Annotated in this window: 51 protein-coding genes and 2 pseudogenes (1 of these 53 only partly in view); 38 read left to right on the top strand and 15 right to left on the bottom strand. The window is 70.3% G+C overall.

Annotated elements, in window-relative coordinates:
* Positions 1–531: pseudogene (locus tag VIS07_14335) on the bottom strand (MFS transporter); it reaches 726 nt to the left of the window's first position.
* A gap of 194 nt (positions 532–725) precedes the next feature.
* Here VIS07_14335 and glmS point away from each other — a divergent pair.
* The 7 genes from glmS to VIS07_14300 all read left to right on the top strand — a co-directional run bounded on the left by glmS (position 726) and on the right by VIS07_14300 (position 10,442).
* Positions 726–2,555, top strand: coding sequence for a glutamine--fructose-6-phosphate transaminase (isomerizing) (glmS, locus tag VIS07_14330; protein ID HEY8516682.1), 1,830 nt, complete (start codon positions 726–728; stop codon positions 2,553–2,555).
* Between the two features lie 78 nt (positions 2,556–2,633).
* The gene (locus VIS07_14325; GenBank protein HEY8516681.1) at positions 2,634–4,235 is read left to right on the top strand and encodes an ATP-binding protein; all 1,602 of its coding nucleotides are present in this window, start codon (positions 2,634–2,636) and stop codon (positions 4,233–4,235) included.
* A gap of 12 nt (positions 4,236–4,247) precedes the next feature.
* Entirely contained in the window at positions 4,248–6,092 is a 1,845-nt protein-coding gene (locus VIS07_14320; protein HEY8516680.1) for a PAS domain S-box protein, read from the top strand.
* A 22-nt stretch (positions 6,093–6,114) separates the two neighbouring features.
* The gene (locus VIS07_14315; GenBank protein ID HEY8516679.1) at positions 6,115–7,485 is read left to right on the top strand and encodes a sigma-54 dependent transcriptional regulator; all 1,371 of its coding nucleotides are present in this window, start codon (positions 6,115–6,117) and stop codon (positions 7,483–7,485) included.
* A 133-nt stretch (positions 7,486–7,618) separates the two neighbouring features.
* Positions 7,619–8,023, top strand: a complete 405-nt coding sequence (locus VIS07_14310; GenBank protein HEY8516678.1) for a response regulator — start codon at positions 7,619–7,621, stop codon at positions 8,021–8,023.
* Between the two features lie 95 nt (positions 8,024–8,118).
* Positions 8,119–9,333: a GAF domain-containing sensor histidine kinase gene (locus VIS07_14305; protein ID HEY8516677.1), complete on the top strand. Its 1,215-nt coding sequence runs from the start codon at positions 8,119–8,121 to the stop codon at positions 9,331–9,333.
* 14 nt (positions 9,334–9,347) lie between these two features.
* Entirely contained in the window at positions 9,348–10,442 is a 1,095-nt protein-coding gene (locus VIS07_14300) for a sigma-54 dependent transcriptional regulator (GenBank protein ID HEY8516676.1), read from the top strand.
* Between the two features lie 30 nt (positions 10,443–10,472).
* On the opposite strand, the gene VIS07_14295 is transcribed toward VIS07_14300, so the two are convergent.
* Positions 10,473–11,675: a CoA transferase gene (locus VIS07_14295; GenBank protein ID HEY8516675.1), complete on the bottom strand. Its 1,203-nt coding sequence runs from the start codon at positions 11,673–11,675 to the stop codon at positions 10,473–10,475.
* Positions 11,676–11,824: 149 nt separating this feature from the next.
* Here VIS07_14295 and ribB point away from each other — a divergent pair, with 149 nt between their 5' ends.
* Entirely contained in the window at positions 11,825–13,111 is a 1,287-nt protein-coding gene (gene ribB / locus VIS07_14290) for a 3,4-dihydroxy-2-butanone-4-phosphate synthase (protein HEY8516674.1), read from the top strand.
* Positions 13,112–13,129: 18 nt separating this feature from the next.
* Here ribB and VIS07_14285 read toward each other — a convergent pair whose 3' ends face one another.
* The gene (locus tag VIS07_14285; GenBank protein ID HEY8516673.1) at positions 13,130–13,729 is read right to left on the bottom strand and encodes an acyloxyacyl hydrolase; all 600 of its coding nucleotides are present in this window, start codon (positions 13,727–13,729) and stop codon (positions 13,130–13,132) included.
* A 25-nt stretch (positions 13,730–13,754) separates the two neighbouring features.
* On the opposite strand from VIS07_14285, the pseudogene VIS07_14280 reads away from it, so the two are divergent.
* Positions 13,755–15,584, top strand: a pseudogene (locus VIS07_14280) (cytochrome c biogenesis protein CcdA).
* 63 nt (positions 15,585–15,647) lie between these two features.
* Here the strand turns inward: VIS07_14280 and VIS07_14275 are convergent.
* Positions 15,648–16,529, bottom strand: a complete 882-nt coding sequence (locus VIS07_14275) for a GNAT family N-acetyltransferase (protein ID HEY8516672.1) — start codon at positions 16,527–16,529, stop codon at positions 15,648–15,650.
* Positions 16,530–16,645: 116 nt separating this feature from the next.
* Here VIS07_14275 and VIS07_14270 point away from each other — a divergent pair, with 116 nt between their 5' ends.
* From VIS07_14270 to VIS07_14175, 20 genes are all read left to right on the top strand, one after another.
* A complete protein-coding gene (locus VIS07_14270; GenBank protein ID HEY8516671.1) occupies positions 16,646–18,319 on the top strand; it encodes a hypothetical protein in 1,674 nt (557 codons plus the stop codon).
* 77 nt (positions 18,320–18,396) lie between these two features.
* The gene (locus VIS07_14265) at positions 18,397–19,398 is read left to right on the top strand and encodes an NAD(P)H-dependent glycerol-3-phosphate dehydrogenase (protein ID HEY8516670.1); all 1,002 of its coding nucleotides are present in this window, start codon (positions 18,397–18,399) and stop codon (positions 19,396–19,398) included.
* A 30-nt stretch (positions 19,399–19,428) separates the two neighbouring features.
* A complete protein-coding gene (locus VIS07_14260) occupies positions 19,429–19,662 on the top strand; it encodes a hypothetical protein (protein HEY8516669.1) in 234 nt (77 codons plus the stop codon).
* Between the two features lie 140 nt (positions 19,663–19,802).
* Entirely contained in the window at positions 19,803–19,961 is a 159-nt protein-coding gene (gene rpmH, locus VIS07_14255) for a 50S ribosomal protein L34 (GenBank protein HEY8516668.1), read from the top strand.
* Positions 19,962–19,974: 13 nt separating this feature from the next.
* On the top strand, positions 19,975–20,379 hold the full coding sequence (gene rnpA, locus VIS07_14250; GenBank protein HEY8516667.1) for a ribonuclease P protein component: 405 nt from the start codon (positions 19,975–19,977) through the stop codon (positions 20,377–20,379).
* Positions 20,376–20,663, top strand: coding sequence for a membrane protein insertion efficiency factor YidD (yidD, locus tag VIS07_14245; GenBank protein HEY8516666.1), 288 nt, complete (start codon positions 20,376–20,378; stop codon positions 20,661–20,663). Before rnpA ends, yidD begins: the two co-directional genes overlap by 4 nt.
* The gene (yidC, locus tag VIS07_14240; protein ID HEY8516665.1) at positions 20,664–22,322 is read left to right on the top strand and encodes a membrane protein insertase YidC; all 1,659 of its coding nucleotides are present in this window, start codon (positions 20,664–20,666) and stop codon (positions 22,320–22,322) included.
* A 182-nt stretch (positions 22,323–22,504) separates the two neighbouring features.
* Positions 22,505–23,887, top strand: coding sequence for a tRNA uridine-5-carboxymethylaminomethyl(34) synthesis GTPase MnmE (gene mnmE, locus VIS07_14235; GenBank protein ID HEY8516664.1), 1,383 nt, complete (start codon positions 22,505–22,507; stop codon positions 23,885–23,887).
* Between the two features lie 38 nt (positions 23,888–23,925).
* Complete coding sequence (mnmG, locus tag VIS07_14230) at positions 23,926–25,800, top strand: tRNA uridine-5-carboxymethylaminomethyl(34) synthesis enzyme MnmG (GenBank protein ID HEY8516663.1); 1,875 nt, start codon at positions 23,926–23,928, stop codon at positions 25,798–25,800.
* 12 nt (positions 25,801–25,812) lie between these two features.
* Positions 25,813–26,487: a 16S rRNA (guanine(527)-N(7))-methyltransferase RsmG gene (gene rsmG, locus VIS07_14225; protein HEY8516662.1), complete on the top strand. Its 675-nt coding sequence runs from the start codon at positions 25,813–25,815 to the stop codon at positions 26,485–26,487.
* Between the two features lie 112 nt (positions 26,488–26,599).
* Positions 26,600–27,379, top strand: coding sequence for an AAA family ATPase (locus VIS07_14220; GenBank protein ID HEY8516661.1), 780 nt, complete (start codon positions 26,600–26,602; stop codon positions 27,377–27,379).
* Positions 27,380–27,462: 83 nt separating this feature from the next.
* On the top strand, positions 27,463–28,374 hold the full coding sequence (locus tag VIS07_14215) for a ParB/RepB/Spo0J family partition protein (GenBank protein ID HEY8516660.1): 912 nt from the start codon (positions 27,463–27,465) through the stop codon (positions 28,372–28,374).
* 216 nt (positions 28,375–28,590) lie between these two features.
* A complete protein-coding gene (locus VIS07_14210; protein ID HEY8516659.1) occupies positions 28,591–29,178 on the top strand; it encodes a polymer-forming cytoskeletal protein in 588 nt (195 codons plus the stop codon).
* Positions 29,179–29,311: 133 nt separating this feature from the next.
* The gene (locus VIS07_14205) at positions 29,312–29,752 is read left to right on the top strand and encodes an ATP synthase F0 subunit B (protein ID HEY8516658.1); all 441 of its coding nucleotides are present in this window, start codon (positions 29,312–29,314) and stop codon (positions 29,750–29,752) included.
* Complete coding sequence (locus VIS07_14200) at positions 29,749–30,360, top strand: ATP synthase F0 subunit B (protein ID HEY8516657.1); 612 nt, start codon at positions 29,749–29,751, stop codon at positions 30,358–30,360. Before VIS07_14205 ends, VIS07_14200 begins: the two co-directional genes overlap by 4 nt.
* Entirely contained in the window at positions 30,357–30,905 is a 549-nt protein-coding gene (gene atpH, locus VIS07_14195; GenBank protein HEY8516656.1) for an ATP synthase F1 subunit delta, read from the top strand. Before VIS07_14200 ends, atpH begins: the two co-directional genes overlap by 4 nt.
* 72 nt (positions 30,906–30,977) lie before the next feature.
* Positions 30,978–32,486 carry a F0F1 ATP synthase subunit alpha gene (gene atpA / locus VIS07_14190; protein ID HEY8516655.1) on the top strand — a complete coding sequence of 503 codons (1,509 nt, stop codon included), beginning with the start codon at positions 30,978–30,980 and terminating at the stop codon, positions 32,484–32,486.
* Positions 32,487–33,353, top strand: a complete 867-nt coding sequence (gene atpG, locus VIS07_14185) for an ATP synthase F1 subunit gamma (GenBank protein ID HEY8516654.1) — start codon at positions 32,487–32,489, stop codon at positions 33,351–33,353.
* A 48-nt stretch (positions 33,354–33,401) separates the two neighbouring features.
* Positions 33,402–34,817 (top strand): F0F1 ATP synthase subunit beta, encoded by a 1,416-nt coding sequence (atpD, locus tag VIS07_14180; GenBank protein HEY8516653.1) that lies wholly within the window; start codon positions 33,402–33,404, stop codon positions 34,815–34,817.
* Between the two features lie 16 nt (positions 34,818–34,833).
* Entirely contained in the window at positions 34,834–35,268 is a 435-nt protein-coding gene (locus VIS07_14175) for a F0F1 ATP synthase subunit epsilon (GenBank protein HEY8516652.1), read from the top strand.
* A 106-nt stretch (positions 35,269–35,374) separates the two neighbouring features.
* Here the strand turns inward: VIS07_14175 and VIS07_14170 are convergent, their stop codons facing one another.
* Positions 35,375–36,439 (bottom strand): AAA family ATPase, encoded by a 1,065-nt coding sequence (locus VIS07_14170; GenBank protein HEY8516651.1) that lies wholly within the window; start codon positions 36,437–36,439, stop codon positions 35,375–35,377.
* A 135-nt stretch (positions 36,440–36,574) separates the two neighbouring features.
* Between VIS07_14170 and VIS07_14165 the strand changes: the two genes are divergently transcribed.
* Positions 36,575–37,315: a glucose 1-dehydrogenase gene (locus VIS07_14165; protein ID HEY8516650.1), complete on the top strand. Its 741-nt coding sequence runs from the start codon at positions 36,575–36,577 to the stop codon at positions 37,313–37,315.
* A 37-nt stretch (positions 37,316–37,352) separates the two neighbouring features.
* On the opposite strand, the gene VIS07_14160 is transcribed toward VIS07_14165, so the two are convergent.
* A complete protein-coding gene (locus tag VIS07_14160) occupies positions 37,353–37,712 on the bottom strand; it encodes a helix-turn-helix domain-containing protein (GenBank protein ID HEY8516649.1) in 360 nt (119 codons plus the stop codon).
* A 166-nt stretch (positions 37,713–37,878) separates the two neighbouring features.
* Here VIS07_14160 and VIS07_14155 point away from each other — a divergent pair, with 166 nt between their 5' ends.
* The 6 genes from VIS07_14155 to VIS07_14130 all read left to right on the top strand — a co-directional run bounded on the left by VIS07_14155 (position 37,879) and on the right by VIS07_14130 (position 43,672).
* Positions 37,879–38,478: a TetR/AcrR family transcriptional regulator gene (locus VIS07_14155; GenBank protein ID HEY8516648.1), complete on the top strand. Its 600-nt coding sequence runs from the start codon at positions 37,879–37,881 to the stop codon at positions 38,476–38,478.
* On the top strand, positions 38,471–39,562 hold the full coding sequence (locus VIS07_14150) for an acyl-CoA dehydrogenase family protein (protein HEY8516647.1): 1,092 nt from the start codon (positions 38,471–38,473) through the stop codon (positions 39,560–39,562). Before VIS07_14155 ends, VIS07_14150 begins: the two co-directional genes overlap by 8 nt.
* Positions 39,563–39,583: 21 nt before the next feature.
* Entirely contained in the window at positions 39,584–40,810 is a 1,227-nt protein-coding gene (locus tag VIS07_14145; GenBank protein HEY8516646.1) for an acyl-CoA dehydrogenase family protein, read from the top strand.
* 255 nt (positions 40,811–41,065) lie between these two features.
* Positions 41,066–41,248: a hypothetical protein gene (locus VIS07_14140; protein ID HEY8516645.1), complete on the top strand. Its 183-nt coding sequence runs from the start codon at positions 41,066–41,068 to the stop codon at positions 41,246–41,248.
* Positions 41,249–41,289: 41 nt separating this feature from the next.
* The gene (locus VIS07_14135) at positions 41,290–41,478 is read left to right on the top strand and encodes a hypothetical protein (GenBank protein ID HEY8516644.1); all 189 of its coding nucleotides are present in this window, start codon (positions 41,290–41,292) and stop codon (positions 41,476–41,478) included.
* A gap of 106 nt (positions 41,479–41,584) precedes the next feature.
* Positions 41,585–43,672 (top strand): thioredoxin domain-containing protein, encoded by a 2,088-nt coding sequence (locus VIS07_14130; GenBank protein HEY8516643.1) that lies wholly within the window; start codon positions 41,585–41,587, stop codon positions 43,670–43,672.
* A 74-nt stretch (positions 43,673–43,746) separates the two neighbouring features.
* Here VIS07_14130 and VIS07_14125 read toward each other — a convergent pair whose 3' ends face one another.
* The 5 genes from VIS07_14125 to VIS07_14105 are packed head-to-tail and all read right to left on the bottom strand — an operon-like array spanning position 43,747 to position 48,029.
* Positions 43,747–44,517 (bottom strand): enoyl-CoA hydratase/isomerase family protein, encoded by a 771-nt coding sequence (locus VIS07_14125; protein ID HEY8516642.1) that lies wholly within the window; start codon positions 44,515–44,517, stop codon positions 43,747–43,749.
* A gap of 3 nt (positions 44,518–44,520) precedes the next feature.
* The gene (locus tag VIS07_14120) at positions 44,521–45,738 is read right to left on the bottom strand and encodes an acetyl-CoA hydrolase/transferase C-terminal domain-containing protein (GenBank protein ID HEY8516641.1); all 1,218 of its coding nucleotides are present in this window, start codon (positions 45,736–45,738) and stop codon (positions 44,521–44,523) included.
* Between the two features lie 53 nt (positions 45,739–45,791).
* The gene (gene gloB / locus VIS07_14115; protein ID HEY8516640.1) at positions 45,792–46,565 is read right to left on the bottom strand and encodes a hydroxyacylglutathione hydrolase; all 774 of its coding nucleotides are present in this window, start codon (positions 46,563–46,565) and stop codon (positions 45,792–45,794) included.
* Between the two features lie 23 nt (positions 46,566–46,588).
* The gene (locus tag VIS07_14110) at positions 46,589–47,770 is read right to left on the bottom strand and encodes an FIST N-terminal domain-containing protein (GenBank protein ID HEY8516639.1); all 1,182 of its coding nucleotides are present in this window, start codon (positions 47,768–47,770) and stop codon (positions 46,589–46,591) included.
* A gap of 16 nt (positions 47,771–47,786) precedes the next feature.
* A complete protein-coding gene (locus tag VIS07_14105; protein HEY8516638.1) occupies positions 47,787–48,029 on the bottom strand; it encodes a hypothetical protein in 243 nt (80 codons plus the stop codon).
* Here VIS07_14105 and VIS07_14100 point away from each other — a divergent pair.
* Together VIS07_14100 and VIS07_14095 are read left to right on the top strand one after the other, a co-directional pair.
* A complete protein-coding gene (locus VIS07_14100) occupies positions 48,016–48,417 on the top strand; it encodes a hypothetical protein (protein ID HEY8516637.1) in 402 nt (133 codons plus the stop codon). The two genes, VIS07_14105 and VIS07_14100, sit on opposite strands and share 14 nt — an antisense overlap.
* 33 nt (positions 48,418–48,450) lie before the next feature.
* Positions 48,451–49,524, top strand: coding sequence for a tRNA-dihydrouridine synthase family protein (locus tag VIS07_14095; GenBank protein ID HEY8516636.1), 1,074 nt, complete (start codon positions 48,451–48,453; stop codon positions 49,522–49,524).
* An 18-nt stretch (positions 49,525–49,542) separates the two neighbouring features.
* On the opposite strand, the gene gyrA is transcribed toward VIS07_14095, so the two are convergent.
* The 4 genes from gyrA to dnaA form a co-directional block, all read right to left on the bottom strand.
* Positions 49,543–52,125: a DNA gyrase subunit A gene (gene gyrA, locus VIS07_14090; protein ID HEY8516635.1), complete on the bottom strand. Its 2,583-nt coding sequence runs from the start codon at positions 52,123–52,125 to the stop codon at positions 49,543–49,545.
* A 21-nt stretch (positions 52,126–52,146) separates the two neighbouring features.
* Positions 52,147–54,588, bottom strand: a complete 2,442-nt coding sequence (gene gyrB / locus VIS07_14085; protein ID HEY8516634.1) for a DNA topoisomerase (ATP-hydrolyzing) subunit B — start codon at positions 54,586–54,588, stop codon at positions 52,147–52,149.
* 169 nt (positions 54,589–54,757) lie between these two features.
* A complete protein-coding gene (gene dnaN, locus VIS07_14080; GenBank protein ID HEY8516633.1) occupies positions 54,758–55,864 on the bottom strand; it encodes a DNA polymerase III subunit beta in 1,107 nt (368 codons plus the stop codon).
* Between the two features lie 229 nt (positions 55,865–56,093).
* A partial coding sequence (gene dnaA, locus VIS07_14075) for a chromosomal replication initiator protein DnaA (GenBank protein HEY8516632.1) occupies positions 56,094–57,003 on the bottom strand: 910 nt, incomplete at its 5' end.

Below are 57,003 nucleotides of genomic sequence, written 5' to 3'. Positions count from 1 at the left end.
CGCCGCGACGAACCACGTCACCGTGAAGCCGAAGCCGTCGGCGAGATAGCCGCAGACGACCCCGCCCACGACCATGACCGCGCGGATGATCGCCTGCGAGCGCGCGAACATCCGATCCGCCGGGCGGCGGTCGCCCTCGGCGCGGACGCCGTCGACGGCCCAGGCGTCGATCGCGCCGGTCGCGAGCGTCACGCCGATCGCGTCGATCACCTCGGCGATCGCGCAGACCAGGAACCCCGGCGCGACCGAGTAGAGCAGGAACGCCGCCGTCCGCACGACGCACGACAGCAGGAACGAGACCTTGCGCCCGTAGAGGTCGGCGACCGCCCCGGTCGGAACCTCGAACAGGAAGACCGAGATCTGGAAGATCGCGAAGATCGCGCTGATCTCGAACAGGTCGAGACCGCGGCTCAGCAGGAACATCGGGTAGACCGGGTGCATGAACCAGCCCGGCAGGTTCCAGAGCGCGACGACCACGTAGTATGTCCGCTCGGTCCGCGTCACGACGCCTCCTGCGCGCGGGGAATCTGCTCGTCTAGCGCCGCGGCGCGATCCGGAACAAGCCGCGCCGTCGCCACGATCGTCGGAAGGCGCCCCGCCCGGCTGGCTCCGCCTGCTCGGCCGGCGAAGTTCTAGCGGGCGGCGCTAAAGAGGCGTGTTGCCCGCTCCGATCCGTGCAGGGTAGTCTCGTCGTTCACCAGCCGATCGGCACCAGGACAAAGATTATGTGCGGCATCATGGGGTACATCGGGGACCAGGAGGCGAGCCGGATCCTCGTCGGCGGGCTCCGGCGTCTCGAGTACCGGGGCTACGACTCCGCCGGAATCGCGACCCTGAGCAACGGCCGCGTCGACATCCGGCGCTGCGTCGGCAAGCTCGACAACCTCGAGAAGCTGCTGCAGGAGCGGCCGCTCGAGGGCCAGATCGGCCTCGGCCACACCCGCTGGGCGACGCACGGACGACCGTCCGAGGAGAACGCCCACCCGCACCGCGCCGGCAAGGTGGTGGTGATCCACAACGGGATCATCGAAAACTACCTCGAGCTCAAGGCCGAGCTCGAGGCCAAGGGCCGCACCTTCCAGTCCGAGACCGACACCGAGGTCATCTCGCAGCTCATCGACGAGCACATGTCGCAGGGGATGTCGTTCCTCGACGCGACCCGTGCGGCGGTGAAGCGCCTCCACGGCTCGTTCTCGATCGTCGCGCTGTGCGATGACGACAAGACGCGGCTCGTCGCCGCGAAGACCGCGACCCCGATCGTCATCGGACTCGGCCAAGGCGAAAACTTCATCGCCTCCGACATCCCGGCGATCCTCGAGCACACGCGCGACGTGCTGTTCCTCGAGGACGGCGAGATGGCCGAGGTGAGGCGCGACTCGGTGAAGGTCACGACGTTCGACGGCGAACCCATCGAGCGCGCCCCGAAGCGCATCACCTGGGACCCGGTCACCGCGCAGAAGGGCGGCTACAAGCACTTCCTGCTGAAGGAGATCCACGAGCAGCCGCAGGCGATGATCGACACCATGCTCGGGCGCATCCGTCAGGAGGAGGGCGACGTCACGCTGCCCGAGCTCGCGGGGCTGATCGACGACTGGTCGTCGATCAAGCGGATCTACCTCACCGCCTGCGGCACTGCGTGGCATGCATGCCTGGTCGGCAAGTTCCTGCTCGAGGAGGCGACGCGCATCCCGGTCGACGTCGACTACGCGAGCGAGCTGCGCTACCGGCAGCCGATCCTCGGCCCGGACACGCTGCTGATCGCCGTCTCGCAGTCGGGCGAGACCGCCGACACGCTCGCCGCGGTCGAGGAGGCGCGCGCCTCGAACGCCAAGGTCCTGGCGATCTGCAACGTGGTCGACTCGTCGATCCCGCGCCGCTCGCACGCGGTGCTGTACACGCACGCCGGCCCCGAGATCTCGGTCGCGAGCACCAAGGCGTTCACGACCCAGCTCACCGCGTTCTACCTGCTCGCGCTGCACCTCGGGCGGCTGCTCGGACGGCTCGACGAAACCAAGGGCCGCGCCCTGGTCAGCGACCTCGTCAACCTGCCGAGCCTCGTGCAGGAGACGCTGTCACGCGAGAAGCAGATCGAGAAGATCGCGAAGAAGTACGGCCACGCCAAGGACTTCCTGTACCTCGGCCGCGGCATCAACTACCCGATCGCGCTCGAGGGCGCGCTCAAGCTGAAGGAGATCTCCTACATCCACGCCGAGGGATACCCGGCGGGGGAGATGAAGCACGGCCCGATCGCCCTGATCGACGAGCAGCTGCCCGTCGTGGTCCTGCTGCCGAAGGACCCGATGTACCCCAAGACGCTCTCGAACCTGAAGGAGGTCGAGGCGCGCGGCGGGCGCATCATCGCGATCACCGACGCGCCGTCGCCGGAGCTCGAAGAGATCGCCTGGGAGGTGGTGACCATCCCGCAGGTGAACCACCTGCTGGCACCCATCCTGCTGGTGATCCCGCTCCAGCTGCTCGCCTACTTCATCGCCGTCTACCGCGGCAGCGACGTCGACCAGCCACGCAACCTAGCCAAGAGCGTGACGGTCGAGTAAGCATCTGCCCGCCGCTCCTGTCTTCACCCGCTTAAGGCAACCGCCCTCGCGTGACGATGTTTCGTCACGGAGCGTGTCGTGAGCGACGGCATCCGCGCAGAAGACAAGTTCCGACAGCTCCTCGAGTCCGCACCCGATGCGATCGTCGGTGTCGACCGCGAGGGTCGGATCGTCCTCGTCAACTCGCAGACCGAGCGGATGTTCGGCTACGAGCGCAACGAGCTGCTCGGCCAGCCGATCGAGATCCTGCTCCCCGAGCGCCTGCGCGCAGCGCACGGCGAGCACCGTGAGCGCTACTACGCGGACCCGCGCACGCGCCCGATGGGCGTCGGGCTCGACCTATCCGGACGCCGCAAGGACGGCAGCGAGTTCCCCTGCGAGATCAGCCTGAGCCCGCTCACCACGGACGAGGGCGTCCTGGTGACGAGCATCATCCGCGACCTCACCGAGCGCCGGCGCGCGGAGGAGGAGCGCCTGCGCCTGATGCGCGAGCGCACCGAGGCCGAGATCGCGAACCGGACGAAGGACGAGTTCCTCGCCACCGTGTCGCACGAGCTGCGCACGCCGCTGCAGGCGATCCTGGGCTGGGTGCGCATGCTGCGCTCCGGCACGCTCGACGAGACCGTCGCCAACCGCGCCCTCGAGACGATCGAGCGCAACGCGCGCATCCAGGCGCGTCTGATCGAGGACCTGCTCGACGTCTCGCGCATCGTCACGGGCAAGATTCGCCTCGACGCGCGCGTCCTCGAGCTGCCGCCGGTGATCGACGCGGCGGTCGACGCGGTGCGCTCGATGGCCTACGCGCGCCGCATCCGGCTGCACACGCTGATCGACCCGCGCATTGGACGCGTCTGGGGCGACGCCGACCGCCTGCAGCAGGTCGTGTGGAACCTGCTGTCGAACGCGGTGAAGTTCACGCCCGAGGGCGGCAAGGTCGAGATCCGGCTGGAGGAGGGCGTGCGCGAGACCCAGCCGCCCTCTCGCGTCGCGCGCATCAGCGTGACCGACACCGGCAAGGGGATCGACCCGTCGTTCGCGGCGCACGCCTTCGATCGCTTCACGCAGGCCGACCGCGGCAGCACGCGGCTGCACGGCGGGCTCGGGCTCGGCCTGGCGATCGTCCGCAACCTGGTCGAGCTGCACGGCGGCACGACGCGCGTCCACAGCGAGGGCGAAGGAAAGGGCGCGACGTTCATCGTCGAGCTGCCGCTGCTCGAGGAGCAGCCGAGCGAGCCGACGCCCGAGGTGCGCACGGACGATCCGCCGGCTCAGCAGTACGCGCGGCTCGACGGCCTCGTGGTCTTGATCGTCGACGACGAGCCAGACACCCTCGACGTCGTGGGCGAGGTGCTACGCTCCGCCGGAGCACAGGTCGTGACCGCGACCTCGGCGACCGACGCGCTCGAGAAGTTCGAGCACCGGGCGCCCGACGTGCTGGTCAGCGACCTCGCGATGCCGGGCGAGGACGGCTTCGCGCTGATCCGCAAGATCCGCGCGCGCGACCCCGAGCGCGGCGGTCGGATCCCCGCCATCGCGCTCAGCGCGTACTCCGGCGCCGAGGACCGTCGGCAGTCGCTCAACGCGGGCTACCAGCTGCACGTCGCGAAGCCCATCGAGCCCCACGAGCTGGTGAAGGTGCTCCACGAGCTGTCGCCCGGGCGGGCGGAGCACGCCTCTTGATCTGAGCGCACCGTGTCGGGGATCGTCGCGCTGCTGCTGCTCGCCATCCTGAGCGCCGCAGACGGCGCGCGAGCCGCGAACGCGCGCGAGGCTACGCCGGGTGAAGCAGGGCGCTGGTCCGCGGTGGCCATCGTCGTCGCCGCCGCGCTCGGGGCAGCGGCGATCGCCGCGGCGCTGCACGCGCGTCGCCTGAAGCGGCAGCTCGCGGAAGCGCAGGCGGCGCTCGACGCCGAGCGCGCCCAGCAGCAGCGCCTCGTGCAGCAGCACCTCGAGGAGAAGCGCCGGCTCACCGACGCGCTCGCGGAAGCGTACGACGACGCGCCCTACGGCCGGCACTCGCTCGACGCCGACGGCACGTACATCGCCGTCAACCGCACGGAGCTCCGGCTCCTCGGCTACGAGCGCTCGGAAGTCGTCGGCAAGCTCAAATTTACCGACGTGCTGACGGAGCCGAGCCGCGAGCGCTTCGCGCGCGAGTTCCCGCGCTTCAAGGAGCTCGGCCAGGTCGACGACGTCGAGTTCGACCTCGTGCGCAAGGACGGCACGATCCTGCCCGTCCTGCTCAGCTCGACCGCCGTTCGCGACGCGGACGGCCGTTTCGTCCGCAGCGAGGCGACGATCGCCGTCGATCGGCGCCGCCAGCTCCCCGAGCACGTTCTGCAGAGCGCGTATTCCGAGCTCGAGCGTCGGGTCGAGGAGCGCACCGCCGAGCTCAACGCGGTGATCGCGACCCTGCGCGACGAGATCGAGGAGCGCGAGCGCGCCGAGGAGCTGCTGCGGCAGAGCGAGGCGCGCGCACGTGCGGTGATCGACTCGTCGATCGACGGCATCATCACGATCGACGAGGCTGGCATCGTCGAGACGGTGAACCCGGCGGCCGAGCGGATGTTCGGCTGGCCCGAGAAGGAGATCGCGGGCCGCAACATCACGCTGCTCATGCCGGAGCCGTACGCCGAGCAGCATGCGGAAGCGCTGCGGCGCCGCCTCGAGACCGGCGAGCGCAACTTCGTCGGCTTCCGCCGCGAGGTCGCCGGAAAGCGCCGCGACGGCACGACCTTCCCCCTCGAGATCTCGGTGAGCGAGCTCTACCTGGGCGGGCGTCGCCTGTTCCGCGGCACGGTGCGCGACTTGACGGAGATCAAGCGCGCGGCGGAGCACGTCGCGCAGCTCCAGGAGCAGCTCCAGCGCAACGAGGTGATGGCGCGCATCGGCGCGTTGGTCGCGGGCTTCGCGCACGAGGCGCGCAACCCGCTGTTCGGCATCTCCGCCGTCCTCGACGCCTTCGTCGCGCGCTTCGGCGACCGTGAGGAGTACAACGAGTACTTGACGCTGCTGCGTCGCGACGTCCGGCGGCTCACCGACCTGATGCACGACCTGCTGATCTTCGGCCGGCCGGTCCTCGAGCTGCACGACGGCACGCTGCGCCAGGTCGTCGACGAAGCTCTTGCCCAGTGCCGTCGACTGGCGGAAGAGAAATCGGTCGCGCTCGAGGCCGTTCTGCCATCCACCGATCTGCGGATCCGGGTGAACGAGCGGCTCGTGCGCGCGCTCCAGAACGTGTTGCAGAACGCGATCCAGTTCTCGCCGAGCGGCTCGACCGTCCGCGTGGAGGCCGAGGTCGTGAACGACGGCAACGGCGCCGCGAGCGTCGAGTGCCGCGTGCGCGACAGCGGCCCCGGGCTCGCGCCCGAGGACCTCGACCGGCTGTTCGAGCCGTTCTTCTCGCGGCGCGCGGGCGGCACGGGACTCGGCCTCGCGATCGTGCAACGCATCGTCGACGAGCACGGCGGTACGGTGACCGCGGCGAACCATCCGGAAGGCGGCGCGGTCATCTCGCTGCGCCTGCCGCTGCCGTGAGAGGAGGCCGAGAGGAGTCGACATGGCGAGCCGGATCCTGCTGGTCGACGACGAGATGGCGATCCGCTTCGGCGTCCGCGAGTTCCTGCGGAGCCACGGCTACGAGGTCGACGAGGCCGACTCGTGCGCGCGCGCCGAGGAGCTGTTCCGCGCCTCGCCGCCCGACGCGGCGCTGCTCGACCACCGCCTGCCCGACGGCACCGCGCTCGACCTGCTGCCGCGGCTGCGCAGCATCGACCCGACGGTACCGCTCGCGGTCCTGACCGGGCACGGCTCGATCGATCTGGCGGTCGAAGCCGTCAAGCAAGGCGCCGAGCAGTTCCTCACCAAGCCGATCGAGCTGCCGGCGCTGCTGGTCGTCCTCGAGCGCATGCTGGAATCGCATCGCAGCCAGCGCCGCCAGCTCGCCGACGAGGTGCGCCGGCAGAAGACCGCGCTCGACCCCTTCCTCGGCACGACGAGGGCGATCCGCACGCTGGCCGAGGAAGCGAAGCGGGTCGCGGGCACCGACCGTCCGGTGCTGATCCAGGGCGAGACCGGCTCGGGCAAGGGCGTCCTCGCGCGCTGGCTGCACGAGAACAGCCCGCGCGCGCAGGAGGCCTTCGTCGACCTGAACTGCGCGGGGCTCGCGCCGGAGCTCGTCGAGAGCGAGCTCTTCGGCCACGAGCGCGGCGCCTTCACCGGCGCGGTGAGCACCAAGCAGGGCATGCTCGAGATCGCGCACCGCGGGACGGTGTTCCTCGACGAGATCGGCGACCTCGGCGCCTCGGTGCAGCCGCGGCTCCTGAAGGTGCTCGAGGAGCGGCGCTTCCGCCGGGTCGGCAGCGTGCGCGATCGCCAGGTCGACGTCCGGCTGCTGAGCGCGACGCACCGCAATCTGCTGAAGGCAGCGCAGGCCGGCGAGTTCCGCGCCGACCTCTACTACCGCATCAGCACGATCACGCTGTGGGTGCCGCCGCTGCGCGAGCGCGTCGACGACATCGAGCTGCTCGCGACCGATCTGCTCGACCGGATCACCGCCGAGGTCGGTCGGCGCGGCATCGAGCTCGGCCCGGACGCGCTCGACGCGCTCCGGCGCTACCACTGGCCGGGCAACGTGCGCGAGCTGCGCAACGTCCTCGAGCGCGCCGTGCTGCTCTCGACCGGCAGCAAGATCACGAGCCGCGACCTGCGCTTCGAGGCGGGTCCGGAGGTCGGCGCGCCGACGCCGCACGCGGCGCCCAGCCACAACGACACCAAGCTCACGCTTCTCGAGCTCGAACGCCGGCACATCGAGGCGGTTCTCATCGAAGAGAACGGCCACGTCGGACGGGCTGCGGTCCGCCTGGGCATCCCGCGTAGCTCTCTCTATCAAAAGGTCGCGCGGCTCGGGATCGTCGTCCCGCGCCGCTGACCGCGTCTCGTCCCGTGTCTGGAATCCAGATCCGGGACAGCCTCGCCGCGACGCCAAGCCGCGAAAACTCCACGTAGAGCCGAGGTCTTCCCCGCCTCGGCCTCTGGCATCGACCGTGCGTAAGCACCCCGCCGTGACCAGCCAGGAACATACGGCGGAGCGGCACGAGGGGCGGCGGATTCTCCTGGTCGACGACGAGGAGTCCGTCCTGTTCGCCATGCAGCAATACTTCCAGCTTCGAGGACACGAGGTTCACCGTGCCGCCGACGCCGACAGCGCGCAGCGCCTGCTCGACGAGCTGTCGTTCGCCTGGGTCGTCACCGACCTGCACCTGACGCCGGCCCGCGAGGGCAACGGCATCGAGGTCGCGCGCAAGGCGCGCAACGTCGGCGTCGAGCGCGTCGTCCTCCTCACCGCACACCGTACGGTCGCCATCGACCAGGAAGCCGCTCTCGCCGGCATCGACCGCGTGATCGCCAAGCCGGTGCGGCTGCCCGAGCTCGAGGCCCTGCTCGCCGGGGCGGAGCCGGTCCAGTGACGCTGCTCCACTCCATGCCGCACCACGAGCGTGCCGCCCGCCGGCGCGCTCGTGCACCGCGTTGCGAGGAGAGCGGCGAGGCGCGCGTCCGCCGGGTGCTCGCGTCGATCAGCCAGAAGCTCATGCGGACGCTCGCGCGTCCGGCGCTGATCGACGAGCTCTGTCAGCTCGCGGCCGAGGCGCTCGAGAGCGCGGCGAGCAGCATGCTGCTGCGCGAGCCCGGCAGCACGACCTTGCTGCCCGTCTCGGCGTTCGGCGACGGGCGACGCTTCGCGCAGCTCAGCGAGACCGCGCCCGCGACCCTTTCCGCGACCATCGGCCGCCTCGAGCACGACGACGCCGTCGTCGTCGACGCGCCCGATCAGGACCGCACGGTCGACGGCGAGCCGACGTCCTGGATCGCGATCGCGATCCGCGGCATCGATCGGCTCGCGGGCATCCTGTTCGTCGGCCGGGTCGGCGCGACGCGCTTCTCGACGACCGATCGACGCATCGCCGAGGGCATCTCGCGGATGGCGTCGCTCGCGCTCGAGAACGCGCGGCTCGTCGAGGAGCTCGAGCGCGCGAACCGCGTCAAGTCGGACTTCGTCGCCACGATGTCGCACGAGCTGCGCACGCCGCTGCACATCATCCTCGGCTACCTGAGCCTGCTCATCGACGGCGACTTCGGAACGGTCTCGGAGAGCCAGCGCGAGGTTCTGACCCTCGTCGATCGCAACGCGCACGCGCTGCTCGAGCTCGTGCAGGACACGCTCGACCTGAGCCGCCTCGAGCGCGACAGCCTGCCGCTCAACCGACGCGAGGTGGCCCCGGCCGCGCTGCTCGACTCGCTGCGCCGCGACACCCGCAAGCTGCAGCGCAGCAGCGCGGTCTCGGTGCACTGGAATGCGGAGGAGAACCTGCCGCTGCTGTTCACCGATCCCGGCAAGCTCAAAATCGCGCTGCGCAACCTGGTGGCGAACGCGTACAAGTTCACCGCTTCGGGCTCGGTCACGATCTCGGCGCGGGCGTGCGGCGAGGGCGTCGAGTTCTCGGTGCGCGACACCGGCATCGGCATCCCGCCCGAGTCGTTCGAGCAGATCTTCGAGCCCTTCACGCAGCTCGGCCCGACGTCGACGCGGCGCTACGGCGGCGTCGGCATGGGCCTGTACATCGCACGACGTCTCACGGAGCTGCTCGGCGGCACGATCGGCGTCACCAGCCGCCGTGGTGAAGGCTCCACGTTCAACATCTGGATCCCCAGCACGGGGATCACCGCTTCGCGCCCCGGCCGCACGTCCGGCCCGGCGTCGGAATCGAATCAGTCCTGAGGAGGAGTTTCGCAGTGAGCCATCCGGTCCATCAGGGGTCCGCCACCGCCGCGCAGCCCGCGCGCTGCGTTCCCGCACCACAACTCATCGGTGAGCATCCGCTGATGCAGCAGATCCGCAAGCTCGTCGATCGCGTTGCGACGAGCGACGTCACCGTGCTGGTGCACGGTGAGAGCGGGACCGGCAAGGAGGTCGTGGCGCGCATGATCCACGCGCGCAGCGCACGCGCTGGCCAGCCGTTCATCGCCGTCAACTGCGGCGCGATCCCGGCGGAGCTGCTCGAGTCCGAGATGTTCGGTCACGAGCGCGGCTCCTTCACGGGCGCCATCTCGTCGCGCGCGGGCATGTTCCAGCTCGCGAACGGCGGGACGATCTTTCTCGACGAGGTCTCGGAGATGAGCCCCGCGCTCCAGGTCAAGCTGCTGCGCGTCCTGCAGGAGCGCGAGGTGCGGCCGGTCGGCTCCGACCGCAGCGTCAAGATCGACGTCCGCGTCATCGCGGCGACCAACAAGAACCTCGAGAACGAGATCGCGGCGGGGCGCTTCCGCGAGGACCTCTTCTACCGCCTGAACGTCGTGCCCGTCCCGTTGCCGCCGCTGCGCGAGCGTCGCTCGGACGTGCCCCTGCTCGTCGAGCACTACCTCGAGCGTCACAAGCAGCGGCACCGTCGCGAGGAGGTGCGCATCACCGAGGAGGCGTTGGTCCACCTCTGGGAGCACGACTGGCCGGGCAACGTCCGCGAGCTCGAGAACCTGGTCGAGCGCCTGGTGATCCTCTGCGAGGGCGACACCATCGACGTCTGCGACCTGCCGCCCCAGATGCGGACGTTCCTGTCGCGGCGCGCGATCCCCAACATCCAGCTCGGCGACAACGGGATCGATCTCAACAGCATCGTCGAGGAGTTCGAGAACGCCCTGATCCGCAAGGCGCTCGACCGCACGCACGGCAACAAGCAGGCGGCGGCGCGGCTGCTCGGCGTGAACCGCACGACGCTGGTCGCGAAGCTGCGCCGGCGCGAGGACGTGTTCGGACCGCTCGTCGGCGGCGACGACGAGCCGACGCCGCCGGTTCAGGTGCAGACCCAGCCGCAGCCTCAGGCCTACGCCTGACGGCTCACGCTCGGGCCCGCGCCCGACGCCTCACGGAATCACGCCGCGCTCCTTGAGCGCGGCGATCTCCTCCCAGTCGCGTCCGAGCTCGAGCAGCACCTCCTCGGTGTGCTGACCGGGCTCCGGCACGGTGCGCGCGGCTTCCCACGGCGTGCCGAGGAAGTCGACCGGCGTGGCGAGCTGCTCGGGGAGCCCTTCCTGCGCATCGAACGGGACGATGCCGCCCGACGCACGGACCTGCGGGTCGTTCACGATGTCGTCGCAGTTCTGCACCGGCGCCCACCAGACGTTCTCGCGCGCGAAGATCTCCGCCCACTCGGAAAGCGGTCGCTTGGCGATCTCCTCGTCGAGGATGCGCACGACCTCGAGCGCGTTCTCGCGGCGCGCGACGATGTCCTTGGTGCGCGGGTCGGTCAGCAGATCGGGCCTGCCGATCGCGCGGCAGACGTCCGGCCAGTGGCGGTCCGCTTCGAGGCCGATCAGCCACAGCCAGCGTCCGCAGCCGGCGCGGTAGCTGTTCGCGATCGGGTTCGGCGACGCGTCGCGCGTCGCCGGCGGCGCGACGTAGCCGAAGCGCAGCCGCGTCGCGACGTCCCAGCCGACGACGTACATGCCGGTACGCAGGAGCGACGTGACGACGTGCTGCCCGCGGCCCGTGCGCTCGCGCGCGTAGAGCGCCGCGGCGACCGCGCCGGCCGCGGTGATCGCGGTCGTGTGGTCGCCCATGCCGCCGCGCTGCACCGGCGGCTCGTGCCCCTCCGGGGTCAGCATCGCCGCGACCCCGCCGCGCGACCAGAACGCGCCGATGTCGTACGCCGGACGGTCGCGATCGGGTCCGGTCACGCCGTAGCCGGTGACCGAGCAGTAGACCAGGCGCGGATTGCGCGCCGAAAGCGTGTCGTAGTCGAGGCCGAGCTCGGCGAGCGCGCGCGGGCGCAGGTTCGAGACGAAGACGTCGGCCCGGTCGACCAGCTCGGCGGCGATCGCGCGACCCTCCTCGTGCTTGAGATCGAGGATCACCGAGCGCTTGCCGCGGTTGTCGAGCTCGAACGGCGGGTTGAACGGCACCTCGATGCCGACCGCGGAGAGGAAGATGCCGCGGAACGGGTCGCCGCGCGGCGGCTCGATCTTGATGACCTCGGCGCCCCAGTCGCACAGCACGCCGGCCGTCGCCGGCCCCGCGACCCAGAACCCGAGCTCGACCACCTTGATGCCCTCGAGCGGACCCGCCATGGGGATCGCTTGCCCGCGCCGCGGCCTGGGGTCAACGGCCTGCCGCGTCACGCCGCGAGCCCCGCGTCGACACCCGTGACCGCCGCGCCGCTCGGGTCGTCGGCGAGCGCACCTTGCAAGGTCCACACCGCGGGTGTTGACTCTCGGCCGTGATCAACGACCCACCGCGAGCGCTGTTCGACACCTCGACCAAGCGCGGCTCGGTCGCGACCATCGAGGAGGCGATCGCCGAGTACAAGGCCGGCCGGATGGTCATCATCATGGACGATGAGGACCGCGAGAACGAGGGCGACCTGTGCATGGCCGCGGAGAAGGTCACGCCCGAGGCGATCAACTTCATGGCCACCGAGGGGCGCGGCCTGATCTGCCTGCCGGTCACCGGCGAGAAGCTGCGCGAGCTCGGCCTGCCGATGATGGTCGCCGAGAACACCGCGCCGCTCGGCACCGCGTTCACGGTGTCGATCGACGCTCGCCACGGCATCACCTCGGGCGTCTCGGCGAAGGACCGCGCGAAGACGATCCTCACCGCGGTCGCCGACGGCGCGACGCCGAGCGACATCCGCACGCCGGGTCACATCTTCCCGCTGCGGGCGCGCGACGGCGGCGTCCTGGTCCGCACCGGCCAGACGGAAGCGGCCGTCGACCTCGCACGCCTCGCCGGGCTCAAGCCCGCCGCCGTCATCTGCGAGATCATGAAGCCCGACGGCACGATGGCGCGGCTCCCGGACCTCAAGCGCTTCGCCGCGCGCTTCAACCTGAAGCTCGTCACCATCGCGGACCTGATCCAGTACCGGCTGCGGCACGACTCGCTCGTGCACCGCGTCGCCGAGGCCCCGATCGTGAGCCGCTTCGGCGGCGAGTTCCGCGCCTACGTCTACCGCAGCGACGTCGACGGCGGTGAGCACCTCGCGCTGGTCAAGGGCGACATCCGACCCGACGAGCCGACGCTCGTGCGCGCGCACGCGGAGTACCTGCCCGGCGACGTCTTCGGCTTCGTCAAGCGCAACACCGGCGAGCTCCTGCACCGCGCGATGGAGATCATCGCCGCGGAGGGCAAGGGCGTCGTGCTCTACCTCAAGCGCGAGCCGGGCACCGAGATGTTCGCGCCGCGCGGCGATCAGACGGCGCGCGACGAGGACGATCCCGACGTCCGCAAGCCGAGCACGATGTCGACCGCGCGGCTCAAGGAGTTCCGCGAGTACGGCATCGGCGCGCAGATCCTGCGCGACATCGGCGTCGGCAAGATCCGCCTGATCAGCAACTACCGTCGTCGCCTGGTGAGCCTGCCCGGCTTCGGCCTCGAGGTGGTCGAGACGGTGCCGCTCGACGTGGCGCCGTCCGGAGCGCACGGCGCGGCCGACATCGCGCGTGCGCGGCGGACGACGCGCTCGACCCGGCCCGCGCGCATCGCCGCCGTGCGCCGCGCGCGCCGCTGAGCGGCGTCAAGCAAACGATCAGCGCTTCGGTCGGTAGTCGAAGCCGAGCAGCACGAACTGCGTGTCGAGGCCGCGGTTCGGCTCCTCGATGCCGGCGTTCGAGATGTGCCGCCAGCGGTAGGACAGGTTCAGCGCCATCTGGTCGTTGAAGAAGAACTGGATGCCGCCGCCGCCGTACGAGCTGAACTCGAACGGCCCGCTGAGCTGGAGCCCCTGGAGCCCGGTGTACATGACGCCGGTGCCGGCGGTCAGGTACGGCACGACCCACTGGCCGCGGTCGTAGGAGAGCTTGAGCACGATCGGGTGCACGCCGACCTCGATCGCGTCCTGGTGGTTCGTGACCCCGGCGATCCAGGGCTCGACCATCCACTGCAGGTCGAGGCCGTGGCGGGCGAGCGGCTCGTCGATCAGGTCCGGCAGGAACCAGCCGAAGCGCAGGAACATCGGCACGACCTGCACGTTGCCGCGATCGGAGAAGCCGTAGCCGGTCGCGACCCCGATCTCCTGCAGGCCGCTGCGGTCGGCGCTGCCGCCTTCCGCACCGCTGCCTTGCGAGGGGACGAGAGCGACGAGCCCGAGGACGAGAATCAAAGCTGCAGCGAGCGGCAAACGGCGCATCGTGGTATCCTTTCCGGCTGTTCCGATGGGAAGGTCGCACCTAGCCCGCCGCCTTGGCCGTCGCAATGACGGCGCGATGCACGCGAGCCTTCTCGGAGCCGCACCCGCCTGCAGGACCACAGTGCCAGCCCCCAGCCTCGCGACCCCGATGAGCGTCCGGACGCCGGTCCGTGCGGCTGCCGCGGCGCTCCTCGGCCTGCTCGCCCTCGCCTGCCTGGTCGCACCGGCCGGCGCGACGCCGGTCGTCGAGCTGACGGGCCGCATCGAGCCCGACCCGCAGGGCGGCGTGCGCGTGATCGCGGTCGCCGACGTCGCGCGCGGCTACCACGTCAACGCGCACCGCCCGACCGAGGACTTCCTGATCCCGACCGTGCTGACGGTGTCCGCGGACGGCGTCCGCTTCGACGAGCCGCAGTACCCCACGCCGATCGCGCAGCGCTTCGCGTTCGCCGGCGACGAGCCGCTGCTGGTCTATTCCGGCCGCTTCGAGATCGTCGCGCGCGCGCCCGCCGCGCCGACGGCGCCGGTCGAGCTGCGCCTGCGCTACCAGGCCTGCGACGACGAGCGCTGCCTGCCGCCCGCGACCGCGGTCGCGACGCTCGATCCCCGTGACGGTACGACGGTCAGCGCCACGGTGAGCACGACCGGCGCCGGGTACCGCATCGCGGACGATCCGAACGCCAACGCGCTGACGCGCTGGCTCGCCGACGCGAGCCTGCCGACCGCGCTGCTCGTCACGCTGGTCCTGGGCTTGATGCTGAACCTCACGCCCTGCGTGTACCCGCTCGTCTCGGTCACGATCGGCTACTTCGGCAGCCAGGCGCAGCCGGGGACGCGCTCGGGGCGCGCGTGGCCGCTCGCGGTCGCCTACGTCCTCGGCATCACGGTGAGCTTCGCCGCGCTCGGCGTCAGCGCCGCGCTCTTCGGCGGCTTGTTCGGCGCGCCGCTGCAGCATCCGTCGGTGCTGATCGGTCTCGCGGTGCTGATGCTGGTCCTCGCCGGGGCGAGCTTCGGCTTCTACGAGATCCGCGCGCCGGCGGCGCTGGTGAACAAGGTCGGCGGCTCGTCGGCCGGGATCGGCGGCGCCGCGTTCATGGGTTTGACCATGGGCGTCGTCGCGGCGCCGTGCATCGGACCTGTCGTTCTGGGACTGCTGGTCTACGTCGGCGCGCAGCGCGACGCGCTGCTGGGCTTCCTGCTCTTCTTCACGCTCGGCCTCGGCATGGGCCTGCCGTACATCCTGCTCGCCTCGGCGGCGGGCGCGATCGCGAAGCTGCCGCGCTCGGGCGAGTGGCTCGCGTGGGTCAACCGGCTGTTCGGCACGCTGCTCGCGGGCATGGCGCTCTACTTCGTGTCGCCGCTGCTCGATGAGCGCGTTCTGCAGGTCGTCGTGCCGCTCTACGTCGCCGCGGCCGGCCTGTACCTCGGCTTCTTCGAGCGCTCGGCGCGCGCGCTGCGCTGGTTCACCCTCGGACGCCGCGCGCTCGGGGTCACAGCACTCGTGGTCGCCGCGTGGATCGCGCTGCCGAGCGCGCAGGCGCGCGACGCGATCCGCTGGCAGCCGCTCGCGGAGCGCTCGCTCGACGGGGCCGCCGCCGCCGGTCGCCCCGCGCTGGTCGAGTTCGCCGCCGACTGGTGCCTGCCCTGCCTCGAGATGAAGCGGACGACCTTCGTCGACCCCGACGTGACGCGCGAGGCCGCGCACTTCGCGACCTTCATCGCCGACGTCACCGAGTCGAGCCCGGAGAACGACGCGCTGCTCGCGGAGTTCCGGGTGATCGGCGTCCCGACGATCATCGCCTACGGACCGGACGGCGCCGAGGTCGAGCGTCTGGTCGGCTTCGTCGACGGCCCGACGCTCCTGCGCGTCATGCAGCGCGCACGCGGGCGCGGCGCCGGTGACGGCGAGGCGCCGAGCCTAACCGGACTCGGGGAACAGCGTCGGGACGTAGTAGCCGCGGAAGGGCGTGTAGTCGCCGCGGACCATGTAGGTGCAGAGCGAGTGCACCTCGAGGCGGCGCTCGGCGCCGAGCGCGCGGACCAGGTCGTCGAGGCGCGCCGGAACGAGTAGCCGCACGTCGCTGTCGGTCGGCAGGTCGGCGGTGCCGGCCGCGATCAGGTCGAGCGCCGTCTCGAGCGACTCCGCGACGAGCGGCCCCAGCACCGCGACCCCGCCGCGCACGATCCGCGCGAGCATGCCGCCGTCGGCGAGGAAGAGCTCGCCCAGGCGCAGCAGGAGCGCGTGGTCCTGCGGGCGGTCGATGCCGAGCAGGCGACGCTCGAGATCGCGGAAGTGCGCGAGGTCGCCCCTGTACGCGCGACGCACGCCGCGCGCGCCGCGGCGCGAGCTGCGGAAGCTCGCGCGCAGCAGCACCTCGCGCGCGACGAAGCCCGTGCGGCAGTAGAGCGCGAACGCCGTCTCGTTGAACGCGTCCTGGATGAGCCGCAGCGACGCGACGCCCGCGGCGTCGGCGCGCCGGCACACCTCCTCCATCAGCGCGAGTCCGGCGCCGATGCCCTGGCACGGCGGATCGACCGTGATCGGCCCCGCACCGGCGGTCGCGCCGCGGACGTGCAGGAAGGCGCTGCCCGCGACCCGTCCGCCGACCGTCACGACGACGCAGCCGCCCGGGTCGAGCTCGCGGTACGCGTTCGCGATCACGCCCCCGACCGCCGCGTCGGTCACCACCGGACCGAAGCCGCGGCGCTGGTAGATCTCGTTGAACGCGTCGCGAAAGATCTCCGCGACGCGAGGGACGTCGCTCGCAGTCATGTCCCGGACGGCGACCGTCCGCGCCATCCCTGGTCGCTGACCGCGCACTGCCCTGCCGTTATAGCACGATCGCGCGCGCACGAGACGCGCGCCTTGCGAGCCGCGCGGCGCTCTGGAAGAGCCACGGGCGAGCGGCGCCACCGATGCTTGACGACCTCTACTTCGCCGATCCCCGCGTCACGCTGGTGCCGCTCGAGCAGCTCGATCGCGACGGGGTCGCACCGGAGTTCGCAGCCAAGCTGTGCGAGCGCCGCGGCTGGTCCGCAGAGCAGGTCGAGCTGCTCGGCGACGGCATCGCGCTCTACTGGCGCCGCCTCGAGGATCTCGCGCGCCGCACCGGGACGATCGCGCCGCCGCGGCTGCGCAGCGTCGCCGTGGTCGACGCCGCGGACGCGGTCCGTCCCTACGCCGCGATGCTCAACGTCTCGGCCTGGACGCTCTACGCGTGCGACCTCGATCCTGCGTCGTCGGACGTCGAGCTCGTCGCCTACCTGCTCGCGCACGCGGACCGCATGGCGGAGACCGGCGAGGTGACGCTGGTCGGCGTGCACCTCGCGGCGTGGTGGTTCGAGCGCTCGCAGGCGGAGCGCGACGCGTTCGCGCGTGCGGTCGAGGCCTCGCGGCGTCCCGACGCCGATCTGCTCCGCGCGATCGCGGCCGCGATCCCCTGGCTGCGCGAGCTGCGCCACGAGCGGCTGCGTCCGCCGGGCAAGCCGGGCGGGCACCGCGCGATCCCCGGCACGGGTCTGCTCGTGCCGCGCGCGCACGAGGCGGAACCCGAGCGTCTCGTGCGTCGCTGTCGCGACGCCGCGGCTGCGACGCTCGAGCGCTTTCACGCGCGCTGGCGCGCGCCCGACGCTCGTCTGGTCGCCGAGCTCTGCGCGTGGCTGCGCGACGACGCGCCGCCACTCGTCGTCACGGGGCGCGGCGGCGAGGTGCTCTGGCAGCCTGGGTCGGCGAGCGCGTCGTCACGCCTCGAGTCCGAGCTCGCGCCGGCGGGTGCCGCGGCGGTGCGTGAGATCCACGCCGACCTGGCGCTGATCGCGGAGCACACGCGACGCTTCCGCGCGGCGCTGGTCGCGCCCGAAGCGCTGCCGCCGCCCGACCCCGAGATCGCGCAGTCGGGCTACGCCTACCTGCACCGCGAGCTCGCGCTCATCGCCTACAACCTGCACGAGCCCGGCATCGAGCGCCTCGCCGGGCCCGCCCTTCCCTGGGCGCGCGCCATGCTCGGCGCCCGCACGCTGCACGAGTGGGCGCATCTCGCGGTCGACGGCGGCTGCGTGCCGCGCTCGGTCGACGATCGCGCCTGGGACGAGCTGGTCGCGACCTTCGCCCAGCTGCTGGACGACGCGATCGCGCGCGCGCCGCGCGCGATCCGCGAGCGCTGCGCGCCCGACCTGCGCACGCTCGCGCGCGGCGGCGCCACACCGGGCGCGGCGCTCGCCGAGATCTTCGTGAGCCGCTTGCCCGACTACCGCGCGAACCTGCTCGCGCGCCGCTTTCTCTCCGACGTCGAGCGCGAGGTCTACGTGCGGCAGAACGTCCGGCCGCTCTCGGGCGCGTACCGCCCGGAGCAGCTCTGGCGGATGCTCGTGCGCTACCTCTACGAGACGCAGTACCTCGCGTTCAGCGAGGTGCCCGACCCGCGGCGCTACTTCCTCGCGTGCACGGGCTTCGCGCGCGAGTTCTTCGCGACCCGGGTGCTCGACGAGGCGCGCTTCGACGCGCTCGCCGCGGCCGCGCAGGCGCTGTGCGTCGCGCACCGGGTCGACGAGCGCCGCCTGCGTCCGGTTGCTGACGTATCGTTCGATTGACGCATCCGGCCGACGGCGCCCGCGGGGCGCACGGAAGTGCTTGCCTCGCGCGGTCGACCCGTGCCAACCGTCCGCCCATGGAAGCAGCGGTCATCGGCGCAGGTTCCTGGGGTACGGCGCTCGCGATCCAGCTGGCGCGCGCCGGGCATGCGGTCACTCTGTGGGCGCGCAACGTCGAGCACGTGCGCGAGATGCAGGAGACGCGCGAGAACAAGCGCTACCTGCCCGGCGTCAAGCTACCGCCGCCGCTCAACCCGACGGCGGACCTCGAGCAGGCGGTGCGCGCCGGCAAGCGCTTGCTGATCTGCGCGGTGCCGTCACACGCCGTGCGCGAAACGATGAGCCTCGCCGCGGCCTACATGCGCGGCGAGGAGGTCGTGGTGAGCGCGACCAAGGGCCTCGAGGAAGGCACCTCGAAGCGGATGAGCGAGGTGCTCGCCGAGTGCACGCCGTGCGCCGACCGCATCGCCGTCCTCGCCGGCCCGAGCTTCGCGAAGGAGGTCGCGGCCGAGATGCCGACGGTGGTGACCGTCGCCGCCGCCGACGGCAAGGTCGCGGACTTCGTCCAGCACGCGTTCGCGACGCCGATGTTCCGCGTCTATGCGCTCGAGGACGTCGTCGGGGCCGAGATCGGCGGCACGGTGAAGAACGTCATCGCGATCGCCGCGGGGGTCAGCGACGGGCTCGGCCTCGGGCACAACACCCGCGCCGGGATCATCACGCGCGGCCTCGCCGAGGTGAACCGGCTCGCGATGAAGCTCGGCGCCGACCCGCTCACCGTGACCGGGCTCGCCGGGCTCGGCGACCTCGTCCTGACCTGCACCGGCGAGCTGTCGCGCAACCGCTCGGTCGGCCTCCGGCTCGGCCGTGGCGAGACCCTGAGCGCGATCCTCGCCTCGATGACCCAGGTCGCGGAAGGCGTCCGCAACACCTTGACGGTGGACGACCTCGCCCGTACGCATCGGGTGGAAATGCCGATCACCGCGCAGATGCGCTGCCTCCTGTTCGAGGACAAGCCGCCGCGCGCGGCGATGGTCGACCTGATGACGCGCCAGCTCAAGCACGAGTTCGCGAGCTGACCTGCGCGTCCGGACGGGAGTCGAGGAAAGATGGCGAACAAGGGAACGTGCAAGGCCGACGGCTGCGACAAGGAGGTCGTCGGCAAGGGTTACTGCTCGCGGCACTACCGCAAGTGGAAGCGCGGCGAGATGCCCAAGCCGCGCTACAAGACCTGCCGGACGGCGGGCTGCCGCAAGAAGCAGGTCGCGAGCGGGCACTGCGAGGAGCACCAGAAGAACAAGCCGGCTGGCGCCGAGGCCCCGGCCGAGGCCGCGGCGAGCTGAGCGAGCGCGCGCGTCCGCCCGGCGCGCGGGCCGGGTGCCAATTGACAGGCACCCGGCCGCATGGTTCCTACGCCGTTTGCTTTGCGCGCGGACGTTGCCGCGTGCGCATCTAGCTCCTCGAATCCAAACGGGCGGTAACTATGAAACGCACTTATCAGCCGAGCAATCGTCGGCGAAAGAGAACGCACGGCTTTCTCGCGCGGATGGCGAGCCCGACCGGCCGACAGGTGCTGAAGCGCCGCCGTCGGAAGGGGCGGAAGCGCCTCACGGTCACGATCCCCGGCAAGCAGCCAGGTTGAGCCGGAGAGGCGCGTGGGGAGCAGCGCGGAGCGCTCCCGGCCGCAGTCGCTGCCGAAGTGTGCGCGGGTGCGCAAGCGCAGCGACTTCCTGCACGTGCAGTCGGCGGGGCGCCGCGTCCCGACGCGCCACTTTCTCGTCGTTCACCTCGCCGGGCACGACGGTCCGGCCCGTCTCGGGATCACGGTGACGAAGAAGATTGGCAACGCCGTGGTGCGTAACCGCGTGAAGCGCTGCGTGCGCGAGAGCTTCCGCACGCGGCGCAGCATGCTGCCGCAGGGCACGACGGTCGTGGTCATCGCGCGCGACGGCGCCGGCAAGCTCGGCGCCCGCGAGGTCGCCGACGAGCTCGCGCCCGCGTTCGCGCGCATCGCGGGCGACCGCTCGTCCGCGCAGGGTTCTTCCGCACGCGCCCAATGAGCGACCTGCCCGCCAAGCTTCTGCGGGCGTTGCTCCGCGTCTACCAGCTCGTCGTGTCGCCGCTGCTCGGGCCGGCCTGTCGCTACGTGCCGAGCTGCTCGGAGTACGCGCGCGAGGCGATCGAGCGCCACGGCGCGGCGCGCGGCTCGCTGCTCGCGCTGCGCCGCCTCGGCCGCTGTCACCCGCTCGGCGGCAGCGGCTTCGACCCCGTGCCGGAGGAGCCGACCGCGCATCGCCACGGCATCGCGCTGGCCTCGCTACGCCGGCTCAGGAGCAGAGCCTGAATGGATCGCCGGACGCTCCTCTTCATCAGCATCTCGGTGCTGATCATCGTGCTCTACCAGGAGCTGGTGCTGAAGCGGCTGCCGCAGCCGGAGCCGCCCCCGCCGGCGCCGGTCGAGACGGCGATGCCCGCAGCGAGCGCAGCCCCTGCAGCGGCCGCGGACACCCGCACGGACACGCTGGAGCAGGCGCTCGCCGAGCCGGTGGCCGAGGCGGAGAAGCTCGAGGGGCGCGACGTCACCGTCGAGACCGACCTCTACACGGCGGTCTTCACGACCCTCGGCGGGCGGCTCAAGAGCTTTCAGCTGAAGAAGTTCCGCAGCGGCCCGGAGGCCGGTAGCCCGCCGCTCGAGCTGGTGTCCGAGGCGCCGGAGCGCGAGCTGCCGATGGGCATCGAGCTGCGCGGCGCGTACGCCTGGTCCGACGCGCGCGTGCTCTACGAGCCGAACGTCGAGTCGCTCACCTTGAGCGGCAGCGACGAGGCGACCCTCGAGCTGCGCGCGCAGGTCGCGGGTCAGCCGATGGTGAAGCGTCTGACCTTCCGCGCCGGGCAGTACCCGATCGACCTCGCGATCGAGACGCCGTCGTTGAGCGTCCTGCCGAAGCAGCTTTCCGAGCCCTCCCCCGACGGCCAGCCGCCCGCGATCGCGCTCGTCTGGTCGAAGAAGATGGTCGAGCAGGAGAACGCGTCGTACGTCTTCGAGGGGCCGGCCGCGGTGATCAACGGCAAGCTCGTGCAGACCTCGGCCGACGACCTCGAGAAGCAGGAGATCCTCACCGGCACCGTCTCCTGGGCGGGCTTCGAGGACCACTACTTCCTGTCCGCCGCGGCGCCCAATCGCGCCACGGCCGTCGTCCTGCGTCCGCGTCTGCCGGTGATCGACCTCAAGATCCTGACGCCACGCGAGGGCGACGCCACGACGGTCGCCTACACGCTGTTCATCGGCCCGAAGGACGTCGACCGCCTCGAGGCCGCCGGGCACGACCTCGCGAAGGCGATGAACCTCGGCTGGTTCGGGCCGATCTCGCTGTTCCTGCTTTCGATCCTCAACTTCTCGCACCGCTTCACGGGCAACTACGGCTTCGACATCATCATCCTGACGGTGCTCGTGAAGCTCGCGTTCTGGCCGCTCACGCAGAAGAGCTTCCAGTCGATGCGCGAGATGCAGAAGCTCCAGCCGGAGATGCAGAAGCTTCGGGAGAAGTACAAGAACGACCCGAAGCAGATGAACACCGAGATCATGGAGCTCTACAAGCGGCACAAGGTGAACCCGCTCGGCGGGTGCCTGCCGATGCTGATCCAGATCCCGGTGTTCTTCGGCCTCTACCAGCTGCTCGCGAACACCATCGAGCTGCGCCACGCGCCGTTCGTGCTGTGGATCCACGATCTCTCAGCGCCCGAGCGGCTGCACGTCATGGGGTACGGCATCCCGGTGCTGACGCTGCTGCTCGGTGCGTCGATGTTCGCGCAGCAGAAGATGGCGCCGCCGCAGGGCGACCCGACTCAGCAGAAGATCATGATGTTCATGCCGGTGATCTTCACCTTCATGTTCATCGGCTTCCCGGCCGGGCTGACGCTCTACTGGCTGACCAACAACGTGCTCACCATCGCGCAGCAGTACTTCGTGATGCGCAGCGTGCCGAAGCCGGCGGCGGCGTAGCGTCTCCTTCGCTCTCCAAAATCGTTCTTGATGGCTGGCCGAGGGGCGGCTGGTCCGCGATGGGCGCGGTCGTCGGTGCGCCCCGCTCGCCAGTAAATCCTTCACTTGTCGGAGCCTGTGCCTGGGCTCGCCCGTGCCGGCGCGGCCGCGCCAGGGGCACGGTCTGGTAGATTCGGGGCACCGTGCCCGGCTACGTCGAGGATACGATCGTCGCGCTCGCGACCCCGCCGGGGGTCGGCGCGATCGCGGTGCTGCGGGTCAGCGGCCGTGACGCGCGCGCGATCGTCGCACGTCTGCTCGCCGGCCGTGCCGACGGCGCGCTTACCGCGGATCTGCTCGCGGACTCGCACCGCGCACGCCTCGCCGTCGTGCACGACCCCGAAGGCGGCGCTCCGATCGATCGCGTGCTCGTCCTGCCGATGCTCGCGCCGCGCAGCTACACCGGCGAGGACGTCGTCGAGCTGCACTGCCACGGCGGCACGCTGGTCCCCGACCGCATCCACCGCGCGCTGCTTCGTGCCGGCGCCCGCGCCGCGCGTCCGGGCGAGTTCACCGAGCGCGCCTTCCTGAACGGCAAGCTCGACCTCTGCCAGGCGGAAGCGGTAGCCGACCTGATCGAGGCGTCGAGCGAGGCCGGCCGCGCCGCCGCCTGGCGCCAGCTCGAGGGCGGTCTGTCGCGCCGCGTGCTCGCGCTGCGCGATCGGCTGCTCGACGTGCGCGCCCTCGTCGAGGCGCACCTCGACTTCCCCGAGGACGACCTGCCACCCGACGCGGAAGCGGAAATCGGCGATCGTCTGGCCGAGGTGGTCGACGCCCTCGACAGGCTCGCGGCGACCTTCGAGCGCGGACGCCTCGCCCGCGAGGGCGTGCGCGTCACGCTGGTCGGCAAGCCCAACGTCGGCAAGTCGTCGCTCATGAACGCCGTGCTCGGCCGCGAGCGGGCGCTGGTCAGCGAGCAGGCGGGCACCACGCGCGACTACCTCGAGGAGCCGGCGTCCGTCGGCGCGCTGCGCGTCCTGCTGTGCGACACGGCCGGATTGCGCGCGGGCGCGGACCTCGTCGAGAAGGCCGGCATCGAGCGGACCCGCGAGCGGATCGCGACCTCGGACGTCGTGGTCGCCGTGCTCGACGGCTCGGCGCCGCTCGATGGGGAGGACGCGGCCGTCCTCGAGGCGTGCGGGTCGCGACCGCGCGTCGTCGTGCGCAACAAGAGCGACCTGCCCGCGGCCTGGCGAGGCGTGCCGGCCGAGCTCGAGGTCTCGGCGCGCACCGGCGATGGGCTCGACGCCCTCGCCGCGTCGATCACCGCCAAGCTGCCGCAGGCGGCTCTTGCCGAGCCCGCGGACGACGCGCCGATCGTCACCCGCGCCCGTCACCACGTGGCGCTGGTCGGCGCGGCGGAAGCCGTTCGCAGGGCGCAGCTCGCGCTCGACCTCGCCCAGGGGCTCGAGCTCGTGTCCAGCGAGCTGCAGGTCGCGACGGCGGAGCTCGACGGCCTGGTCGGCGCGAGCAACATCGAGGACGTGCTCGACCGGGTCTTCAGCCGCTTCTGCGTTGGGAAGTAGCGCGCGATGCGTTACCAGCGCCGCGAGAGCCGCGAGGATTGTTTCACGTGAAACGGTTTGACGTCATCGTCGTCGGCGCCGGGCACGCCGGCATCGAGGCGGCGAGCGCCAGCGTCCGGATGGGCGCCGAGACGCTGCTGCTGACGCAGAACCTCGACCACATCGGACAGATGTCCTGCAACCCGGCGATCGGCGGGGTCGGCAAGGGACACCTGGTCAAGGAGATCGACGCCCTCGGCGGCGAGATGGCGCTCGCGATCGACGCGACCGGCATCCAGTTCCGCACGCTCAACATGCGCAAGGGACCGGCGGTGCGGGCGACCCGCGCGCAGGCCGACAAGGCGGCCTACCGCCGCTACATGAAGGCGCTCGTCGAGCGCATGTCCGGGCTCCTCGTGCGCCAGGCGTCGGTCGAGCGCTTGCTGGTCGAGGCGACGCGGGTCGTGGGTGTGGAGACCGCGCTCGGCGAGACCTTCCTCGGCGAGGCCGTCGTGCTGACCACGGGCACCTTCCTGCGCGGGCTGATGCACGTCGGCGAGCGCAGCCTGCCCGGTGGCCGCGCGGGAGACGCCGCCTCGGAGGGCCTGAGCCCCTGCCTCGAGGCCCTGGGCTTCCGGGTCGGGCGGCTCAAGACCGGGACCTGTCCGCGCCTCGACGCGCGCACGATCGATTTCGACCGCCTCGAGCTGCAGCCCGGGGACGACCCGCCCGCGCCCTTCTCGTTCCGCACCGACGCGATCCGGCAGCCCCAGGTGCCCTGCCACATCACCTACACCACCGCCCGGACGCACGAGATCATCCGCGCCAACCTCGAGCGCTCGCCGATGTTCAGCGGCAAGATCCGCAGCCGCGGGCCGCGCTACTGCCCGTCGATCGAGGACAAGATCGTGCGCTTCGCCGACAAGGAGCGCCACCAGATCTTCCTCGAGCCCGAGGGGCTCGACACCGTCGAGATCTACCCGAACGGCCTCTCGACCTCCCTGCCGCTCGAGGTCCAGATCGCGATGGTGCGCTCGATCCCCGGCCTCGAGGAGGCCGAGGTCATGCGCCCGGGCTACGCGATCGAGTACGACTTCGTCGATCCCCTCGAGCTGCAGCCGAGTCTCGAGACCAAGCGCGTCGAGCGGCTGTTCCTCGCCGGCCAGATCAACGGCACCACCGGCTACGAGGAAGCGGCGGCACAGGGTCTGATGGCCGGCATCAACGCCGTCCGTCGCGTTCGCGGCCTGCAGCCGGTCGTCCTCGGCCGCGCCCAGAGCTACACCGGCGTCCTGATCGACGACCTGGTGACCAAGGGCGTCGGCGGCGAGCCGTACCGGATGTTCACGTCGCGGGCCGAGCACCGGCTGCTGCTGCGGGAGGACAACGCCGACCGCCGTCTCGGGCCGCTCGCGCGCGAGATCGGCGTCCTGCGCGACGACCACGCAGCCGCGCTCGCCGCGCGCAGCGCCCGGCTCGACGACCTGCGCGCCCGCCTCGACGGCTTCCGGCTCTCGCCGACGACCGAGACCAACGCCCTGCTCGCGGCGCGCGGCATCGCGCCGCTGCGTCAGCCGATCACCGCCGCCGAGCTCCTGCGCCGCCCCGAGGTCGGTCCGGAGGACCTGCGGGCGCTCGGCGTCCCGCTCGACGACGTGCCCGAGCGCGACGTCGCGAGCGTGCTCCTCGACCTCAAGTACGAGGGCTACGTGGCCCGTCAGGAGGCGCTGGTGCGGCAGGCGGCGCGGCTCGAGGCGACGCGCCTTCCCGCAGAGCTGAACTTCGCCGAGATCGACGGCCTGTCCGCGGAGGTGCGCGAGAAGCTCTCCCGGGTGCGGCCGCACACCCTCGGCCAGGCGGCGCGCATTCCCGGTGTGACGCCGAGCGCGATCGCGCTCCTCGGCGTGCATCTGCGGCGCACCGGTCTCGCCTGACGTCGGCTGCTCGTGAGCCGCGGCTCAGGCGACAAGGCGCGCGACACCGACGCGCGACGACGGCTCCGAGACGGGGCCGCGGCGCTCGGCGTCCAGCTCGGCGAGGACGCGCTCGAGGCGCTGCTCGCCTACCTCGGCGAGCTCGCGGTGTGGAACCAGCGTCTCAACCTGGTCGGCGAGCACGACGAGGCGTCGCTGATCGACCGGCACCTCGTCGACGCGCTCGCGGCGGTACCGGTGCTCGCACCGCTCGGCCACGAGGCGCGCCTCGCCGACCTGGGGTCCGGTGCGGGCCTGCCCGGCATCCCGCTCGCGCTGGCGCTGCGTCCGCGCGAGATGCTGCTCGTCGAGCCGCGCCAGAAGCGCGCGAGCTTCTTGCGCGCGGCGGCACGCCGGCTACCGGGCTTCGGATTGCGGATCGTCGAGGGCACGGCCGAGCAGCTCGCCGGCCAGGAACCCGGGCAGCTCGATGCGGTCGTCAGCCGCGCGACGCTCCCCGAAGAGGAGCTGCTCGACGTCGCGGCGCGCCTGCTGAGACCCGGTGGGCTCGTCGTGTCGTACCGCGGCACCGCACCGCCCGTCGACGTCTCGAGCGACGCGTTCAACGACGCCGACGTTCGTCGCTACGAGCTGCCGGGAGCGCGCCGTCGCTTCACCCTCCTCGTCCGCGAGCGTCGTTTCACGTGAAACACCGGCGCTGCGCCGAAGCCGCGCGAACCAAACCAGCTCGCGCACACGGTTTGCGCTCCCAGCCATTTACCGCGAGGCCGGCCATCTGTTAGGCAGGGCGCGCCGCCGTATGGGACGCGTGATTGCCATAGTGAACCAGAAGGGCGGCGTCGGTAAGACGACCACGGCGGTCAACCTGAGCGCCGCGCTCGCGATCGCAAACCACTCGGCCCTGCTGATCGACGCCGACGCGCAGTGCAGCGCCACGAGTGGTTACGGCATCCGCCTGACCCCCGAGGAGCCGTCGACCTACGACGTGCTGCTCGGACAGGTGTCGGCCGAGGACGCCGTGCGTCGCACGATGCTGCCGAGCCTGCACGTCATCGGCGCGAGCCGCGACCTGGTCGGCGCCGAGATCGAGCTCGTCGGGGTCGAGCGGCGCGAGGAGCGCTTGCGCGACGCGCTCGCGGGTTTGCGCTGGCGCTACGAGTACATCCTGATCGACTGCCCGCCCTCGCTCGGCTTGGTGACGCTGAACGCGCTCACCGCCTGCGACTCCCTCCTCATCCCGCTGCAGTGCGAGTACTACGCGCTCGAGGGGCTGACCGCGCTGCTCGAAACGGTCGGTCTGGTGCGCGAGAGCCTGAACCGCGATCTCGCGATCGAGGGGCTGCTGCTGACCATGTACGACGGCCGCAACACGCTCTGTCGCCAGGTGGCGGAGGACGTCAAGTCACATTTTCAGGACAAGGTGTTCCGGACCATCGTGCCGCGCAACGTGCGTCTGAGCGAGAGCCCGAGCCACGGGCTGCCGGCGATGCTGTACGACCCGTCGTCGCGCGGCGCGCAGGCCTACGGCGAGCTCGCCCGGGAGATTCTCGACGGCGACCAGCGCCGCGCGGAGCAGTAAACCACCCGAACCACCATTTTAGAACAGCATTTTATCAAGATCCAACAAAGCGAACAGACGGACGGCGGGGCAGGAGGTAGGAAATGCGGAAGGCACTGGGCAAAGGGATCGGCGCATTGATCCCGAGCGCGCCACCGCGTCGGCCGGAAGCCGCGGCGCCGAGCGCCGACCAGCCAGCGCCGCGTGGCGTCGTCCAGGAGATCCCGCTCGACGCGATCGCGGTCAACCCGCGCCAGCCGCGCGCGCGCTTCGACGAGCAGGCGATCGAGGATCTCGCGAACTCGATCCGCGACCGTGGCGTCCTGCAGCCGATCCTGGTGCGCACCGCGGAGGGCGGCCGCTACGAGCTGATCGCCGGCGAGCGCCGGCTGCGCGCCGCGCGCCGCGTGGGCCTCGAGCGCATCCCGGCGCTGGTCAAGGAAGCGAACGACGGCGAAAGCCTCGTGATCGCGATCATCGAGAACGTCCAGCGCGCCGACCTGACCGCGCTCGAGGAGGCGCGCGCGTACCAGGCGCTGATGGAGGAGTTCTCGCTCACGCAGGAGGAGGTCGCGCGCCGCGTCGGCAAGAGCCGTCCCGCGATCGCCAACACGCTGCGCCTGCTGCAGCTCCCCGAGGACGTGCAGCGCGAGCTCGAGGAGGGTCGGATCACCGCCGGCCACGCCCGCGCGCTCCTCGCGGTCGAGAGCAGTGCGGCGCGCAGCGCGCTGACGCGCGAGATCGTGACCCGCGGGCTCTCGGTGCGCGACGCCGAGAAGGCCGTCGCGCGCGCCCGCAGCTCCTCATCCGCCGCTTCCACCACGTCCGATCCCGACGTCCGCCGCCTCGAGACCGACATGAGCCGCGCGCTCGGCACCAAGGTGACGATCCGCCCCGGCAAGGGCGGCGCCGGCACGATCGAGATCGCCTACTTCTCGGACGACGACCTCGCCCGCGTCGCGGCCCAGCTCACCGGCCGTCGCGGCGTCGCGCGCTCGGCTGGCGGCCCGCTCTGAGGCGCCACGCGACCGCGTGGCGCGCGCGGGGTGAATCGCAATATGCCTCGACCTAATGAAACGACCCGGGATTTTGACATCCCGACTGCTCGGTGGTAGCGGATCGCGGGTTGCGCGCGAGCCGCGCCCGGGGCCTCGTTCGCTCGGCTCGTGCGGGAAATCTGTCCCGGCCGCGCCAGGTCGGGGCCAGGTGCCGGTCAGGCAGGAACGTTCCGGATGGCTCTCTTCAAGAAGGATCGCGGCAGGACGTCGGGCGACGTCGGCGAGCCATCGGGCAAGCCGACGACGGCGGAGGGCGTCGCGCACGTCGCGACCGAGCCTCGCGAGCGGGAGGGGACGAAGACGATGGCAACCTACACGGCGGGCGAGCGCACCCCGGCCGGAGAGAGCTCGAGGGAGAGCGCCTTCCTCGGCAAGGGAACTCGCATCTCCGGCAAGATTGCGTTCGAGGGCACGGCCCGGATCGAAGGGCAGGTGGAGGGCGAGATCGTCGCCAACGACACCCTGCTGATCGGTGAGTCGGCGCTGCTCAATGCGCAGATCACGGGCGGCACCGTCGTCATCCACGGCAAGGTCACCGGCGACATCAACGCGAGCAAGAAGCTCGAGATCCGCGCGCCGGGACGCCTGTACGGCAACGTGACGACGCCGAGCCTGGTGATCGAGGAGGGCGTCGTGTTCGAGGGCCACTGCTCGATGGGTGCCAACGAGAGCCGCGCCGAGCGCAAGGTCACCCTGCTCGCCAAGGAGGAACGCGGAGCCGAGTCCGCACCGCCCAGCGCGCTGAAGGCGGAAGCCAAGTAGAAAATTCCATACCGAAACTCGCACCTGCGGAGCCGGCGGCGGACGAAGCCGACGTTCGCGACGCCGCGCCCCGCGCGTGTGCCACGTAGGTGGCGAACCCGACCAGGAAACGATCCGCAGCGAAAGTCGTAAAATGCTCGAGCTTCCTCCTGCACAAACCTTCTACCTCATGGTCGTCGTGTTCCTCGTCTTCGCGGCGATCCTCTCGAAGCTCGTCCTGCAGCCGACGCAGGCGGTGCTCGCCGAGCGCGCGAAGCGCACCAGCGGGGCGCTCGCCGAGGCGGCGCGCATGCAGGAGGAAGCGCGGGCGCTGAAGGAAGAGCTCGAGGCGACGCTCGAGAAGGCGCGCCACGCGGGCAGCGCCGCCGGCGAGAAGATCCGTCGCGAGGCCGAGCAGACCGAGCAGACGCTGCTCGCCGAGGCGCGCGCCGACGCCGCGAAGCTGCTCGAAGAGGTTCGCGTGCGCGTCGAGAAGGAGTCCGCCGAAGCGCGGGTCGCGCTGCAAGAGCAGGCCGGCACGATCGCGCCGCTCGCGGCCGAGAAGATCCTCGGCCGGCAGGTGGCACGCGCATGAGCGCGCGCCGCCGTTTTCTGTCGCTCATCGCCACGGCGCTGGTCGTCGCCACGCCGGCTCTTTCCTTTGCCGCGAGCGGCGAGGAGGGCGGGCACGGCCCCTCGTGGACCATGACCATCCTCGCGATGGTCAATTTCTCGATTTACGCCTACATCATCTATCGCTTCGCCTGGCCGCCGATCGCCAAGTACCTGAAGGAGCGGCGCGCGAACGTCGTCGCGACGCTCGAGGCGGCGGCGCAAGCCCACGCCGAGGCCGAGAAGCTGCGCGCGGAGTTCGAGAGCAAGCTGCGCAACGTCGAGGCGGAAGCGGCGCGGGCGCGCGACGAGCTCATGGAGATCGCGCGGCGCGAGGCCGAGCACGTGGTCGAGAACGCCAAGCGCACCGCCGAGCGGATCCGCACCGACGCGCGCCTGGTCGCCGATCAGGAGATCGCGCGGGCGCGGCGGATGCTGCAGGAGGAGGCCGCCGAGCTCATCACCCGCATCGCGGCCGAGCTCGTTTCGAAGCAGCTGACACCGGACGACCAGATGCGCTTCGTCAAGGACTTCATCGCCGAAACGCAGGCCGCGTCCCGCAACGGCGGGCGAGTCGAGGTGGGCTCGTGACCGGCGCCGTCGCAAAGCGTTACGCGCGCGCGCTCGCGAGCGTCGCGGCCGAGGAGAACCGCCTCGAGAGCGTCGCCGAAGAGCTCGAACGGGTCACCGCCTGGCTCACGGATCCGGAGGTCGCCGCAGCCCTCGCGTCGCCGAACCTGGGCGCCGACGCGCGCCGTGGTCTGGTCGGCCGGCTCGCCGAGTCGATCGATCTGTCGGAGCTGACGCGCAACTTCCTCGCGCTGCTCGCCGACCGCAACCGGCTCGGTCAGTTCGCGGCCATCGTGCAGGCCTACCAGGCGCTGGTCGACCGCTCGCTGGGGCGCGTCCGCGCGGTCATTCGCGCGGCGGCGCCGCTCACCGACGCGAGCGTCGACGAGATCCGCTCGGTGCTCGAGCGCATCACGCAGAAGAAGGTGCTCGTGTCGGTCGAGGTCGACCCGAGCCTGATCGCCGGCGTCTCGGTCGAGATCGAAGGCCGCGTCTACGACGGCAGCGCCCGCACCCAGCTCGCGTATCTCGCCCGCTCGATGGCCCGCCAGGTCGCTCCAGGCTGAGCGCGGCGCCGCACGCGACGAGCTCGCCGCTCGAAAGTTCGAACACGAAGGTTTCGGAAGGAGACGCAGCAGATGGCGATTCGCGCCGCAGAGATCAGCGACATCATTCGCCAGCAACTGAAGGATTACACCAAGTCGCTCGAGGTGCGCGAAACCGGCAGGGTGCTTTCGACCGGCGACGGTATCGCTCGCATCTACGGCCTCGAGCGTGCGGCGGTCGGCGAGCTGCTCGAGTTTCCGCACAACGTCTACGGCATGGTGCTGAACCTCGAGGAGGACAACGTCGGCGCGGCGCTGTTCGGCGACTACCAGGCGATCGGTGAGGGCGACGAGGTTCGGCGCACGGGCCGCATCGCCGAGGTGCCGGTCGGGCCGGAGCTGCGCGGCCGCGTGGTCAACGCGCTCGGCCAGCCGATCGACGGCAAGGGCGAGATCAAGGCGAAGGAGACGCGGCGCATCGAGCTCAAGGCGCCCGGCATCGTCGAGCGCATGCCCGTCAAGCAGCCGCTGCAGACCGGCATCAAGGCGATCGACGCCCTGATCCCGATCGGCCGCGGTCAGCGCGAGCTCATCATCGGCGACCGTCAGACCGGCAAGACCGCGATCGCCATCGACACCATCATCAACCAGCGCGGCGGCGACGTCACCTGCATCTACGTCGCGATCGGCCAGAAGCGCTCGACGGTCGCGCAGGTCGTCGACAAGCTCTCGCGCTACGGCGCGATGGACTACACCATCGTCGTCGCCGCGACGGCCTCGGAGTCGGCGCCGCTGCAGTTCATCGCGCCCTACTCCGGCTGCGCGATGGGCGAGTACTTCCGCGACAACGCGCAGCACGCGCTCGTCATCTACGACGACCTCTCGAAGCAGGCCGTCGCGTACCGCCAGCTGTCGCTGCTGCTGCGCCGTCCGCCGGGTCGTGAGGCGTACCCCGGTGACGTCTTCTACCTGCACTCGCGGCTCCTCGAGCGCGCCGCGAAGCTCTCGGAGGAGCGCGGCGGCGGCTCGCTGACGGCGCTGCCGATCATCGAGACCCAGGCCGGCGACGTCTCGGCGTACATCCCGACCAACGTGATCTCGATCACCGACGGTCAGATCTTCCTCGAGACCGACCTCTTCTACTCCGGCGTTCGCCCCGCGGTGAACCCGGGCATCTCGGTGAGCCGCGTCGGTGGCTCGGCGCAGGTCAAGGCGATGCGTCAGGTCGCCGGCACGCTGCGTCTCGACCTCGCGCAGTACCGCGAGCTCGCGGCCTTCGCGCAGTTCGGCTCGGACCTCGACGCCGCGACGCAGAAGCAGCTCGCGCGCGGCAGCCGCATGGTCGAGGTGCTCAAGCAGAAGCAGTACGAGCCGCTCCCGGTCGAGAAGCAGGTCCTGATCCTCTACGCCGCGACCAACGGCTACCTCGACGACCTGCCCGAGTCGGCGATCGCGCACTTCGAGCACGAGCTGTTCGCCTACGTCGAGGGCAAGCACCATTCACTCCTCAAGGACATCGCGACGCAGCGCGAGCTCACCGACGATCTGAAGAAGCGCATGTCGTCGGTGATCGAGGAGTTCAAGCAGGTCTTCGTCAAGTAAATGGCCAGCCTCAAGGCGATTCGTAAGCGCATCGCGACGGTGCGCAGCACGCAGCAGATCACCAAGGCGATGAAGATGGTCGCCGCGGCGAAGCTGCGTCGTGCGCAGGCGGCCGCGCTCGCCGCGCGTCCGTACGCGGAGAAGCTCGAGGGCATCGTCAAGCATCTGGTGAGTCGGCTGCCGGACGATGCGCATCCGCTGCTGCGCGTCCCCGAGACGACGCAGCGTGGTCTCGTCGTGCTGGTCACCAGCGACCGCGGTCTGCGCGGCGGCTACAACGCGAACCTCGTGCGCAAGGCGGAGACCTTCGTGCGCGACAACGCCTCGCTGGAGCTGGCCTTCGAGACCGTGGGCCGCAAGGGCGCCGACGCGCTACGCCGCCATCGTCGGACGAGCGTCGGCCACCACGCGATGCCGTCGTCGCTCGAGGCGGCGGGCGTCGCGCGCGATCTGGCGCGGACCCTCGCCCGGCGCTTCCTCGACGGCGAGTACGACGCGATCTACCTGATCTACAGCCAGTTCCGCTCGGCGCTGTCGCAGGTTCCGACCATCGAGCGGCTGCTGCCCTTCGAGCGTCACGCGGAGGAAGTGCCGCAGCGCTCGTCGCTGGACTACCTGTTCGAGCCGAGCCCGAGCGAGATCATCGGCTACCTGCTGCCGCGCCTGCTCGAGGTGCGCGTCCTGCACGGCCTGCTCGAGGCCGGCGCCAGCGAGCAGGCCGCGGCCATGACGGCGATGGACTCCGCGACGCGCAACGCGTCGGAGATGATCGACCGGCTCACCCTCGAGATGAACCGCGCCCGTCAAGCCGCGATCACCAAGGAGCTCATGGAGATCATCGGCGGCGCAGAGGCGCTCAAGGGATAAAGCGAACGATTCGCCGCCCGCCGGCGGATCGCGACGGAGAAAGCACGGATGGCAACGCAGAATGTCGGTCGCATCACGCAGGTCATCGGACCCGTGGTCGACGTCGAGTTCGAGAGCGGGACCCTCCCGCCGATCTACAACGCGCTCAAGATCACCAACCCTGCGCTCGGCGACAAGGAAGGCAACCTGATCGTCGAGGTCGCGCAGCACCTCGGCGAGCGCACCGTGCGCTGCGTCGCCATGGACGCGACCGAAGGTCTCGTGCGCGGCATGGAGGCGATCGATACCGGCGCCGGCATCTCCGTGCCGGTCGGCGAGGCGACCCTCGGCCGCATCATGAACGTCATCGGCGAGCCGGTCGACGAGGCGGGTCCGATCGAGTCCGCCAAGCGCTGGCCGATCCACCGCGAGACGCCGCAGTTCACCGACCAGGCGACCGAGGTGCAGGCCTTCGAGACCGGCATCAAGGTCGTCGACCTGCTCGCGCCGTACGCGCGCGGCGGCAAGATCGGTCTGTTCGGCGGCGCCGGCGTCGGCAAGACCGTGCTCATCCAGGAGCTGATCGCGAACGTCGCGCGCCAGCACGGCGGCTACTCCGTGTTCGCGGGCGTCGGCGAGCGCACCCGTGAAGGCAACGACCTCTGGCTCGAGATGAAGGAGTCGGGCGTCATCTCGAAGGCGGCGCTGGTGTACGGCCAGATGAACGAGCCGCCGGGAGCGCGCGCTCGCGTCGCGCTGTCCGCGCTGACGGTCGCCGAGTACTTCCGCGACGAAGAGGGCAAGGACGTGCTCCTCTTCATCGACAACATCTTCCGCTTCACGCAGGCGAACTCGGAGGTGTCCGCGCTGCTCGGCCGCATGCCGAGCGCCGTCGGTTACCAGCCGACGCTCGCGACCGACCTCGGTGAGCTGCAGGAGCGCATCACCACGACCCGCAAGGGCTCGATCACCTCGGTGCAGGCGATCTACGTCCCCGCGGACGACCTCACCGACCCGGCGCCGGCGACCACCTTCGCGCACCTCGACGCGACCACCGTGCTGTCGCGTCAGATCGCGGAGCTCGGCATCTACCCGGCCGTCGACCCGCTCGACTCGACCTCGCGCATCCTCGACCCGAACATCGTCGGCGAGGAGCACTACCAGGTCGCACGTCAAGTACAGGAAGTTCTGCAGCGCTACAAGGATCTGCAGGACATCATCGCGATCCTCGGCATGGACGAGCTGTCCGAAGAGGACAAGCTGATCGTGTCGCGCGCGCGCAAGATCCAGAAGTTCCTGTCGCAGCCGTTCCACGTCGCCGAGGCGTTCACCGGCACGAAGGGCGTGTACGTCAAGCTCGCCGACACCATCCAGGGCTTCAAGGAGCTCGTGTCCGGCAAGCACGACAACGTCCCGGAGCAGGCCTTCTACATGGTCGGCACGATCGACGACGCGCTCGCCGCGGCGAAGCGCCTGGCTGCCTGAGGGGAGCCTCGGCGCCATGCGTCTCCAGCTCGTCACGACCGAGCGGCTGCTGCTCGACACCGACGTCGAGGAGGTCTACGCGCCGGGTGTGCTCGGCGAGTTCGGCGTGCTGCCGCTGCACGTCAACTTCCTCACCGCGCTCGGTACGGGCGAGCTGCGCTTCCGCAAGGACGGCGTCGACCGCTGGGTCGCGGTCTCGGGCGGCATCCTCGAGGTGCTCGACGACGTCGTGACCGTGCTCGCCGACACGGCGGAGTTCGCGGACGAGATCGACGTCGCGCGCGCCAAGGCGGCCGAGGAGCGCGTACGCCACGCGCTCGGGCGCACCGCGCCCGACAGCCCGGAGATCGCCGACCTGCAGTCCGCGCTGTCGCGCGCGCTGAATCGGCAGATGGTCGCGGCGCGCGGCGCGGCGGCGTCCGCGGGCCGACCCTCCGGACCGATCCGCTGAGCGCGGTCCTGCGCTGCATCCGGTTCTAGGCTGACGGGCGCGGCGGTCGGCAAACGGCCGTCGCGTTCGATACGGACTTTATGCTCGACGCGGACGGCCTGCGCCGTCAGCCGACGCTCGCCACCATGTGGCGGGGCGTGGTGAGCACGAAGTCCACCTCGGGCGCATCGTCGCGCCAGTCGACCGCGACCGTCTCGCCCCCCACCAGCTGTCGCGAGGCGAGAAGACGCGCGAGCGGGAACACGATCCGCCGCTCGAGGACGCGCTTCAGCGGTCGCGCGCCGTGCTCGGGGTCCGTACCCTCCTCGAGCAGCCGACGGCGTGCGCGGTCGGTGTAGTGGAAGCGGATCGGCTCGCCGCGGCGCGCGAGGCGCTGCTCGATCTTCGCGAGCTCGAGGTCGAGGATCTGCTCGAGCTGCGTCGTCGTGAGGCGGTGGAACACGATCTTGTGGTCGAGCCGGTTCAGGAACTCCGGCGAGAACGTCCGCTTCGCCGACCACAGCACCGCTTCCTCGATGCGCCGGTGCACGCGCTCCTCGGGCTCGCTGCCGGTCGTCGCGAAGCCGAGCGGCGGCGCCAGGATGTCGCTCACCGAGCGGCTGCCGACGTTGCTCGTCAAGAATATGAAGCAGCTCGACAGATCGACTTCCTTGTTGTTGCCGAGCGTCAAGCGGGCCTTGTCGAGGATCCCGAGCAGGAGCTGCCAGAGCGCGTCGTTGGCCTTCTCGATCTCGTCGAACAGCAAGAGCGTGAAGGGAAACGCGGCCGTCTGGTAGCGGACGATGTTGCTCATCGACAGATACGGGTTGGTCTCCTGGTGCCCGAGGTAGCCCGGCGGTGAGCCGATCAGCCGCGCCACCTCGTGGCTGTGGCTGAACTCCGCACAGTCCACCTTGAGCATCGCCCGGCGGTCGTCGAAGCAGACCTCGGCCATCGCCTCGACGAGATTGGTCTTGCCGGTGCCGGTCGGACCGAGAAACAGGAACGACCCCAGCGGCCGGTCGGGGCTCGACAGCCCGGCGCGGAAGATCTGGTACGCCTCGGTCACCGCGTCGACCGCCGCCTGCTGCCCGATGACCCGCGACGCGAGCGCGGCGCGAAACTCTTCGACGTCCTCGCCGAGACGTCCGGGCTCGAGCCTTCCCTCGTGCACGCCGTCGATTCCCGACATTGCGCGCGGTCTTCGCCGCTCGCGAGCGGCCTTCCGCTTCACTGCGCCAACAGCTTCCACTCGTTTGCTCTATCGTCGCGCGGGGCCCTCGCCTTGAGCTTTCGCGCTCGCGGGGCGCGTGGCATACCCGCCGGGATGAAGCTCGCAGGGAAGACGGCGATCGTTACGGGCGGCTCGCGCGGCATCGGACGGGGCATCGTGCTCGCGTTCGCGCGCGAGGGCGCCGACGTGGCCATCAACTATCGGCGCGACGAGGCAGCGGCGCGTGAGACCGCAGACGCCGTGCGCGCGCTCGGCCGCCGCGCCGAGATCTATCAGGCGGACGTCTCCGACTGGGACGCCGTCGCACGGATGTTCGAGGCCGCGGAGAAGGACTTCGGCGGCTTCGACGTCGTGGTCGCCAACTCCGGGGTCGCTTCCCGTCCCGCGTCGGTCGCCGACATGGATCCGGCCTACTGGCGTCAGGTGCTCGCCGTCGACCTCGACGGCGTCTTCTACACGTGCAAGGCCGGCGTGCCGCGGCTCAAGCCGAACGGCAACGTGATCGTGGTGTCGTCGATCGGAGCGGATCTCTGCGCGGCGTTCGGCGCGCCGTACTACGTCGCGAAGGCGGGGGCGAACGCGCTCGTGAAGGTCCTCGCCAAGGAGCTCGCGCCCGAGCGCAAGCGCGTGAACTGCATCGCGCCCGGGATGGTCGCGAGCGACATGGGCAACCGGCTGGTCAAGGCCCTCGGCGAGGGCATCGTCCAGACGATCCCGCTCGGCCGCATCGGTCAGCCGGAGGACATCGGCGCCGCCGCCGTCTTCCTCGCGTCCGACGACGCGAGCTGGATCACCGGCAAGATCCTGCGGGTCGACGGCGGCGTGTTCATGTAAGCGGCGCGGCTGGCGTGGCGCCTCCGGCCCGCCGCGGTCAGCTCGCCGACAGCAGGAACCAGAGCGCGACCGCGACCACCGCGGCGCCCACGATGCCGCCCACCAGCCAGGAGCTGCGCCCGCGGTCGGCGAGCGGCTTGAGCTCCGGCGCGCGGGCCTCCTCGCGGGCCGCTTCGGCGAGGAACTGGGCGACGGTCGAGGCCGGGTCGAGCTCGAGGAACTCCGCGTAGCGACGGAGAAACGGGATCAGGTAGAACTCGTCGGCGACGAGGTTCGGCCCGCCCTTCTCCATTGCCTGCAGGTAGTGCATCGGGATGCCGAGCGCGGCGCGCACGTCGTCGAGCGACAGGCTCTTCGATTCCCGCGTCTGGCGTAAGACCTCTCCGACCTTGGCCACGGCAAACCCCCCTCGCCCACCTCACGGCCCACCCTACGGCATTCCTCTCTACGAGCGCCCCGTGCGACCTTCAAGCTTGACGGCGGTACGCCTGCCATACTAAACGTTCAGTATGGCGACCGAGCCGGCCGCTGCCCGACGCCCCCTCCGCGGTCGGCCCGGGCTCATGGCGATCGCGATCGACTGCTTCGCGCGCTACGGCTACGCCGGCACCTCCATCGACCGGATCGCGCGCGCTGCGGGCGTCACCAAGGGCGCGCTGTACTACCACTTCCGCGACAAAGAGCAGCTGCTCTTCGAAGCGGTGAAGGAGCGGATCGGGGCGTTCGAGCAGCACGTCCTCGAACGCGTCGACCGCGCTTCCGACCCGGCCGAGGCGCTGCGTCGGATCGCGCGCATCTGCGCGCAGAACGCGATTCAGGACAACCATCGACGCTTTATCTTGACGCTGATGGTCGAGGCGCTCGATACCAACGCTGCGCTGTCGAACGAGTTCCGCGAGATGCTGCAGCGCTTCCGCGGCTTCTGCCGCCACCTCATCCGTCAGGGTCAAGAGAGCGGCCTCTTGCGCTCCGACGTCGACGCCGCGGTCGCCGCGGAGACCTTCGTGAGCGGCATCTTGGGCGCCGAGATCCAGTACTACCAGGACACCGAGCGCATCGACCTCGCGCGGTCGATCGACGTGCACGTGGAGCAATTCCTCGCCTGGCTGGCCAACCCGAAGAAGGGAAGCCGCCGGCGAGCTTCCGGAGGAAAGAATGTTTGACCTCGAGTTGACCGAGGACCAGAAGCTCGTCCAGGAGACCGTGGCGAGCTTCGCTCGCGCCGAGATCCGTCCCGCCGCACGCGACGCGGACGAGACCGGCACGATCCCTAGCCACCTCGCCGAGAAGGGTTACGAGCTGGGACTCGTCAGCTCGGCGATCCCCGAGGAGCACGGCGGCTTCGGCGAGCAGCGCTCGGCGGTGACCGGCGCGATCGTGCTGGAGGAGCTCGGCTGGGGCGACCTCTCGATCGCGCTGCAGCTGCTCGCGCCGCGGCTGGTGGTCTACCCGCTGCTCGAAGCCGGGACGCCCGAGCAGCGCGCGAAGCTGCTGCCCGCGTTCGCCAAGGGCTACCGCGCCGCGACCGCAGCCGTCGTCGAGCCGCGCTTCGACTTCGACACCGTCGAGTTCGCGACCACGGCGACGCCGCAGAACGGCGGCTTCGTGCTGAACGGCACCAAGTGCTTCGTGCCGCTCGCGGCGGAGTCGGAGACGTTGCTCGTCGTCGCGCAGCAGGGCGAGGGACCGGCTGCATTCCTCGTCGACCGCAACACGCCCGGCGTGACGGTGAGCGAGCGCGAGAAGAACATGGGCCTCAAGGCGCTACCGACCTACGAGGTCACCTTCGAGAACGTGCGCCTGCCCGCCGAAGCTCGGCTCGGTGGCGAGCGCGGCGCGGACGTCGAGCGTCTGCTGAACCTGAGCCGTATCGCTCTCGGATCGCTCGCCGTCGGCGTGGCGCGCGCCGCGTTCGAGTACGCGCGCGACTACGCCAAGGAGCGCAAGGCGTTCGGCGTCGCGATCGCGCAGAAGCAGGCGATCGCCTTCATGCTCGCCGAGATGGCGATCGAGATCGACGCGACGCGCCTGCTGCTGTGGGAGGCCGCGTGGATGCTCGACAAGGGTCTGCCCGCGACCCGCGAGGCGGTGCTCGCCAAGCGCTACGCGAGCAACATGGTTCTCAAGGTCACGGACAACGCCGTGCAGGTGCTCGGCGGTCACGGCTACGTGCGCGACCATCCGGTCGAGCTCTGGTTGCGCAACGCTCGCGGCTTCACGTCCTTCGAGGGAATGGCGATCGTCTGACGACGATCGACGAGGTGCACCATGATCGATTTCGAGCTTTCGCCGGCGATCCAGAACACCCGGCAGATGATTCACCAGCTCGCCGAGCAGGTGATGCGGCCGATCTCGCGCGAGTACGACGAGCGCGAGCACGAGAAGCCGACCGAGTTCCTCAACATGATGTGGAGCGTCTCGAAGGGCAGCTCCTTCGGCAACGCCAGGGAGAGCAACTCGGCGCTCGCGAGCGGCAGCCCCAAGGAGGGCAACCTCGCCGCCTGCGTCAACATCGAGGAGCTGTCCTGGGGTGACGCCGGTCTGTACTTGACGATCCCCAACGCGGGGCTCGGCGGTGCGGCCGTCATGGCGGCGGGCACCCCGGAGCAGAAGCAGCGCTTCCTCGCGCCGTTCAAGGAAGGCGAGCCGAAGTGGGGCGCGATGGCGATCACCGAGCCGCACTGCGGCTCGGACAGCGCCGCGATCCAGACCACCGCGGTGCGCGACGGCGATCAGTGGGTCATCAACGGCACCAAGATCTACTGCACGTCGGGCCTGATGGCGGCCGAGAAGTCCGACGGCTTCGTCGTCGTCTGGGCGACGGTCGACAAGAACGCCGGCCGCGCCGGCATCAAGTCCTTCGTCGTGCCGGCGCACACGCCGGGCATGAAGGTCATCAAGGTCGAGAACAAGCTCGGCATCCGCGCCTCGGACACGGCGATGATCGTGTTCGAGGACTGCCGCATCCCGCTCGACAACATCCTCGGCTCGCCCGAGGTGAAGACCTCGACCGAGGGCTTCAAGGGCGCCATGGCGACCTTCGACGCGACCCGCCCGCTGGTGGCGGCGAGCGCGCTCGGCATCGGTCGCGCGGCGCTCGACTTCACGCGCGAGGCGCTCGAGCGCGCCGGCATCAAGATCCGCTATGGCCTCGCGCCGTCGAAGCTGACGGCCATCGAGCGCGACTTCATGGAGATGGAGAGCGAGCTGCACGCGGCTCGTCTCCTCACCTGGCGCGCGGCCTGGATGATGGACCGCGGCAAGCGCAACAACCTCGAGGCGTCGATGGCGAAGTCCAAGGCGGGGCTCGCCGTCACGCGCGTGACGCAGAAGGCGGTCGAGCTCCTCGGTCCGCTCGGCTACTCGCGCAAGCTGCTCCTCGAGAAGTGGATGCGCGACGCCAAGATCAACGACATCTTCGAGGGCACGCAGCAGATCAACTTGCTGATCGTCGCGCGCCGCATCCTCGGCTACTCGAGCAAGGAGCTCAACTGACCCACCCCGGAGCACGGGAGCGCCGCGCGGTCGCTCCCGTGCTCCGCGTCGGTCGCGCGCGTCCGGATTCCGGATGACGGACCGCGGCGCGCCGTCAAATCTTTGCCACCGCGCCACGTCACGCGACTGCGCGCGGGGCTCGTAGACGCCTGCGACGAGCCCCGATCACTTGCGTTGTCTCGCGAATTCGCCCGTCTCGCGTTTGCCCCTCCGTGGTACGGCGCTTGCTGCCCGGCACGCCCAGGAGGAAGGCAAATGACCCTGACCGTCACTCTTCGTGAACTCGTTTCCGCCGTCTCCGACTTCGCCAAGTCGGAGGACGAGGTCGTTGCCACCGTGATCCACATGATCAACAGCGGCCAGGTGCGTTTGCGTGGCACCTACAGCGGCGCGCACGTCGACATGGACGACCACCGCGACGCACCGCTTCTGTCCTGAAGCACGAGAGCGAATTTCGGAAGCATCATTCGGAGAGCATCATGAGCACCCCGACCGGACGACGCAGGTTCTACGTTTCGGGCAACGCCGTCGAGCTATGGGAAGACGCTCGTCAGCCGTTCGGCTGGGCCGAGCAAGACCTCGACGAGTACGCGCGCGACGGTCAGTGGGACCTGCTGTTCAACGCTCTGGTGCTCGCCTCCACCTTCGAGCCGACGATCGCTTCCTGACGTCCTGACGCGTCGGACGCGCACCACGCGCGCAACGCAGCGCCGCGCGACGGACCGCGTGCGCAATTCGCTTCTCCGGGGCGACGCGTCGGCGTAAGCTCGCTCCATGGGCCACCGCGAGAATCGGCTGGCGAAGGAGTCGAGCCCCTACCTGCAGCAGCACCGGTTCAACCCGGTCGACTGGTACCCGTGGGGCGAGGAAGCGCTCGAGCGCGCACGGCGTGAGGATAAGCCGATCCTGCTGTCGATCGGCTACTCCGCCTGCCACTGGTGTCACGTCATGGAGCGCGAGTCCTTCGAGAACGAGGACATCGCGGCGCTGATGAACGCGCACTTCGTGAACGTGAAGGTCGACCGCGAGGAGCGTCCCGACCTCGACACGATCTACATGAACGCCGTCCAGATGATGACCGGGTCTGGCGGCTGGCCGCTGACTGTATTCTTGACGCCGGAGGGGAAGCCGTTCTACGGCGGCACGTACTTCCCACCGGAGGACCGCTACGGGCGTCCTGGCTTCCCGCGCGTCCTCGACGCCGTCGCGCGCGCCTACCGCGAGAGCCGCGGCGAGGTCGAGCGCGCCACGCAGCAGCTCATGGAAGGGCTCGCGAAGCTCTCGAGCTTCGAGGCGAATCTCGACGCCGTCCGGCCCGAGACCGTGCGCACGGCCGCGGACCGACTTCTCGCGTACGTCGACTGGGAGCACGGTGGCATCGGGGATGCGCCCAAGTTCCCGAACGTCCCGGTGTTCGCGCTCTTCCTCCGCCAGCACCAGGCGACCGGACGCGAGGAGTTTCTCACCGCGGTGACGCGCACGCTCTCGGCGATGGCGCGCGGCGGCATCTACGACCAGCTCGGCGGCGGCTTCCACCGCTACTCGGTCGACGCGCACTGGCTCGTGCCGCACTTCGAGAAGATGCTGTACGACAACGCGCAGCTCGTCCCGCTCTACCTCGACGCCTACCTCGTGACCTCCGACCCGCTGTACCGCCGCGTCGCGGGCGAGACGCTCGACTACCTGCTGCGCGAGATGACGCACCCCGAGGGCGGCTTCTACTCGACGCAGGACGCCGACACCGAGGGCGAGGAGGGCAAGACCTACCTCTGGCGGATCGAGGAGATCCGCGAGCTGCTCGATCCCGACGCGGCCGAGATCGTCACGCGCTACTACCAGGTCGACGAGCTCGGCAACTTCGCCGAGCCGGGGCAGAGCGAGCGCAAGAGCATCCTGCACGTCAAGCTCAGCATCGACGAGCTCGCGCGTCTGTTCCGTCGCGAACCGGCGGAGATCGAGACGGTCCTCGCGAGCAGTCGGGAGAAGCTCCTCGCCGCGCGCCAGCGTCGACCGCAGCCCGGACGCGACGAGAAGATCCTGACCAGCTGGAACGCGCTCGCGATCCGGGCGTTCGTGCGCGGCGCGACCGTGCTCGAGGAGACGCGCTACCTCGACGCCGCGGTGCGCGCGGCCGCGTTCCTCGATCAGTACTTGACGCGTCCCGACGGACGCCTGCTGCGCACCTGGAAGGACGGCGTCGCGCGCTACCCGGCGTACCTCGACGACCACGCGTTCCTCGCCACGGCGAGCCTCGACCTCTACGAGGCGACCGGCGACCACCGGCACCTCGAGCACGCGCGCCGGCTCGGCGAGATCCTGCTGTCCGACTTCCTCGACGAGCAGCAGGGCGGCTTCTTCTTCACGGCGCGCTACCACGAGCAGCTGGTGGACCGTCCGAAGGTCGTGTTCGACGGCTCGCTGCCGTCGGGCAACGCGGTGGCGATCGAATCGCTGCTGCGTCTCGCGCGGCTCTTGGGTGATGCGCGAGCGCGCGAGGTCGCCGAAGCCGCGCTGCATCTCTTCGGAACGCGGATGGAGAAGGATCCCTTCGGCACCGCGTACCTGCTCGGCGTCCTCGACGACTTCCTGCGCGGCCCCGTCGAGGTCGTGATCGCGGGCAAGCGCGACGCGGCCGACACGCGCGCGCTCACCCAGGCCGCGCACGCGGTCTACCTGCCGAACAAGTCCGTGCTGCTCGCCGAGCCGAACGGAGCGACGGACGATCTGCCCGAGGTGCTGCGCGACAAGCGGCCGATGAACGGGCACGCCGCGGCCTACGTCTGCCGCGGCTTCACCTGCTCGGCACCGGTGACCGACCCGGGCGAGATCCGGACGCTGCTCGAGGGTCGCGAGCCCGCGTAGCCCGCGCGCCCACCTGCGTAGCGCGCGAGCTCGCGGAGCAAGCACGAAGCAGCGGTGCAGCGGGTGCGGCGCCGCTAGCGGCCGCGGAACTCCGGACGCCGCTTCTCGTTGATCGCCCGCAGGCCCTCTTGCGCGTCCTCGCTGGTGCGCGCGCGCTCGGCGGCGTCGCGCACGTCGTCGGGCGCCTCCTCGGTGCGGTGCGCGCGCCCGGCGAGGATCGCCTTCTTCATCGCGCGGACCGCGAGCGGCGCGTTGGCGGCGATCGTCTCCGCCATCTTGCGCGCGGCCGGCATCAGCTCTTCGCGCGGCACGACCTGGTTCACCATCGCGAGCGCGTGCGCGCGCTCGGCGCTGAGCGGCTGCGCCGTGAACAGCAGCTCGCTCGTGATCGCGGCGCCGACGGTGTCGACGAGCTTCAGGATCAGCGGATACGGCACCACGATGCCGATGCGCGCGACCGGCATGCCGAGGCGCGTGTCGGTGGTCGCGATGCGCAGGTCGCAGTGCAGCGCGAGCTCGCAGCCGCCGGCGAGCCCGTCGCCGTTCATCGCGGCGATCGTCGGCTGCGGCAGCCGCTCGAGCGGCTTCAGCACGTCTCGCACCAGCGCCGCCTCGAGCGCGGGCTCGGTCGGTGAGGCGCCCATCGCGACCAGATCGAGCCCCGAGCAGAACACGCTGCCGGCGCCGGTCAGGATGACGACGCGGATCGAGTCGTCGGCGGCGATCGCGGCGAGGTGCCGACCGAGGTCTTCCATCATCGGGATGGTCAACGCGTTGCGGCGCTCGGGTCGGTTGAGCAGGATCGTGCAGATCGCCCCCTCCCGGCTCACCTCGATTTCCGCCATCTCCTAGCCTCCGTGTCGTTCGCGCGCGCGTGCGCGCAGCTCGTCTCGTGCCTCGGGCGCCGCGATCGCGATCAGCGCCTCCGCTCGCTCACGAAGGTCGAGCCCCGTGAGCTCGGCGACGCCGTGCTCGGTCACCACCACGTCGACCGCGAAGCGCGGCACGGTGACCGCCGTCCCGGTCGTGAGCCGGTCGACGATCCGCGAGCGGTTCTTCGCCGTCGAGCGCAGCGCGATGATCGAGCGCCCGCCGGGCGAGTAACGCGCCGCCTCGACGAAATCGAGCGAGCCGCCGACGCCGCTCACCTGCACGCCGTCGATCGTCTCGCCGTTCACCTGGCCGTCGAGGTCGACCTCGATCGCCGAGTTGATCGAGACGAAGCGCTCGAGCTGCGCGAGGTGCGGCACGTCGTGGATGACGGTCGTCGGCTGAAAGCTGACGCGCGGATCGGTCGCCGATCGCCGGTACATCTCGTGCGACCCTTCGATCTCGCCGGTGACGACGCGCGCCGTGGGCGGTGCGGCTTCGAGAAAGTCCATGAGCCCGTCGCTCAGCATGCCCGAGTGCAGATTCACCCCCGGGACGTCGGAGAGCCGCGGCAGCAGGGCGTCGGGAATCGCGCCGACGCCGAGCTGCACCCAGGCGCCCTCCGGCACGAGGCGCAGCACGCGCTCGATGATGCGCCGATCGACCTCGTCGGGCTCGGCGCGCGCGAGCGTGCCGAGCGGTGCGGTCGCGTCGACCGCGACGTCGATCATGTCGACCGGCACCTCGGTGCAGCCCTCGGTGTAGGGCATGTCCGGGTGGATCTCGGCGATCACCAGCTTCGCCGCAGCGATCACGCTCGGAAAGATCGAGCACGAGATGCCGAGGCTGACCGTGCCGTCGCGCGGCGGCGAGCACTGGATCACCGCGACGTCGGCCTCGAGCCGTCCGCCCGGACCGAAGACGCGCGGAATGTCCCGAAAGCGCAGCGGCAGGATGCCGATCCTTCCGCCGCGCGCGAGGTGGCGGATCCGCGGCCCGACCTGCCAGGTGACGTAGCGGTAGCCGGGCCCGAGACCGCCGGTCTCCGCCGGCTCGCCTTTGAGACCCGGCCCGAGAAAGGCGTAGTCACCGAACGCGAGGCCGCCGTACAGCGTCGGCGGTGCGTCGGGGTGACCGCGCGATGCGGCAAGCGCCTCGTACAGCGCCGACGGCTCGATGCAGCCGTGCGGCAGCACGACCCGGGCGCCCGGCGGGATGCGCGCGATCGCCTGCTGTGGCGTCGCGCGGATCAGAACTCGTCCTTGAGCTTTCGGGTCGCCGCGAAGATCTTCACGTCGTCGTCATCGACGCTCGGAACGCGTGCGCGCACCGACTCGCGCAGCTCGGGGCTGCTCGTGCGCAGGAACGGATTGGTCGCGCGCTCGGACGCGATCGTGCTCGGCACGGTCGGCTGTCCCTGCGCGCGGCGCGAGCGCGCCCACGCGAGCTTGTCGGCGATCGCTTGGTTTGACGGCTCCAGCATGTGCGCGAACTCGAGGTTGCGCACGGTGTACTCGTGGCCGCAGTAGACCTTGGTGTCCTCGGGCAGGCTGTTGATCTTCGCGAGCGACGCCATCATCTGCTCGGGGTTGCCCTCGAAGAGGCGTCCGCAGCCCGCGGCGAACAGCGTGTCGCCGGTGAACACCGCGCGCTCGCGCGGGAAGTGGTACGCGATGTGACCGCTCGTGTGCGCCGGGATGAAGATCACCTCGGCCTCGAGGCGACCCACGCGGACCTTGTCGCCCTCGCGCACGCCGTCGGTGAGGCGCGGGATGCGCGCGGCGTCGTCTGCGTTGCCGTAGATCCGCACCGGCATCCGCGACGCGAGCTCCTCGTTGCCGCCGACGTGGTCGTAGTGGTGGTGGGTCGACAGCACGGTGGTGAGCGTCACGCCCTCGCGACGCGCGGCCTCGAGCACGGGCTCGACCTCTGCGCAGTCGACGACGGCGGCGACGCGCTCGTCTTCGTCGATGATCAAGTAGCTGTAGTTGTCCTGCAGGACCGGCACAGCGACGACACGCACGGAGATTCTCCCTTCGCAGCGACTCAACCGTCGGCGAACCCGACGAGCACCCCGGACGACTGGTGGAAGCGATTCCGACCCGCGAGAGGCGCGAGCTCCGCTCCGGAGAAGAAGCCCGCGATCTCGACGTCGCCCAGCGAGCGTCGCAGGTACGCCGTGTCGAGGTCCGGTATGCCATACAGCGCCTCGCCGCGCTCGACGCTGTTGAAATAGAGCGCGCCCGCGATGTCGCGGCTGGTCGCGGCGAACTCCTCGACGTTGCGCGCGAAGCTCTCGCGCGCCGCGGCCGGATCGCGCACCGCGAGCGCGAAGTGCATGCCGGGGATCACCTCGTCGCCGACGAGCAGCGCGCCCTGCGAGACGTCCGCGCCGAGCAGACGCCGCACCACGTAGGGCGGCGTTTCCTCGCCGTCGGTGATCTGGTCGGCGAGCGCGGCGCGCGTGCAGCGCAGCGCCTCGCGGAGATCCGCGCGCAGCAGCTCGGGGATCTCGGTCAGGAACACGGAGAGCGCGGGCTCGCCGTCGAGCTCGAGGATGCGATTGCTCTCCGCCCGGGTCACCTTCCACCAGCGACCGACCGGGGTGCCGCCCTGGGTCACCATGCTGCGCACGTCGAGCCCGCCGATGGCGAGCCCGGCGACCGCGTTGCTCGATGCGACGCCGCGGCCGACGACCGTGGTCTCGCCGATCGTGCCGTCCTCGGAGGCTCCGGCGCCGAGCACGACGGTGCCGGGCGCGGCGCTCTCGACGCCCGCCAGCAGCTCGTCCGGGGCGAGGTTGTAGCTGTCGGCGAGGAGCAGGAGCGTCTTGGGCTCGGCGTCGAGCGTCGCGACCACGCGCCCGAGCTCGCGGCCGACCTCCTCCGCCGGCCGCGCAGCGAGGGAACGAAGACGCGGCGCACCTCGAAGTCCCCGCGCAGGGCCAGCGCCGACACCGCAGCACCCCGCTCGCGCTCGCCCTCCCGCGACACCACCCCCGCAGCGCTGCAGCCGACGACCTCCCCCACCCCCACGATCTCGCGGATCGCGCGCTCGATCCGGCCGTAGGCGGGCCCGTAGCCTGGAGTGGCGAAGAAGATCGCGGCCTCGGCGCGGCTCGTCCCGAGGCGCTCCTCGAGCTCGAGGGCGATGTCGCGGCACGCTTGAGCGGTATCGGCGTGCGTCGAGAAGGCGCTTGCCACGCGGAGCACCTTTCGAGTCTGGCATGCTCCGACCGCGGGATTCAATTTGCCCCTCTGCCGGAGGCCCGGCCAACCGCCTTGCCGCGGGCTCGACCAAGCTCTATGACGGTCGAGGGGTCGTTGCGCCGATGCACGACGTCGCGCGAGCGCCCCAGGTTGGCGCACGCGCGGCCGCGTACTTTCGACGCGACGACGGCACGTTGCTTGCCGATGCCGATGGGTTCGATCATGCAGTCGCGCAGCCGTAGACGCCTCGCAGCGCTCGCCTTGGTGATCGCCGCCATCGCTCTGCCCGCGACCGGCTTCGCCGGGCCTCGACGGCTGCAGCCGCCGCCCGACGTCGACCTCGACCCCGACCGCGGGATGACGTTCGGCAGGCTGCCGCGCACGTCCTTCGACCACCGCGTCTTCGGCCCGCTCAAGCAGAGCCTGGGCTCGAAGGCGATGGATCCTTCGATCGACCCCTACAACCCGGTCGTGAAGCCGAACCGCTACGAGCCCGGCACCGGCAAGATCCGCGGCTCGCTGACCGACAAGGTGCGCGAGATGCGACGCGCCGAGGAGGCGCGGCGTCCGTACCGCTCGTCGTGGCTGCGCGAGACCGAGAAGGCGTCGCGCGGTAAGTCGAAGGCGAAGTACCGTTCGACCTCGCCCAAGAAGGGCCGCGACTAGCCAGCACGAGCGCGGCCCTGTAACCACGGGGACGTGTCGGCTCTTCTCGAAGCAGCGCTCGAGCGCTGGCGACCGCTTCGCAGCCGGGGCATCACGGTCGACTTTCCGTGCTTCCTCGCCCCGATGGTCGGGCTGTCGCACGTCGCGTTGCGGCAGACGATCGCGCGCTATCTCCCGGCGGGGACGTCGACGCTGCTCTTCACCGAGATGCTGTCGTCGCGGCGGCTGCCGGCCGAGCGCATCGGTGATCGTCCCGAGACAGCGTTCGCCGACGGCGAGACGATCGTCCCGCAGCTGCTCGCGAACGAGGAGCGCTTCATCGTCGAGTCGCTGCGCAAGCTCGAGCAGATGCAGCCGGTGGCGATCGACATCAACATGGGATGCCCGGTGACGAAGGCGCTCAAGCACAACTGGGGCGTCGCGCTGATGGGCGACCCGCGCTACGCCGAGGAGGTCGTGCGCATCACCGTGCGTCACTCGCGGTGGCCGGTGTCGGTCAAGCTGCGCACCGGGCTGCGCGACGATCCGGAGTACCTGATCGACTTCGCGCGCATGCTCGAGGAGGCGGGCGCCTCGTGGATCACCATCCACCCGCGCATCGCTGCGCAGCAGCGGCGCGGCAACGCACGCTGGGAGTACCTCGCGCGCGTCCGCGACGCCGTCCGCATCCCGGTGATCGGCAACGGCGACGTGCAGACCGCCGACGACGCGCTCGCGATGCTGCGCGAGACCGGCTGCGACGGCGTCATGATCGGTCGTGCGGCGGCGGCGCGACCCTGGATCTTCTGGCAGATCGGCGAGGCGCTCGGCCTACCCGCGCCACCGGGTCACGAGGGCGAGGCCGCGCCGGGCGACGGCTATGCGGAAGGTCGCGAGTACGCCCGCGCGCTCGAGACTTTCATCGACGAGGCGCAGCGCTTTCGCAGCCAGGATGCGCTCAAGCGCGTGCGCTTCTTCGTGCACTGGGGCGCGCGCTGGCTCGACTTCGGACACGAGCTCTGGCGTCGCACGACGAGCGCCGCGAGCACGGAGGCCGTGCGCGCGATCGGTCGCGAGTTCTTCGCGCTGCCGCAGCGGATGACGGCGCGCACCGCGCTCGCGAGCTGAGCAGAGCGCGCTCGGGATCTAGGCGTCTGGCTCGGCGCCGCCGTCCGAGCCGTCGCCGCCGACCGGCCCGTCGCCACCCGAACCGCCGGTGCCGTCGGACGTATCCCCGTTCCCGTCGACGGACTCGCCGTTGCCGTTCGCGTCCGCACCGTCGTCCGCGGGCAGCGCCGCCGCCTCGCCGCGGTCGTCGCCCTCGACGACGCGCGCCATGCTGACGACCCGCTCGCCGTCGTCGACGTCGAGCAGCTTGACGCCCTGCGTGTTGCGCCCGACGACGCGGATGTCGCTCACGCGCAGCCGGATCATGCGTCCGCGGTCGGTGACCAGCATCACCTCGTCGTCCGGGAAGACCTGCGCGACGCCGATCACGGCGCCGGTCTTCTCGGTGACCTTCATGGTGATGATGCCGCTGCCGCCGCGACGCTGCAGACGGTACTCGTCGAGCTCGCTGCGCTTGCCCTGACCGCGCTCGGACACCGTGAGGATCTGCGCGCCCGGCGACAGGATGTCGACCGCGACGACCTCGTCGTCGTCCGACAGCGAGATGCCGCGCACGCCGGCGGCGTTGCGGCCCATGGCGCGCACGTCGCTCTCGGCGAAGCGGATCGCCTGACCGTTCTTCGTCGACAGCAGGACCTCCTGGTCGGTCTCGACCAGACGCACGCCGATCAGGCGGTCACCCTCCTCGAGGCTGATCGCCATGATCCCCGCGGCGCGCCGGTTCGAGAACGCCATGAGGTCGGTCTTCTTGACGGTGCCGCGCTGCGTGGCGAACAGCACGTAGCGTCCCGGCTCGAAGCGGTTCACGGGCAGGAAGGCCGTGATGTGCTCCTCCGGCCCGAGCTGCAGCAGGTTGACGATCGCCTTGCCGCGCGCGGTGCGCGTGCCCGCCGGAATCTCGTAGACCTTGCGCCAGTGCACACGGCCCTGGTTGGTGAAAAAGAGGATCGTGTCGTGCGTCGAGGCGATGAACAGGTGCGCGATGAAATCCTCTTCGCGCGCCGTCGCGCCGACCTTGCCGCGTCCACCGCGCCGCTGCGCGCGGTACTCGCTCGCCGGGATGCGCTTGATGTAGCCCGCGTGTGACACCGTGACGACGACGTCCTCGCGCGCGATCAGGTCCTCGGTCGACAGGTCGTCCGAGGTCTCGATGATCGTCGTGCGGCGGTCGTCGCCGTACTTCTCGCGGATCTCGAGCAGCTCGCTGCGGATGATGGCGTCGACCTCGGCCGGGTTCGCGAGGATCGCCTTCAGGCGCGCGATCAGCTCGGTCGTCTCGCGGTGCTCCTCGAGGATCTTGTCGCGCTCGAGGTTGGTGAGGCGCTGCAGGCGCATGTCGAGGATCGCCTGCGCCTGGACCTCCGAGAAGCCGAAGCGCTCGCACAGGCCGGTGCGCGCCTCGCTCGGGCTCGCGGCGGCGCGGATCAGCGCGATCACCGCATCGAGGTTCTCGAGCGCGATCTTGAGGCCTTCGAGGATGTGCAGCCGCTCCTCGGCCTTGCGCAGGTCGTACATCGTGCGCCGCGTGACGACCTCGCGCCGGTGGTCGAGGAAGACCTGGAGCGCGTCGCGCAGCGTCAGCAGCTTCGGACGACCCTCGACGATCGCCAGCAGGTTGACGCCGAACGACTCCTGCATCGGCGTCAGCTTGAAGAGCTGGTTCAGCACGACCTGGCTCGCGGCATCGCGCTTGAGCTCGATCACGATGCGCATGCCGTGCCGGTCGGACTCGTCGCGCAGATCCGAGATGCCCTCGATCTTCTTCTCGTTGACCAGCTCGGCGATGCGCTCGATCAGGCGCGCCTTGTTCACCTGATACGGGATCGCGTCGATGATGATCGACTCGCGGCCGGTCTTCGGGTCTTCTTCGATCTCGGCGCTCGCGCGCATCTGCAGGATACCGCGGCCGGTGGTGTAGGCGTCGCGGATCGGCGCGCTGCCGCAGATGAAGCCCCCGGTCGGGAAGTCGGGGCCGGGGATGTAGCGCATGAGCTCGAGCGACGTGAGGCTCGGGTTCTCGAGCAATGCCACGCAGCCGTCGACGACCTCGCGCAGGTTGTGCGGCGGGATGTTGGTCGCCATGCCGACGGCGATGCCCGCCGCACCGTTCAGCAGCAGGTTCGGGATCTTCGCCGGCAGCGGTAGCGGCTCGCGCTCGGAGTCGTCGTAGTTCGGGACGAAGTCGACGGTCTCGCGGTCGATGTCCGCGAGCAGCTCACCCGCGATGCGCGCGAGGCGCACCTCCGTGTAGCGCATCGCCGCCGGCGCGTCGCCGTCGACCGAGCCGAAGTTGCCCTGGCCGTCGACGAGCGGGTAGCGCATCGAGAAGTCCTGGGCGAGGCGGACGATGGTGTCGTAGACCGCCGAGTCGCCGTGCGGGTGGTACTTGCCGACGACGTCACCGACGACGCGTGCGGACTTCTTGTACGGCCGGTTCCACTCGAGCCCGAGCTCGTTCATCGCGTACAGGACGCGGCGATGAACGGGCTTCAGCCCGTCGCGTGCATCGGGCAGCGCGCGCCCGATGATCACGCTCATTGCGTAGTCCATGTAGGACTGACGCATCTCGTCTTCGATGCTGACCAGGATGCGGGTCGACATGGGTGAGCCTTCGCGCCTCGACTAGATGTCGAGGTTCTTGACGCTCAGCGCGTGGTCTTCGATGAACTTGCGACGCGGCTCGACGGCGTCGCCCATCAGCATCGAGAAGATGAGGTCGGCCTCGGGCATGTCCTCGACACGGACCTGCAGCAGCGTGCGCTTCTCGGGGTCCATCGTGGTCGCCCAGAGCTGCTCCGGGTTCATCTCGCCGAGGCCCTTGTAGCGCTGGATCTCGAGCCCCTTGCGCGCGTTCGCCATGATGTGGCGGACGGCGGCCGGCAGCGTCGGCATGGCGATGCGCTCGCCGTTCGAGACGACGTAGAACGGCGCGCGTCCCGCGTCGGCGAGGTTGGTCGCGAGCCGGCGCACCTCCTCGAACTCGGGCGAGGTGCAGAACTCGAGCGAGAGCACCGTCTTGTCCCGCACGTTGCCGCGCTGGACCTCGACCGTGATCACAGGCACGTCGCCGGCGCGGTCGGCGTCGATCGTCGCCGTGACCGGCTGCAGCTCGGGATTCTCCGACAGCGTCGTCTGCAGACGCTCGGCGATCGCCTTGAGCAGCTCCGGATCGCGGAACGCGTCCGCGCCGAGCCGCTCCTCGCGCGCCGCCGCGAGGACGACCTCGCGGTTGCGCCGTCCGCGCTCGATGACGTCGAGCACGCGGTCGAGGTGCGAGAAGCGCCGCAGCACGTTGGCGAGCGCCTCGCCGGCGAGCGGGACGTCGCTGCCCGTGCCGATCACCTGCGCCTGATCGCTGCCGAGCTCGATCAGGTAGTCCTCGAGGGCCGCGTCGTCCTTGAGGTAGCGCTCCTCCTTCCCCTTCTTGACCTTGTACAGGGGAGGCTGGGCGATCATGACGTGGCCGTTCTCGATCAGCTCGGGATACTGCCGGTAGAAGAACGTCAGTAGCAGCGTGCGGATGTGGCTGCCGTCGACGTCTGCGTCGGTCATGATGACCAGCGTGTGGTAGCGCAGCTTCGAGATGTCGCGATCCTCTTTCCCGATCCCCATGCCGAGGGCGGTGATGAGGAGGCGAATCTCCTGCGACGACAGCATCTTGTCGAAGCGCGCCTTCTCGACGTTGAGGATCTTGCCGCGCAGCGGAAGGATCGCCTGGTTGCGGCGATCGCGGCCCTGCTTGGCGGAGCCGCCCGCGGAGTCACCCTCGACGATGAAGAGCTCCGAGAGCCTCGGGTCGCGCTCCTGACAGTCGGCGAGCTTGCCCGGGAGCGATCCAGAGTCGAGCGCGCCCTTGCGGCGGGCGAGGTCCTTCGCCTTGCGCGTCGCCTCGCGCACGCGCGCCGCCTCGATGCACTTGGCGGTGATCTTCTTCGCCTCGGTCGGGTGCTCTTCGAGGTAGTTGCCGAGGCCTTCGTTGAGCAGCGCCTCGACGAAGCCCTTCACCTCGCTGTTGCCGAGCTTGGTCTTCGTCTGACCCTCGAACTGCGGCTCGGGGACCTTGACCGCGATCACCGCGGTGATGCCTTCGCGGACGTCGTCGCCCTCGAGGGCCTCGCCCTCCTTCTTCAGCATCCCGGCGCGCGTCGCGTAGAGGTTGATCGTGCGCGTGAGCGCGGCCTTGAAGCCCGAGAGGTGGGTGCCGCCCTCGTGCGTGTTGATGCTGTTGGCGAAGGAGTAAATCGTCTCGCTGTAGCCATCGTTCCACTGCATGGCGACTTCGATGACGACTCCCTCGCGCTCGCCCGCGATGTAGATCACGTCGGGGTGCACGGGGGTCTTCGTCGAGTTCAGGTGCTCGACGAACGAGGCGATGCCGCCCGGGTAGTGGAACGTGTGCTCGCGTCCGCTGCGCTTGTCCTCGATCGAGATCTTGAGCCCGCGGTTCAAGAACGCGAGCTCGCGCAGACGCTGCGACAGGACCTCGAAGCTGAAGTCCGTCGACGGGAAGATCAGCGGGTCGGGCTTGAAGGTGACCTGGGTGCCGCGCTTCTGGGTCGCGCCCATCTCGGCGAGCGGCGCCTCGGGACGACCACGGTGGTAGCGCTGGAAGTAGACCTTGCCGTCACGCCAGATCTCGACCTCGAGGTACTCCGAGAGCGCGTTCACCACCGAGATGCCGACGCCGTGGAGACCGCCCGAGACCTTGTAGGCGTCCTTGTCGAACTTGCCGCCGGCGTGGAGCTTGGTCAGCACGACCTCGGCGGCGGAGACGCCTTCCGTCGGGTGGATGTCGACCGGAATGCCGCGGCCGTCGTCGGTGACGGTGACCGCGCCGTCGACGTGGATCACCACCTCGACGTTCGTGCAGTGGCCCGCGAGCGCCTCGTCGACCGAGTTGTCGACGATCTCGTAGACCAGGTGGTGGAGGCCCCGCTCGGCGGTGTCGCCGATGTACATGCCGGGGCGTTTGCGGACCGCTTCGAGGCCCTCGAGGACCTTGATCTGCTCGGCCCCGTACGCGCTGCTGGAAGGCGGCGGCGTGATCGAAGAATCTATCGACATTTCAAGTACTTACCGCCATTGGCGGAACACCTCAGCTTAGCAGACCGAGCCTCCTCGCGAAAGGTCGGGCGTGCGTTTGCTCGCGGGCTCCCGGCAGCGTCCCGACGAGCTGCCGAGCGGCCCGCAGGTGCGCCGTGGTGACCGCCCTGCCGCCCTGGTTTGCGATCCGTCACAGCCGCATCGGCATGACGACGTAGCTGTACGAGTCGTCTTCCTCGCTGCGGACGATGCCGGGGCTCGCGTCGTCGATCAGCGCCAGCTCGACGCGCTGCTCGTCGGGCAGCACCGCGAGCACGTCGGTCAGGTAGCGCGAGTTGAAGCCGACGCTCAGCGGCTCGCCGCTGTACGCGACCTCGATCTCCTCGCTGGCCTCGCCGAAGTCCGGGCTGCTCGCCGAGATCGTGAGCTGGCCCTCGCCGATGTGCAGCTTCACGCCGCGCGCACGGTCGCTCGCGACGACCGAGACGCGCCGCAGGGCCGAAAGCAGCTCCGTCTTGTCGACGACGATCTTCGACCGCATCGTCTTTGGGATCACCTGCTCGTAGTTCGGGAACTCGCCGTCGACGAGCCGCATGACGAGCTCGACGTCGCCTTGCTGCACGCGCAGCCCGTTCGCGGTCACCGTCGCGCTGACGACGCCGTCACCGTCGTCGAGCAGGCGGCGTAGCTCGGCGAGACCCTTGCGCGGCAGGATGATGCCCTTCTCGAGCGGCTTCACGTCCTTCACCGGCTGATCGACCAGAGCGAGCCGGTGACCGTCGGTGCCGACGAAGCGCAGCGTCGCGTCGTTCGCCGTCATGTAGACGCCGCCCAGGTGCGGACGGGTCTCGTCGGTCGACACGGCGAACAGCGTGCGGTCGATCATCTGCGCGAGCGTCTCCGACGGGATGGAGAACGTCGGCTTCGCCTTCGCGTCGCTCTGCGGGAAGGCCGGGAAGTCCGCGGCGGGGAGACCGACCAGCTTCACGCGCGAGCGCCCGGAAACGACCTCGATGAACTGGTTCTCGAGCGCGCGCACCGTGATCTCGCCCGGCTTCAGCTCGCGCACGAGCTCGAGCAGCTTGCGCGCGCCGACCGTCGCGGCGCCGGCGGTCTTCACCTTGGCGTTGCAGCGCCGACGGATGTGCACCTCGAGATCGGTCGCTGCGATGGTGAGGCCGTTCTTCGCCTCGAGGAGCACGTTGGCGAGGATCGGCAAGGTGTTGCGGCGCTCGACCACGCCCTGGGTCGGAGAGAGCCCCTGCAAGAACTCGCTTCGGTCGATCGAGAACTCCATCACGCCACTCCCGCGCCGCTCTTCATCTCCTGGAAAGACATTCAAAACTAGCAGGAGTAGGGCTTGTGAAAAATGGGCACAAGTACCTCAACTCCTCTGCCGTACGGCGGAATCGGGTGTCGAGAAATCGCGTCGCGCTCAACCGTCTCGACCACCCCCCGACGGCGGCGACGAGTTGTCCCGCCGCCGCCGTCAGGATCTCCACAACCGCCCCACAGCTTGTCGACGCTCAAGACGCGCGCTTGCCGGCGATTGCGCGCTCGAGACGCTCGACGGTCGTGCGGAGCGCCGCGTCGTTGGCGAGACGCTGCGTGATCGTGGTCTGCGCGTGGATCACCGTCGAGTGATCGCGTCCGCCGAAGGCGTCGCCGATCGCGGGGAACGACAGACTCACCAGCTTGCGCGTGAGGTACATCGCGATCATGCGGGGCACGACGAGGTTCTGCGTGCGGCGCTTGGACTTGAGCTCGGTGAGGGAGAGGCCGAAGTGCTCGCACACGGCGTTTTGCACGTCCTCGACGGTCGGCGCCTTGGGTCGGTGCCCGAGCAGCGGCTGCAGGACCTCCTTGGCGAAATCGAGCGTCACCTCGGCCTTGCGCAGCGATGCGTGCGCACCGAGACGCGTCAGCGCGCCTTCGAGCTCGCGCACGTTGTTCGCCACCTGCTCGGCGATGTAGGCCGCGACCTCGGGCGAGATCGAGAAGCCCTCGGCTTCCGCCTTCTGCTGGATGATCGCGAGCCGCGTCTCGATGTCCGGCGTCTGGATGTCGACCGTGAGACCCCACTCGAAGCGGTTGCGTAGCCGCTCCTCGAGATCGGGGATGTCCTTGGGGAACTTGTCCGAGGTCAGCACGATCTGCCGGCGCGACTCGTGCAGCGTGTTGAAGGTGTGGAAGAACTCCTCCTGCGTTCCTTCCTTTCCTTCTAGGAACTGGATGTCGTCCACGAGTAGGACGTCGACATCCCGGTAGCGGCGCTGGAACGCGACCTTGCGGTCATCGCGCAGGCTGTTGATGAAGTCGTTGGTGAATTCCTCGGTGGAGATGTACCGAACCCGCATGCCGGGGAACAGCCGCTGCGAGTAGTGGCCGACCGCGTGCAGCAGGTGCGTCTTGCCCAGCCCGGACTCGCCCCAGATG

Source organism: Candidatus Binatia bacterium, assembly GCA_036563615.1.
GTDB lineage: Bacteria > Desulfobacterota > Binatia > UBA12015 > UBA12015 > DATCMB01.
Note: the sequence above shows the minus strand (reverse complement) of the source record. Positions and strands in the feature narration are given on the sequence as shown.

What these genes read in the sequence shown, in the direction of transcription:
- VIS07_14140 (HEY8516645.1), top strand. Translation starts at nt 41,066, where the DNA reads ATGACCCTGACCGTCACTCTTCGTGAACTCGTTTCCGCCGTCTCCGAC.
- atpD (HEY8516653.1), top strand. Translation starts at nt 33,402, where the DNA reads ATGGCAACGCAGAATGTCGGTCGCATCACGCAGGTCATCGGACCCGTG.
- VIS07_14260 (HEY8516669.1), top strand. Translation starts at nt 19,429, where the DNA reads ATGGCGAACAAGGGAACGTGCAAGGCCGACGGCTGCGACAAGGAGGTC.
- VIS07_14110 (HEY8516639.1), bottom strand. Translation starts at nt 47,770, where the DNA reads ATGCCAGACTCGAAAGGTGCTCCGCGTGGCAAGCGCCTTCTCGACGCA.
- VIS07_14175 (HEY8516652.1), top strand. Translation starts at nt 34,834, where the DNA reads ATGCGTCTCCAGCTCGTCACGACCGAGCGGCTGCTGCTCGACACCGAC.
- VIS07_14105 (HEY8516638.1), bottom strand. Translation starts at nt 48,029, where the DNA reads ATGGCGGCGATCACCAAGGCGAGCGCTGCGAGGCGTCTACGGCTGCGC.
- dnaN (HEY8516633.1), bottom strand. Translation starts at nt 55,864, where the DNA reads ATGGAGTTCTCGATCGACCGAAGCGAGTTCTTGCAGGGGCTCTCTCCG.
- VIS07_14210 (HEY8516659.1), top strand. Translation starts at nt 28,591, where the DNA reads ATGGCTCTCTTCAAGAAGGATCGCGGCAGGACGTCGGGCGACGTCGGC.
- atpA (HEY8516655.1), top strand. Translation starts at nt 30,978, where the DNA reads ATGGCGATTCGCGCCGCAGAGATCAGCGACATCATTCGCCAGCAACTG.
- VIS07_14155 (HEY8516648.1), top strand. Translation starts at nt 37,879, where the DNA reads ATGGCGATCGCGATCGACTGCTTCGCGCGCTACGGCTACGCCGGCACC.
- rpmH (HEY8516668.1), top strand. Translation starts at nt 19,803, where the DNA reads ATGAAACGCACTTATCAGCCGAGCAATCGTCGGCGAAAGAGAACGCAC.
- VIS07_14315 (HEY8516679.1), top strand. Translation starts at nt 6,115, where the DNA reads ATGGCGAGCCGGATCCTGCTGGTCGACGACGAGATGGCGATCCGCTTC.
- VIS07_14145 (HEY8516646.1), top strand. Translation starts at nt 39,584, where the DNA reads ATGATCGATTTCGAGCTTTCGCCGGCGATCCAGAACACCCGGCAGATG.
- VIS07_14170 (HEY8516651.1), bottom strand. Translation starts at nt 36,439, where the DNA reads ATGTCGGGAATCGACGGCGTGCACGAGGGAAGGCTCGAGCCCGGACGT.
- VIS07_14275 (HEY8516672.1), bottom strand. Translation starts at nt 16,529, where the DNA reads ATGGCGCGGACGGTCGCCGTCCGGGACATGACTGCGAGCGACGTCCCT.
- gyrB (HEY8516634.1), bottom strand. Translation starts at nt 54,588, where the DNA reads ATGTCGATAGATTCTTCGATCACGCCGCCGCCTTCCAGCAGCGCGTAC.
- VIS07_14135 (HEY8516644.1), top strand. Translation starts at nt 41,290, where the DNA reads ATGAGCACCCCGACCGGACGACGCAGGTTCTACGTTTCGGGCAACGCC.
- VIS07_14285 (HEY8516673.1), bottom strand. Translation starts at nt 13,729, where the DNA reads ATGCGCCGTTTGCCGCTCGCTGCAGCTTTGATTCTCGTCCTCGGGCTC.
- yidC (HEY8516665.1), top strand. Translation starts at nt 20,664, where the DNA reads ATGGATCGCCGGACGCTCCTCTTCATCAGCATCTCGGTGCTGATCATC.
- VIS07_14295 (HEY8516675.1), bottom strand. Translation starts at nt 11,675, where the DNA reads ATGGCGGGTCCGCTCGAGGGCATCAAGGTGGTCGAGCTCGGGTTCTGG.
- VIS07_14205 (HEY8516658.1), top strand. Translation starts at nt 29,312, where the DNA reads ATGCTCGAGCTTCCTCCTGCACAAACCTTCTACCTCATGGTCGTCGTG.
- VIS07_14215 (HEY8516660.1), top strand. Translation starts at nt 27,463, where the DNA reads ATGCGGAAGGCACTGGGCAAAGGGATCGGCGCATTGATCCCGAGCGCG.
- VIS07_14270 (HEY8516671.1), top strand. Translation starts at nt 16,646, where the DNA reads ATGCTTGACGACCTCTACTTCGCCGATCCCCGCGTCACGCTGGTGCCG.
- yidD (HEY8516666.1), top strand. Translation starts at nt 20,376, where the DNA reads ATGAGCGACCTGCCCGCCAAGCTTCTGCGGGCGTTGCTCCGCGTCTAC.
- atpG (HEY8516654.1), top strand. Translation starts at nt 32,487, where the DNA reads ATGGCCAGCCTCAAGGCGATTCGTAAGCGCATCGCGACGGTGCGCAGC.
- VIS07_14130 (HEY8516643.1), top strand. Translation starts at nt 41,585, where the DNA reads ATGGGCCACCGCGAGAATCGGCTGGCGAAGGAGTCGAGCCCCTACCTG.
- VIS07_14165 (HEY8516650.1), top strand. Translation starts at nt 36,575, where the DNA reads ATGAAGCTCGCAGGGAAGACGGCGATCGTTACGGGCGGCTCGCGCGGC.
- VIS07_14125 (HEY8516642.1), bottom strand. Translation starts at nt 44,517, where the DNA reads ATGGCGGAAATCGAGGTGAGCCGGGAGGGGGCGATCTGCACGATCCTG.
- glmS (HEY8516682.1), top strand. Translation starts at nt 726, where the DNA reads ATGTGCGGCATCATGGGGTACATCGGGGACCAGGAGGCGAGCCGGATC.
- gyrA (HEY8516635.1), bottom strand. Translation starts at nt 52,125, where the DNA reads ATGTCGACCCGCATCCTGGTCAGCATCGAAGACGAGATGCGTCAGTCC.
- VIS07_14220 (HEY8516661.1), top strand. Translation starts at nt 26,600, where the DNA reads ATGGGACGCGTGATTGCCATAGTGAACCAGAAGGGCGGCGTCGGTAAG.
- VIS07_14200 (HEY8516657.1), top strand. Translation starts at nt 29,749, where the DNA reads ATGAGCGCGCGCCGCCGTTTTCTGTCGCTCATCGCCACGGCGCTGGTC.
- VIS07_14150 (HEY8516647.1), top strand. Translation starts at nt 38,471, where the DNA reads ATGTTTGACCTCGAGTTGACCGAGGACCAGAAGCTCGTCCAGGAGACC.
- VIS07_14265 (HEY8516670.1), top strand. Translation starts at nt 18,397, where the DNA reads ATGGAAGCAGCGGTCATCGGCGCAGGTTCCTGGGGTACGGCGCTCGCG.